The 51,243-nt window shown below is 61.6% G+C and carries 43 protein-coding genes (1 of these 43 cut by a window edge); 21 read left to right on the plus strand and 22 right to left on the minus strand.

The annotated features are described in order from the left end of the window. Positions 1-165: the 3' end of an alcohol dehydrogenase AdhP gene (gene adhP, locus ASE60_RS11235; RefSeq protein WP_057250256.1), read on the plus strand. The gene continues 861 nt to the left of window position 1, outside the view; only the last 165 of its 1,026 coding nucleotides appear in the window; the start codon falls outside the window, past its left edge; its stop codon occupies positions 163-165. 203 nt (positions 166-368) lie between these two features. Continuing rightward, positions 369-2,717, plus strand: a complete 2,349-nt coding sequence (locus ASE60_RS11240; protein WP_057250258.1) for an ethanolamine ammonia-lyase — start codon at positions 369-371, stop codon at positions 2,715-2,717. A 248-nt stretch (positions 2,718-2,965) separates the two neighbouring features. On the opposite strand, the gene ASE60_RS11245 is transcribed toward ASE60_RS11240, so the two are convergent. The 4 genes from ASE60_RS11245 to uvrA all read right to left on the minus strand — a co-directional run bounded on the left by ASE60_RS11245 (position 2,966) and on the right by uvrA (position 11,815). Then, positions 2,966-6,769: a vitamin B12-dependent ribonucleotide reductase gene (locus ASE60_RS11245; protein ID WP_057250259.1), complete on the minus strand. Its 3,804-nt coding sequence runs from the start codon at positions 6,767-6,769 to the stop codon at positions 2,966-2,968. Between the two features lie 781 nt (positions 6,770-7,550). Beyond that, positions 7,551-8,354, minus strand: a complete 804-nt coding sequence (locus ASE60_RS11250; protein WP_057250261.1) for a DUF72 domain-containing protein — start codon at positions 8,352-8,354, stop codon at positions 7,551-7,553. A gap of 41 nt (positions 8,355-8,395) precedes the next feature. Continuing rightward, positions 8,396-8,848 carry a GNAT family N-acetyltransferase gene (locus ASE60_RS11255; protein WP_057250263.1) on the minus strand — a complete coding sequence of 151 codons (453 nt, stop codon included), beginning with the start codon at positions 8,846-8,848 and terminating at the stop codon, positions 8,396-8,398. A 45-nt stretch (positions 8,849-8,893) separates the two neighbouring features. Next, the gene (uvrA, locus tag ASE60_RS11260; protein ID WP_057250264.1) at positions 8,894-11,815 is read right to left on the minus strand and encodes an excinuclease ABC subunit UvrA; all 2,922 of its coding nucleotides are present in this window, start codon (positions 11,813-11,815) and stop codon (positions 8,894-8,896) included. A 279-nt stretch (positions 11,816-12,094) separates the two neighbouring features. On the opposite strand from uvrA, the gene ASE60_RS11265 reads away from it, so the two are divergent. Then, entirely contained in the window at positions 12,095-12,652 is a 558-nt protein-coding gene (locus tag ASE60_RS11265) for a single-stranded DNA-binding protein (protein ID WP_057250266.1), read from the plus strand. A gap of 121 nt (positions 12,653-12,773) precedes the next feature. Here the strand turns inward: ASE60_RS11265 and ASE60_RS11270 are convergent, their stop codons facing one another. Continuing rightward, a complete protein-coding gene (locus ASE60_RS11270) occupies positions 12,774-13,403 on the minus strand; it encodes a MarC family protein (RefSeq protein WP_057250268.1) in 630 nt (209 codons plus the stop codon). A 422-nt stretch (positions 13,404-13,825) separates the two neighbouring features. On the opposite strand from ASE60_RS11270, the gene gyrA reads away from it, so the two are divergent. Next, a complete protein-coding gene (gene gyrA / locus ASE60_RS11275) occupies positions 13,826-16,603 on the plus strand; it encodes a DNA gyrase subunit A (RefSeq protein ID WP_057250270.1) in 2,778 nt (925 codons plus the stop codon). Between the two features lie 270 nt (positions 16,604-16,873). Then, a complete protein-coding gene (locus ASE60_RS11280; RefSeq protein ID WP_057250272.1) occupies positions 16,874-17,269 on the plus strand; it encodes an SgcJ/EcaC family oxidoreductase in 396 nt (131 codons plus the stop codon). 110 nt (positions 17,270-17,379) lie between these two features. Here the strand turns inward: ASE60_RS11280 and ASE60_RS11285 are convergent, their stop codons facing one another. Beyond that, positions 17,380-18,309, minus strand: a complete 930-nt coding sequence (locus ASE60_RS11285) for a LysR family transcriptional regulator (protein WP_057250274.1) — start codon at positions 18,307-18,309, stop codon at positions 17,380-17,382. 92 nt (positions 18,310-18,401) lie between these two features. On the opposite strand from ASE60_RS11285, the gene ASE60_RS11290 reads away from it, so the two are divergent. Then, positions 18,402-19,418: an NAD(P)H-binding protein gene (locus ASE60_RS11290; protein WP_082615815.1), complete on the plus strand. Its 1,017-nt coding sequence runs from the start codon at positions 18,402-18,404 to the stop codon at positions 19,416-19,418. A 55-nt stretch (positions 19,419-19,473) separates the two neighbouring features. On the opposite strand, the gene ASE60_RS11295 is transcribed toward ASE60_RS11290, so the two are convergent. Further along, positions 19,474-20,436 carry a lytic transglycosylase domain-containing protein gene (locus tag ASE60_RS11295; RefSeq protein ID WP_244495596.1) on the minus strand — a complete coding sequence of 321 codons (963 nt, stop codon included), beginning with the start codon at positions 20,434-20,436 and terminating at the stop codon, positions 19,474-19,476. Between the two features lie 80 nt (positions 20,437-20,516). Beyond that, a complete protein-coding gene (locus tag ASE60_RS11300; protein ID WP_057250279.1) occupies positions 20,517-21,026 on the minus strand; it encodes a GNAT family N-acetyltransferase in 510 nt (169 codons plus the stop codon). On the opposite strand from ASE60_RS11300, the gene ASE60_RS11305 reads away from it, so the two are divergent. Then, a complete protein-coding gene (locus tag ASE60_RS11305; protein ID WP_348272225.1) occupies positions 21,007-21,633 on the plus strand; it encodes an XRE family transcriptional regulator in 627 nt (208 codons plus the stop codon). The two genes, ASE60_RS11300 and ASE60_RS11305, sit on opposite strands and share 20 nt — an antisense overlap. Positions 21,634-21,635: 2 nt before the next feature. Here the strand turns inward: ASE60_RS11305 and ASE60_RS11310 are convergent, their stop codons facing one another. The 5 genes from ASE60_RS11310 to trxB all read right to left on the minus strand — a co-directional run bounded on the left by ASE60_RS11310 (position 21,636) and on the right by trxB (position 26,568). Next, complete coding sequence (locus tag ASE60_RS11310; RefSeq protein WP_057250281.1) at positions 21,636-22,439, minus strand: aminoglycoside phosphotransferase family protein; 804 nt, start codon at positions 22,437-22,439, stop codon at positions 21,636-21,638. Between the two features lie 65 nt (positions 22,440-22,504). Continuing rightward, on the minus strand, positions 22,505-23,626 hold the full coding sequence (locus ASE60_RS11315; protein WP_057250282.1) for an alkene reductase: 1,122 nt from the start codon (positions 23,624-23,626) through the stop codon (positions 22,505-22,507). Between the two features lie 45 nt (positions 23,627-23,671). Next, complete coding sequence (locus ASE60_RS11320; RefSeq protein WP_057250285.1) at positions 23,672-23,962, minus strand: metalloregulator ArsR/SmtB family transcription factor; 291 nt, start codon at positions 23,960-23,962, stop codon at positions 23,672-23,674. A 617-nt stretch (positions 23,963-24,579) separates the two neighbouring features. After that, on the minus strand, positions 24,580-25,476 hold the full coding sequence (locus tag ASE60_RS11325) for a LysR family transcriptional regulator VtlR (protein ID WP_034791460.1): 897 nt from the start codon (positions 25,474-25,476) through the stop codon (positions 24,580-24,582). 117 nt (positions 25,477-25,593) lie between these two features. Beyond that, positions 25,594-26,568, minus strand: a complete 975-nt coding sequence (gene trxB, locus ASE60_RS11330) for a thioredoxin-disulfide reductase (RefSeq protein WP_057250287.1) — start codon at positions 26,566-26,568, stop codon at positions 25,594-25,596. Positions 26,569-27,224: 656 nt separating this feature from the next. Between trxB and ASE60_RS11335 the strand changes: the two genes are divergently transcribed. The 3 genes from ASE60_RS11335 to ASE60_RS11345 are packed head-to-tail and all read left to right on the plus strand — an operon-like array spanning position 27,225 to position 29,556. Continuing rightward, on the plus strand, positions 27,225-27,695 hold the full coding sequence (locus ASE60_RS11335; RefSeq protein ID WP_053247447.1) for an Lrp/AsnC family transcriptional regulator: 471 nt from the start codon (positions 27,225-27,227) through the stop codon (positions 27,693-27,695). A gap of 9 nt (positions 27,696-27,704) precedes the next feature. Beyond that, on the plus strand, positions 27,705-28,526 hold the full coding sequence (locus ASE60_RS11340; protein ID WP_057250288.1) for a glycosyltransferase family 2 protein: 822 nt from the start codon (positions 27,705-27,707) through the stop codon (positions 28,524-28,526). Between the two features lie 7 nt (positions 28,527-28,533). Continuing rightward, complete coding sequence (locus ASE60_RS11345; protein WP_057250290.1) at positions 28,534-29,556, plus strand: glycosyltransferase; 1,023 nt, start codon at positions 28,534-28,536, stop codon at positions 29,554-29,556. 41 nt (positions 29,557-29,597) lie between these two features. Here the strand turns inward: ASE60_RS11345 and ASE60_RS11350 are convergent, their stop codons facing one another. Both ASE60_RS11350 and greA read right to left on the minus strand, forming a co-directional pair. Beyond that, on the minus strand, positions 29,598-30,656 hold the full coding sequence (locus tag ASE60_RS11350; RefSeq protein ID WP_057250291.1) for a glycosyltransferase family 4 protein: 1,059 nt from the start codon (positions 30,654-30,656) through the stop codon (positions 29,598-29,600). 86 nt (positions 30,657-30,742) lie between these two features. Further along, positions 30,743-31,219 (minus strand): transcription elongation factor GreA, encoded by a 477-nt coding sequence (gene greA, locus ASE60_RS11355; RefSeq protein WP_057250354.1) that lies wholly within the window; start codon positions 31,217-31,219, stop codon positions 30,743-30,745. Between the two features lie 293 nt (positions 31,220-31,512). Between greA and ASE60_RS11360 the strand changes: the two genes are divergently transcribed. Beyond that, entirely contained in the window at positions 31,513-33,003 is a 1,491-nt protein-coding gene (locus ASE60_RS11360) for an MFS transporter (RefSeq protein WP_057250293.1), read from the plus strand. A 28-nt stretch (positions 33,004-33,031) separates the two neighbouring features. Here ASE60_RS11360 and ASE60_RS11365 read toward each other — a convergent pair whose 3' ends face one another. The 3 genes from ASE60_RS11365 to ASE60_RS11375 all read right to left on the minus strand — a co-directional run bounded on the left by ASE60_RS11365 (position 33,032) and on the right by ASE60_RS11375 (position 37,357). Next, positions 33,032-33,307, minus strand: a complete 276-nt coding sequence (locus tag ASE60_RS11365) for a hypothetical protein (RefSeq protein WP_063893379.1) — start codon at positions 33,305-33,307, stop codon at positions 33,032-33,034. Between the two features lie 219 nt (positions 33,308-33,526). Further along, the gene (carB, locus tag ASE60_RS11370; protein ID WP_057250295.1) at positions 33,527-37,018 is read right to left on the minus strand and encodes a carbamoyl-phosphate synthase large subunit; all 3,492 of its coding nucleotides are present in this window, start codon (positions 37,016-37,018) and stop codon (positions 33,527-33,529) included. Between the two features lie 84 nt (positions 37,019-37,102). After that, the gene (locus ASE60_RS11375; protein WP_057250297.1) at positions 37,103-37,357 is read right to left on the minus strand and encodes a hypothetical protein; all 255 of its coding nucleotides are present in this window, start codon (positions 37,355-37,357) and stop codon (positions 37,103-37,105) included. Positions 37,358-37,611: 254 nt separating this feature from the next. Between ASE60_RS11375 and ASE60_RS11380 the strand changes: the two genes are divergently transcribed. Further along, on the plus strand, positions 37,612-38,550 hold the full coding sequence (locus ASE60_RS11380; RefSeq protein WP_057250299.1) for a neutral zinc metallopeptidase: 939 nt from the start codon (positions 37,612-37,614) through the stop codon (positions 38,548-38,550). A 61-nt stretch (positions 38,551-38,611) separates the two neighbouring features. Here the strand turns inward: ASE60_RS11380 and ASE60_RS11385 are convergent, their stop codons facing one another. Continuing rightward, a complete protein-coding gene (locus ASE60_RS11385) occupies positions 38,612-39,604 on the minus strand; it encodes an aldo/keto reductase (RefSeq protein WP_057250300.1) in 993 nt (330 codons plus the stop codon). 119 nt (positions 39,605-39,723) lie between these two features. Between ASE60_RS11385 and ASE60_RS11390 the strand changes: the two genes are divergently transcribed. The 3 genes from ASE60_RS11390 (at position 39,724) to ASE60_RS11400 (ending at position 43,671) form a co-directional block, all read left to right on the plus strand. Further along, on the plus strand, positions 39,724-40,632 hold the full coding sequence (locus tag ASE60_RS11390) for a LysR family transcriptional regulator (RefSeq protein ID WP_057250302.1): 909 nt from the start codon (positions 39,724-39,726) through the stop codon (positions 40,630-40,632). 167 nt (positions 40,633-40,799) lie between these two features. Then, on the plus strand, positions 40,800-42,116 hold the full coding sequence (locus ASE60_RS11395) for a TCR/Tet family MFS transporter (protein WP_057250304.1): 1,317 nt from the start codon (positions 40,800-40,802) through the stop codon (positions 42,114-42,116). Positions 42,117-42,258: 142 nt separating this feature from the next. Next, positions 42,259-43,671: an MATE family efflux transporter gene (locus tag ASE60_RS11400; RefSeq protein WP_057250306.1), complete on the plus strand. Its 1,413-nt coding sequence runs from the start codon at positions 42,259-42,261 to the stop codon at positions 43,669-43,671. Positions 43,672-43,806: 135 nt separating this feature from the next. Here the strand turns inward: ASE60_RS11400 and ASE60_RS36040 are convergent, their stop codons facing one another. Next, entirely contained in the window at positions 43,807-43,935 is a 129-nt protein-coding gene (locus ASE60_RS36040; protein ID WP_255571450.1) for a hypothetical protein, read from the minus strand. A 359-nt stretch (positions 43,936-44,294) separates the two neighbouring features. Here ASE60_RS36040 and coaD point away from each other — a divergent pair, with 359 nt between their 5' ends. The 5 genes from coaD (at position 44,295) to tgt (ending at position 48,216) form a co-directional block, all read left to right on the plus strand. Next, entirely contained in the window at positions 44,295-44,789 is a 495-nt protein-coding gene (gene coaD, locus ASE60_RS11405; protein WP_057250308.1) for a pantetheine-phosphate adenylyltransferase, read from the plus strand. A 35-nt stretch (positions 44,790-44,824) separates the two neighbouring features. Next, positions 44,825-45,397, plus strand: coding sequence for a peptidylprolyl isomerase (locus tag ASE60_RS11410; protein ID WP_057250310.1), 573 nt, complete (start codon positions 44,825-44,827; stop codon positions 45,395-45,397). A gap of 22 nt (positions 45,398-45,419) precedes the next feature. After that, positions 45,420-45,929 carry a peptidylprolyl isomerase gene (locus ASE60_RS11415; RefSeq protein ID WP_057250311.1) on the plus strand — a complete coding sequence of 170 codons (510 nt, stop codon included), beginning with the start codon at positions 45,420-45,422 and terminating at the stop codon, positions 45,927-45,929. 73 nt (positions 45,930-46,002) lie between these two features. Then, entirely contained in the window at positions 46,003-47,085 is a 1,083-nt protein-coding gene (gene queA / locus ASE60_RS11420; RefSeq protein ID WP_057250312.1) for a tRNA preQ1(34) S-adenosylmethionine ribosyltransferase-isomerase QueA, read from the plus strand. Continuing rightward, the gene (gene tgt / locus ASE60_RS11425; protein ID WP_057250314.1) at positions 47,086-48,216 is read left to right on the plus strand and encodes a tRNA guanosine(34) transglycosylase Tgt; all 1,131 of its coding nucleotides are present in this window, start codon (positions 47,086-47,088) and stop codon (positions 48,214-48,216) included. A gap of 33 nt (positions 48,217-48,249) precedes the next feature. On the opposite strand, the gene ASE60_RS11430 is transcribed toward tgt, so the two are convergent. Next, the gene (locus tag ASE60_RS11430) at positions 48,250-48,672 is read right to left on the minus strand and encodes a DUF4864 domain-containing protein (protein WP_057250316.1); all 423 of its coding nucleotides are present in this window, start codon (positions 48,670-48,672) and stop codon (positions 48,250-48,252) included. A 454-nt stretch (positions 48,673-49,126) separates the two neighbouring features. Here ASE60_RS11430 and ASE60_RS11435 point away from each other — a divergent pair, with 454 nt between their 5' ends. Further along, positions 49,127-49,597: a hypothetical protein gene (locus ASE60_RS11435; RefSeq protein ID WP_057250318.1), complete on the plus strand. Its 471-nt coding sequence runs from the start codon at positions 49,127-49,129 to the stop codon at positions 49,595-49,597. Between the two features lie 446 nt (positions 49,598-50,043). Here ASE60_RS11435 and ASE60_RS11440 read toward each other — a convergent pair. Beyond that, positions 50,044-51,243, minus strand: a 1,200-nt coding sequence (locus ASE60_RS11440; RefSeq protein ID WP_057250359.1) for an ISNCY family transposase, incomplete at its 5' end; no start/stop codon positions are given.

Consider the following 51,243-nt stretch of genomic DNA (forward strand, 5'->3'; position numbering starts at 1 on the left):
TCGATCGTCGGCACCCGCCAGGATCTGGAGGAATCGCTGCAGTTTGCCGCTGAAGGCAAGGTCGCGCCGCATTTCTCATGGGACAGCCTCGAGAACATCAATGAGATCTTCCACCGGATGGAGGCCGGCAAGATCGACGGGCGCATCGTCATGAGCCTGCAGTAGCTGGCCCAGCCGTGCCCGTCCGGTCGAGAGGCCCCGCTTCGTTTCCGCCAAAGGAACGGTGCCGCATCGATCGATGGGAATAGCGGGCCCATGCCCGGAGTGGAGAATGTATTGCGCACCCAAACTGCGCGCCTCCTCAAATCGCCGTCCTCAAGGGCCGTTTGGCGAAATGCCCGGAGACCTTTTGCAGAAAGGAAATGGCAATGAGCAAGGGCATGTTCTCGGATCAGCACGGTCTGTCCAGACGAGATCTCCTGCTGGTGGCAGGGACTGCGGCGGCCACGCTCGCCACATACAGCCAGGCTGCCCGGGCAGCACCGGGCGGAGGCACCCTTGTGATCGATGAGGTGAAGCAGGGCGAGGACGTCTTTGCCTATATCAGCAGGATCAAGGGCGGTTTTGACGAGACGACCTATCGGCAGGTGCTGGGGTGTGCGAACGCGTTCAAGGAAGGAGATCAGACGATCGGGGTGGTGGCGGAAAATGACACATCGCGAACGAACGCCCGGACCCTTCTGGCAAGCACGAAGATCGGAGACCTTCACCAGCGCCCGCTGCTTGAGGACGATCTGCAAAGGCTGATCTGGCAGACAACGGACCAGGCCCAGCACGAAAAGGTCAAAGACTGGACCATGGGCCAGCTGAAGGAGTTTCTCCTGACTGCATCGGAAGAAGAGATCAAAGGCATCATGAATGGGCTGACCAGCGATACGATCGGTTGCGTGCCGAAACTGATGAGCAACGAAGAGCTTATCTCCGTCAGCCAAAAGATCTTCAACGTCATGCCCGGCACCAAGTTGGGGGCCAAGGGGTATATGGGCGCGCGTATTCAGCCGAATTCGCCAACCGACCACCCCGACGACATCATGTGGCAGGTCTTCGACGCATTCTCCTATGCGACTGGCGACATCGTCATCGGCACCAACCCGGTGGACAGTACCGTCAACAGCGTCGTCACGGTGGAACGTGCCCTCAAGGATATCGTCGATACCTTCAAGCTTGTTGACGTCATTCCCTGGTGCGTGCTCGCCCACATCGACGTTCAGGCCGAGGTGAGCGAGAGCTTCCCCGGAACGGTTTCCACGGTGTTCCAGAGCCTCGCAGGAACGGATGATTGCAACAAGATCTTCGACATCACCAATGAGAAGATCCTGAAATATGCAAGCGCGAAGGCAGGGGAAAGATATGGCCTCTACTTCGAGACCGGGCAGGGCTCGGAATTCACCAACGGCGTGGCAAACGGCGTCGACATGATGGTGCTTGAGTCTCGAAAGTATGGCTTCAGCAGAGCGGTCAGCATGGAGCTTGCGAAGGTGCAGCCCAAGGGCGCATGGCTCCATGTCAACGATGTTGCCGGCTTCATCGGGCCGGAGGTCTTCAAGAGTCGCGAACAACTCGTACGGTGCTGCCTCGAAGACATGGTCATGGGCAAGCTCCATGGGCTGACCATCGGCCTCGATATCTGCACCACCCTGCATATGACTGTCAGCCTGGACGATCTGGATTGGTGCCAGGACCAGATCATGCCGGCCAATCCGGCCTACCTAATTGCTCTGCCCACCAAAAATGACCCGATGTTGAGCTATCTCACGACCGCGTTTCAGGATCACGTGCGCGTACGGGAGAAATTTGGCTTCAAGGTCAACGATGCGATGTGGGATTTCTACAAACGCATCGGGATCGTCGGCAACGACAACAGCTACACGTCAAACTACGGGGATCCCCTCTGGGTCTACTATCAGTACCGCCTCGCCAAGGGTGACAAGCGGCCAAAGGAAACTGTCTACGCCGAAGGCAGGCAGATGATGATGGAGGTCGAAGCGAGAGGCGTCGACCTGGCGACGGGCCACGGAGAGAAGATCTGGGATCTCAACCCTGCGCTCGCGACGAAAGTAAGGGGTCTATATGACGACGCCAAACAATCTCTTTGGGCCGAACTTACGCCGGAGTTTATCGCTGCCGTGCCCGGCGTCGTCCCGGTTCGCACCCTGTCCAAGGACCGAAACGACTACATTGCGCACCCGACCACCGGTGAAACGCTGAGCCCGGATTCCATCAAGGAGATTGAGCGGGTAAGGGCTTCGTGGAAGGCCGACATGCCCAAAGGTCAGATCGTCATATCGGACGGTCTCAATGCCAAGGCCATCATGGATGACGGGCATCTAGCGCCTTACCTCGAAGAGATGCGAAGGTTGCTTGGAGACGCCGGTGTCACGGTGAGCGACAAGAACATCCTGGTGACCAGCGGCAGGGTGCGGGCCGGCTACAGGATCGGCGAGATGCTCTTTAAGGATGCCGACCCCAACAGTTTCCGCGGAATTCTCCACATCATCGGCGAGCGGCCCGGAACCATGCACCACGCCTACTCGGTCTATATCACCGTCGCCAAAGGCAAGCGTTGGGCTGAGAAGGACATCGATCACGACATGACGAAACTGGTCAGCAACGTCGCCGATACCGCGCTTGCACCTAAAGAGGCGGCGAGGGAGACCCTGACCATCATCCGGGAGATCATCGGCAAGGATGTGAACGGCAGCCGACGATATGGATGATCGCGCATCGTGCTGCAGGACAGCAGAGCGGTATCTGCCCTGGGAGCGGCAACAGCGGCGTCAGCTTTGCACACAAGCACGACAGGACGCGCTGACTGACCGAGTCACGTCCCATCCACGAAAAAACCCAGGGGCACGGCTCAAACGCCCCTGGGCAAAATTCTGGTCGGGGGACAGTCACGCGTTCCATGAAAACCGCGTGACTGATTGATACGTCACCACAACCACCACCATCTCGGTGGAGCAGGTTAGCTGCAGCCGCTCGTCGCACCGCAGGTGTCGCACTTCTCGCAGGTGCCGTTGCGCACCATCGTGAAGTTCTGGCACTCGGTGCACATGTTGCCGGTGTAGCCCTGCATGATCGAGCGGGCGCGGCGCTCGGCCTCCACCTTTTTGGCGTCCGTCTTGGCCGATGCCGCTTCGGCGGCTGCCTTGTCGGAGAAGAGAGCCGTCACTTCCGTAACCGTCTCAGCCGTTTCCTCGGCAATCTCTTCGGCCAATTCCGCCGCACGTTCTTCGTAATCGCGCTTGAAGGCGACGATTTCGGAGGTCGCGATGGCGGTTGTCGTCTCGATCTTGCGCACCGTGTTGCCGGCGATCGCCGTTACGGTTGCGCCAGAAGAGGCGCGGGCAGGAGCAGCCGTTGCCGAGCCCTTCGGCTCGCCGGCGCGTTCGGCCGTGCCACCGACGATGGTCGGCTTGTAGCCACGCGTCCAGCCTGTCGAAATCAGGTTGGTCTTGCCTTCCTGGATCCCCTTGCCGAGCGCCGTGTTGCTGAAATCGGACGTGTCGACATGGGCGAGGTCGTGGCGGCCGAGATAGGAGACGGCGAGTTCGCGGAAGACGTAGTCGAGGATCGACGTCGCGTTCTTGATCGCATCGTTGCCCTGGACCATGCCGGCCGGCTCGAACTTGGTGAAGGTGAAGGCCTCCACATATTCTTCGAGCGGCACGCCATATTGCAGGCCGAGCGAGACGGCGATGGCGAAGTTGTTCATCATCGCACGGAAGGCAGCGCCTTCCTTGTGCATGTCGATGAAGATCTCGCCGAGGCGGCCATCACCGAATTCGCCGGTGCGCAGATACACCTTGTGACCACCGACAACGGCCTTCTGGGTGTAGCCCTGGCGGCGGTTCGGCAGCTTTTCGCGGGCGCGGATCACCTTTTCGATGACGCGCTCGACGATCTTTTCGGTGATGGTCACGGCCTGGGCGGCGGCCGGCGCCTGGATCAGATCCTCCAGCGCATCCTCGTCCTTGTCGTCCTCGATCAGCGAGGCGTTCAGCGGCTGCGACAGCTTGGAACCATCGCGGTAAAGGGCGTTCGCCTTCAGCGCCAGCTTCCAGGAAAGCATGTAGGCGTTCTTGCAGTCCTCGACGGTCGCCTCGTTCGGCATGTTGATCGTCTTGGAGATGGCGCCCGAGATGAACGGCTGGGCAGCCGCCATCATGCGGATGTGGCTTTCGACCGAGAGGTAGCGCTTGCCGATCTTGCCGCAGGGGTTAGCGCAATCGAAGACCGGCAGGTGCTCGTTCTTCAGGAACGGCGCGCCTTCAAGCGTCATCGCGCCGCAAACGTGGATGTTGGCTGCTTCGATGTCCTTCTTCGAGAAGCCCATATGGTCGAGGAGGTTGAAGTCCATCGCGCCGAGCTGCTCGTCGGTGACCTTCAGCGTGCCCTTGAGGAAGTCGGCGCCCAGCGTCCACTGGTTGAAGACGAACTTGATGTCGAAGGCACTCTTCAACGCGGCGTTGACCGCTTCGACCTTCTCGTCGGTGAAGCCCTTGGCCTTCAGCGTTGACGGGTTGATTGCCGGCGCCTGGTTCAGGTTGCCATGGCCGACGGCGTAAGCCTCGATCTCGGCGATCTGGCTTTCGCTATAACCGAGCGAGCGCAGCGCTTCCGGTACGGCACGGTTGATGATCTTGAAGTAGCCGCCGCCGGCGAGCTTCTTGAATTTCACCAGCGCGAAGTCGGGCTCGATGCCGGTCGTATCGCAGTCCATGACGAGGCCGATCGTGCCGGTCGGCGCGATGACGGTTGCCTGGGCGTTGCGGTAGCCGTGCTTTTCGCCGAGTTCCAGCGCCTTGTCCCAGGCGCTCATGGCGTGGATGACGAGGTCCTGGTCCGGATTGTCGCCATGGATGAGGGCGACCGGGTTGACCGAGAGCGCCTCGTAGCCGGTCGTCTCGCCATAGGCGGCGCGGCGATGGTTGCGGATGACGCGCAGCATGTTGTCGCGGTTCGGGGCAAAGCCCGGGAACGGACCCAGCTTCTCGGCCATTTCGGCCGAGGTGGCGTAGGAAACACCAGTCATGATCGCCGTCAGCGCGCCGGCGATGGCGCGGCCTTCGGCGCTGTCATAGGGAATGCCCGAGGACATCAGCAGGCCGCCGATGTTGGCATAACCGAGGCCGAGCGTGCGGTATTCGTAGGAGAGTTCGGCAATCTCGCGGGACGGGAACTGCGCCATCATGACCGAGACTTCAAGGACGACGGTCCACAGGCGGACGGCGTGCTCGTAGTCGGCGATGTTGATGCGCTTGGTCGCCGCATCCTTGAACATCATCAGGTTCAGCGAGGCGAGGTTGCAGGCGGTGTCGTCGAGGAACATGTACTCCGAGCACGGGTTCGACGCGCGGATCGGGCCGGCGGCCGGGCTCGTGTGCCAGTCGTTCATCGTCGTGTTGAAGTGCAGGCCCGGATCGGCGGACGCCCAGGCGGCGTAGGAGATCGACTCCCAGAGGTCACGGGCCTTCAGCGTCTTCATCACGCGGCCGTCCTTGCGGGCGGTCAGCTGCCAGTCGCCATCGGCTTCGACGGCGCGCAGGAAGTCGTCCTTGATCGAGACCGAGTTGTTGGAGTTCTGGCCGGAAACCGTGAGATAGGCTTCCGAATCCCAGTCGGTGTCATAGGTCTTGAATTCGAGGTCCTTGTAGCCCTGCTTGGCGAACTGGATGACGCGCTGGACGTAGTTTTCCGGAACCAGCGCCTGCTTGGCGGCGCGGATCTCGCGCTTCAGCGCCGGGTTCTGCTTCGGGTCGTAGCAGGCGTCGTCGGTGCCGTCGCAGTTGACGCAGGCCTTCATGATCGCCTTCAGATGCTTGGCGACGACCTTGGAACCGGTGACAAGCGCAGCGACCTTCTGCTCTTCCTTGACCTTCCAGTTGATGTATTCCTCGATATCCGGATGGTCGATATCGACAACGACCATCTTGGCGGCGCGGCGGGTGGTGCCACCCGACTTGATGGCGCCGGCGGCGCGGTCGCCGATCTTCAGGAACGACATCAGGCCGGAGGACTTGCCGCCGCCCGAGAGCTTTTCGCCTTCGCTGCGCAGATGCGAGAAGTTGGAGCCGGTGCCCGAGCCATACTTGAACAGGCGCGCTTCACGCACCCAGAGGTCCATGATGCCGCCTTCGTTGACGAGATCGTCAGCGACCGACTGGATAAAGCAGGCATGCGGCTGCGGATGCTCGTAGGCCGACTTCGACTTGGTCAGCTTGCCGGTGAAGGGATCGACATAGAAGTGGCCCTGGCCGGGGCCATCGATGCCATAGGCCCAGTGCAGGCCGGTGTTGAACCATTGCGGCGAGTTCGGCGCGACGCGCTGGGTGGCGAGCATGTAGGCGAGTTCGTCCTGGAAGGCGGAGGCGTCTTCTTCCGTGTCGAAGTAGCCGCCCTTCCAGCCCCAATAGGCCCAGGTGCCGGCCAGGCGATCGAAAACCTGGCGGGCATCGGTCTCGGAACCGTAGTGTTCTTCCTTGGGCAGAGCCTTCAGCGCATCCGTGTCAGGGACCGACCGCCAGAGGAAGGAGGGGACGTCGTTCTCCTCGACGCGCTTCATCTTGGCCGGAACGCCGGCCTTGCGGAAATACTTCTGGGCGAGAATGTCGGCCGCGACCTGGCTGAACTGAGCCGGAACGTCGATATCGGCTAGGCGGAAGACGATCGAACCATCAGGGTTCTTGATCTCACTCGTAGCCTTGCGGAATTCGATCTCCGCATAGGCGGATTGCCCGGCCTTGGTGAAACGACGTTCGATCTTCATTGTCCCTGGTCCTTCGTGTTGCCTAGCGCCCGCCACAGGCGCAATTGTCCCCGCCCGGCCGCGAGGGTCATCCCGCAGCCAGTCTCAGCTTCCGTCCTTCGAGAGAAACCCATAACTGGGTGACCCTGTATCTTGTGAGATAGGCTGGCTGCAAGCACTAAATATAGTGTTAACAGCATCTTTATGCCAGCCAAATATTGCCCCAGCAGGCCCAAAAAATCGCACAGAAATCCTCACGGCGACCGCATGGTGAAATCCATGACTGCCGCCTGTCAGAACCGACGATTTGGTGAGATGAACCGGGCGCTAAACAATCCGGTCCGCCGCCGTCGCAACGTGAAATCCATTAACCGTGAATCGTCCGGGGGCGTCAAGGGGTGGTTTGTGACGGAAGTTTGAGCGCTAGATGTTGTGTGGACCGACTGTGGAAAACGGGGACATCGGCCAACCCCATGAAAATCAGGCACTTCCAGAGGTTGCCTGTGAGACTAACGCAACGGTCAGCGCCAGATCAAAAAATTGACGGGTAAAAAACCGCATAAAAACCATCCCCAACGGTACCCTCGGTTGCGCTTAGGAAAACGATATGGGGTGGCCGTGGTGATTCGCGCCTTACGCCTTGAGGCCGCTCGCCTTTTGGGTCGCGAACGGAGTATCGGCACTACCTATAGTGCTCTACACCATCCCGCTCCCGGCCGACGATACTGGCGCAGGTGCAAAGACTGGCAGGTTCGTGAGGGGTGAGCGGGATCAGCGGCACGCACTGATCCCGCCTTGGAACTCAATCGACGCGCTTCTGCAACTCGCGGGCACCATTCGGCGCATTCACCTTGCCCTCGGTGATGAAGTAGGCAAACACATCGCGCGGCTCTTTCTTGGCCTTGCGGTCCGGGGCGCTCTTCTCAAGCCCACTCGGTTCGTCGCCACTGGCAAAGCTCTTGGCGCGCTCGGCCCAGAGGTCGAGCTTGTCGGCCGCATAGCAGGTCTCGATATCGTCGCTGCCCTTCTGCAGACGCAGATAGACGAAGTCGGCGGTGACATCGGCGATCATCGGATAATCCGCATGTTCGGCGAGCACCACGGCAACGCCGTATTTCTCCAGCAGCGCCACGAACTCCAGAACCTGGAAGGTGGGATTGCGGACCTCGACCACATGGCGGAGCGGCAGCCCATCCTGTTTTGCCGGCAGAAGTTTCAGAAAACCCTCGAAGTCGTCAGGTTCAAACTTCTTCGTCGGCGCGAACTGCCAGAGGATCGGTCCGAGATGAGGCCCAAGCTCGGTCAAGCCCTGCGTCAGGAATCGCTCCATGGATTCACCGGCTTCCGAGAGAACCTTGCGGTTGGTGACGAAGCGGCTCGCCTTCAACGAAAAGATGAAATCCTCGGGCACTTCGGAGGCCCACTTGGCGAAGGTCTCGGGCTTCTGCGACGAATAATAGGTGCCGTTCACCTCGATCGCGCGAAGCTGCTTGCCGGCGTATTCGAGCTGGCGCTTCTTTGCCAGCGTGCTCGGATAGAAGGTGCCCTCCCAGGGCTCGAAGGTCCAGCCGCCGATGCCAACGCGGATCTTTCCGGATTTTGCCATGCCATCCTCCTCAACAACGGTCGTCGCTTGACCGCGTGCTTTCAGTCTTTGATCGATTTCGTCATGTCCACGAGTGTCCACCCTGGACGATAGGGATTGGGTCGGCGACCCGTTTCTTGAAATCCATAGGCGCGATAGAGCGCGATGTTTCGCTCCATTCGTGAATTGGTGTAGAGCCGCACCTCCGGCAAGCCCCACTCGACCGCCTTGCTGTCCAGGAATTTCAGCAGTTCAATGCCCAGCCCCTGACCCTGACAGGCTGGCGCAACTGCAATGCTGAAAATCAGCAGGTGATCGGCGTGCCGCTCGAAAACGGCAAGGGCCGCGACAACGTCATCCTGCTCCCGAAGCCAAATCTCGCTGCGAAGAATGCGGGGCGCGTAGTCTTCGGTTACCGGGAGCGGCGGCCCGCCAAGCAGCGCCCGATAGGGCTCGTAGGCCGCCTCCGTGACGCTTTGCATCGCAGCCAGATCTTCCAAACGCGCAGGCCGCATCACAACGCGCTCACCTCTTCCGGTCGCTGATAGGCGCCGAGGCGTTCACTCCGCCGCCTCGACCTTTTTCATCGGCCGGCGATCGAGAAGTTCCTTCAGGAACTGGCCGGTATAGGAACGCTTCTCCTTGACCACCTCCTCAGGTGTGCCCTTGGCGATGACCTCGCCGCCACCATCGCCGCCCTCGGGACCGAAGTCGATGACCCAGTCGGCGGTCTTGATGACTTCGAGATTGTGCTCGATGACGACGACGGAATTGCCCTGGTTGACAAGCTCATGCAGAACTTCAAGAAGCTTGGCTACGTCATGGAAATGCAGCCCGGTCGTCGGCTCGTCGAGGATATAAAGCGTACGGCCTGTCGAACGTTTCGACAGTTCCTTGGCGAGCTTAACGCGCTGGGCTTCGCCGCCCGAGAGCGTGTTTGCCTGCTGACCCACCTTGATGTAGCCGAGGCCGACCTGGTTGAGCGTCACCAGCTTGTCGCGCACGGCCGGGACGGCGGCAAAGAACTCGACGCCTTCCTCGACCGTCATGTCGAGCACGTCGGCGATCGACTTGCCCTTGAAGTGCACATCGAGCGTTTCGCGGTTGTAGCGCTTGCCGTGGCAGACGTCGCAAGTGACGTAGACATCCGGCAGGAAGTGCATCTCGATCTTGATGACGCCGTCGCCCTGGCAGGCCTCGCAGCGGCCGCCCTTGACGTTGAAGGAGAAGCGGCCCGGCTGGTAGCCGCGCGTCTTTGCCTCCGGCAGACCGGCGAACCAGTCGCGGATCGGCGTGAAGGCGCCGGTATAGGTCGCCGGGTTCGAACGCGGCGTGCGGCCGATCGGCGACTGGTCGATGTCGATCACCTTGTCGATATGCTCGAAGCCGTCGATACGGTCATGCTCGGCCGGGTTCTCACGCGCCCCCATGATGCGGCGGGCGGCGGCCTTGTAGAGCGTTTCGATCAGGAAGGTCGACTTGCCGCCTCCGGAAACGCCGGTCACGGCGGTGAAGACGCCGAGCGGGATCGAGGCGGTGACGTTCTTCAGGTTGTTGGCGCGCGCGCCGACGACGGTGATTTCCTTTTTCTTCTTGGGCTTGCGGCGCTCGCTCGGAACCGCGACCGCAAGCTCGCCGGACAGATACTTGCCGGTCAGCGACTTCGGATTGGCCATGACGTCGGCGGGCGCCCCTTGCGCAATGACCTCACCGCCATGGATGCCAGCGGCCGGACCGATATCGACGACATAGTCGGCCGTCAGGATCGCATCCTCGTCATGTTCGACGACGATCACGGTGTTGCCGATGTCGCGCAGGTGGCGAAGGGTCTCGAGCAGGCGGGCGTTGTCGCGCTGGTGCAGGCCAATCGACGGCTCGTCGAGCACGTAGAGCACGCCCGTGAGGCCCGAGCCGATCTGCGACGCAAGCCGGATGCGCTGGCTTTCACCGCCCGAGAGCGTGCCGGAGTTGCGCGAAAGGCTGAGATATTCGAGGCCGACATCGTTGAGGAAGCGCAGGCGGTCGCGGATTTCCTTGAGGATGCGAACCGCAATCTCATTCTGCTTGGTGTTAAGATGCGCCGGCAGCGCTTCGAACCAGTCGCGCGCGATGCGGATCGACATCTCGGTGACCTGGCCGATGTGCAGCTTGTCGATCTTGACCGCAAGCGCCTCAGGCTTCAGCCGGAAGCCGGCGCAGGCCGGGCAGGGCGCCGCCGACATGTAGCGCTCGATTTCCTCGCGCGCCCAGGCGCTGTCGGTCTCCTTCCAGCGACGCTCCAGATTGGGCACGATGCCCTCGAAATTCTTGGTGGTGTTGTAGGAACGGGCGCCGTCCTCGTAGTGGAAGACGATCTTCTCTTCCGTCCCGTGCAGGATCGCATTCTGCGCTGCGGAGGACAGTTCGTTCCAGCGATTGCCGAGCTTGAAACCGAAGGCCTTGCCGAGCGCTTCGAGCGTCTGGTTGTAGTAAGGCGAGGAGGACTTGGCCCAGGGCGCAATCGCGCCGTCGCGCAGCGTCCGGTGCTCCTCGGGCACGATCAACGCCACGTCGATCTTCTGCTGGCTGCCGAGACCATCACAGGTCGGGCAGGCGCCAAAGGGATTGTTGAAGGAGAACAGACGCGGCTCGATCTCGGAGATCGTGAAGCCGGAGACCGGGCAGGCGAATTTTTCCGAAAACAGCACGCGCTCATGAGTCTCGTTGAGCGACTTGTTGGCCGAGCCGCCGGCGGCCGTTTCTTCCGGCGGCAGCGGCTTGTCGGCAAACTCGGCCACGGCAAGCCCATCGGCCAGCGTCAGACAGGTCTCCAGGCTGTCGGCGAGGCGCGAGGCAAGGTCCGGCCGGACGACGACACGGTCCACCACCACATCGATGTCGTGCTTGTATTTCTTGTCGAGCGCCGGTACTTCGGCGATCTCGTAGAAGGTGCCGTCGACCTTGACGCGCTGAAAGCCCTTCTTCATCAGCTCGGCGAGTTCCTTCTTGTATTCGCCCTTGCGGCCGCGAACGAGCGGCGCAAGAATGTACAGGCGCGTGCCTTCGCCGAATTCCAGCACGCGGTCGACCATCTGGCTGACCGTCTGGCTTTCGATCGGAAGGCCCGTCGCCGGCGAATAGGGCACGCCGACGCGCGCGAAGAGCAGGCGCATATAGTCGTAGATTTCGGTGACCGTGCCGACCGTCGAGCGCGGGTTACGCGAGGTCGTCTTCTGTTCGATCGAGATCGCCGGCGACAGGCCGTCGATCTGGTCGACATCCGGCTTCTGCATCATCTCGAGGAACTGACGCGCATAGGCAGACAGGCTCTCGACATAGCGGCGCTGCCCTTCGGCATAGATCGTATCGAAGGCGAGCGAGGACTTGCCGGAGCCGGAAAGTCCGGTCATCACGATCAGCTTGTTGCGCGGCAGATCGAGGTCGATGCCTTTCAGATTGTGCTCGCGCGCACCACGAATGGAGATGGTCTTGAGTTCACTCATCGGAAGCCAGCTTTTGCATGTCGGTTGAAAGCCCCCTATGTAATGACGCTAACGCCCATGTCGAGGCGCAATCGGCAAAACAGGCGGCCAATTCGAGTCGGTTGACAGGATCATAGCCAAATACTAGAACAAAGAAAGAACAAATCGCCCATAAAACGACCAAATCTGTTGTGGATTATGTGCGAGGCGGGGCGTATCGGCGGCATCGGACCGCTAAGATGCGCGCTCTTGAAATTCCAAGCTGGGCCGGCGGCCCGGTGAAACCACGGGAAAAGCAACATGGCTGGAAGCGTCAACAAGGTAATCTTGATCGGAAATGTCGGGGCAGACCCGGAAATCCGGCGCACGCAGGACGGCCGGCCGATTGCCAACCTGCGCATCGCAACCTCGGAATCCTGGCGCGACCGCAACAGCGGCGAGCGCAAGGAAAAGACCGAATGGCACACGGTCGTCGTCTTCAACGAGGGCCTCTGCAAGGTCGTCGAACAATATGTGAAGAAGGGCGCCAAGCTCTATATCGAAGGCGCGCTGCAGACGCGCAAGTGGCAGGACCAGAACGGCAACGACCGTTATTCGACCGAAATCGTGCTGCAGGGCTTCAACTCGACGCTGACGATGCTGGACGGTCGCGGCGAGGGCGGCGGCTCCGGCGTCAGCCGCGGTGGCGGCGGCGACTTTGGCGGCAGCAACTACGGCGGTGGTGGCGGCGGTGGTTACGACGACTACGACCAGTCGCGCCAGTCTTCCGGTGGCGGCCGTTCGGGCGGTGGCCAGGGCGGTCAAGGCGGCCAGGGCGGTGGCTTCTCGCGCGACATGGACGACGACATTCCGTTCTGATCGCCCATCGATCAGTGTCGATCAGTATTGACGCAAAACGCCATGTCCTCTGGGACATGGCGTTTTTTGTTGTCCGTTCTCTTTGTCGCTCGTTCGGCGACAAAGGCGATCAGCCGCGGCTCTAAAGCGCCATTGCCGATTTGACGCCGTCGACAACGAACTGCACCGCCAGCGCCGCCAGGATGACGCCGAGCAGGCGCGTCAGGATGGCGCGGCCGGTGACACCGAGAAACCGGTCGATGCGCTCGGCGATGACGAGCGCAAGGAACAGGCTGAGCATAGACAGCGCGATGACGATCAAGAGTTGCGTGCGCTCGACCGCCGTCGGGAACGAGCCGGCGAGCAGGATCGTCGCGGAGATCGCGCCTGGCCCGGCAATCAGGGGAAGCGCGAGGGGAAAGACCGCGATGTTATGGATGTGATCCTTGGTGGTCGCGTTCTCGCCGGTCTTTTCCTTGCGTTCCTGCCGCTTCTCGAAAATCATCTCGAAAGAGATCCAGAACAGTAGAAGACCGCCGGCGATGCGGAAGGCGCCGATCGAGATGCCGAGCAGCCCGAGGATGCCGTTGCCGAACACGGCGAAGGCGGCAAGGATGAAGAAGGCGATCAGCGAGCCGCGCGTGGCCACCTGAAAGCGCTCCTGTCGGCTGAGACCGACCGTCAGACTTAGGAAGATCGGCGCGAGGCCGGGCGGATCGAGCGTGACGAGAAGCGTGGTGAGTGCATTGACCAGGAGGTCGACATTGAACATCCGTTTCCCCTTCCGGATTTCGCCCCGGGTTTTCCCGGTGGCATGAAGGCATTGTTAGGCAAGCGGCACGGGCTTGGGAAGAGGGCGGCAAACAAAGTCTCAGCAATGACTTAATGAGCAATCCCTTGCGGCAATCGGACCGCAAATGCGCGGCGTCGCGGCGATTGGCGGCAGGGGTCTTCCGATTTCCCGCGCGATGCCCTAGAAAAGCCTGCTCCGGCGGCAAAAGACTGTTCACAACTGCCGCATGGCTCTTCGGCTCCTGATCTGGACTGTCGAACGAATCATGCAGCGAATCAAAGCGTTACAGTGACATCTTCACAGGTTGGCGGGTGAACGGCGCGAAGGGCCGCAAATTGGCGCTTCCCGTGGCAATCCGCTATAAATATCCGACTGATTCTGAACAAAGATCGTGATCACCATTGACTGAGCAAAGCACTCCCGGCGGCGGAAAAACTCCGCCAGGCATCGAGCCGATTTCCATCATCGAGGAAATGCAGCGGTCCTATCTCGATTACGCGATGAGCGTCATCGTCAGCCGCGCGCTTCCCGACGTGCGTGACGGTCTGAAACCCGTGCACCGCCGCATCCTCTACGGGATGAGCGAGCTCGGCATCGACTGGAACAAGAAATACGTCAAATGCGCCCGCGTCACCGGGGACGTGATGGGTAAGTATCACCCGCACGGCAACGCAGCGATCTACGATGCGCTGGCGCGTATGGCGCAGGACTGGTCTCTCCGCCTGCCGCTGATCGACGGCCAGGGCAACTTCGGTTCGGTCGACGGCGACCCGCCGGCAGCCGAGCGCTACACCGAATGCCGCCTGCAGAAGGCGGCCCATACGCTGCTCGATGATCTCGACAAGGAAACCGTCGATTTCCGCGACAACTATGATGGCACGCTGAGCGAGCCGTCCGTCGTTCCGGCGAAGTTCCCCAACCTGCTCGTCAATGGCGCCGGCGGTATCGCCGTCGGCATGGCGACGAACATCCCGCCGCATAACCTGGTCGAAGTCATCGACGGCTGCATGGCGCTGATCGACAATCCGGCGATCGAACTGCCGGAATTGATGGAGATCATCCCGGGCCCGGACTTCCCGACCGGCGCATTGATCCTCGGCCGCTCCGGCATCCGTTCGGCCTACGAGACCGGCCGCGGTTCGGTCATCATGCGTGGCCGTGCGCATGTCGAGCCGATGCGCGGCGACCGCGAGCAGATCATCATCACCGAGATCCCCTTCCAGGTGAACAAGGCAACGATGATCGAGAAGATGGCCGAACTCGTGCGCGAGAAGCGCATCGAGGGCATCTCGGATCTGCGCGACGAATCGGACCGTCAAGGCTATCGCGTCGTCATCGAACTGAAGCGCGACGCCAATGCCGACGTCATCCTGAACCAGCTCTACCGCTACACGCCATTGCAGACCTCGTTCGGCTGCAACATGGTGGCGCTGAACGGCGGCAAGCCGGAACAGATGACGCTGCTCGATATGCTGCGTGCTTTCGTCTCCTTCCGCGAGGAAGTCGTTAGCCGGAGAACGAAGTACCTGCTGCGCAAGGCGCGTGACCGCGCCCACGTCCTGGTCGGTCTCGCAATTGCCGTTGCCAACATCGACGAAGTGATCAAGCTGATCCGGCATGCGCCCGATCCGCAGACCGCACGCGAACAGTTGATGGAACGCCGCTGGCCCGCCCATGACGTCGACAGCCTCATCCGGCTGATCGACGATCCGCGCCACCGGATCAATGAAGACAACACCTACAACCTGTCGGAAGAGCAGGCCCGCGCCATCCTCGACCTGCGCCTCCAGCGCCTGACTGCGCTCGGCCGCGACGAAATCGGCGACGAACTCAACAAGATCGGCGAGGAAATCAAGGATTACCTCGACATCCTGTCCTCGCGCCTGCGCATCATGACCATCGTCAAGGACGAGCTCATCGCTATCCGTGACGAATTCGGCACCCCGCGCCGAAGCGAGATCATGGAAGGCGGCCCTGACATGGACGATGAGGACCTCATCGCCCGTGAAGACATGGTCGTGACCGTCTCGCATCTCGGCTACATCAAGCGCGTGCCGCTGACGACCTACCGGGCGCAGCGCCGCGGCGGCAAGGGCCGCTCGGGCATGGCGACCAGGGACGAGGATTTCGTTACCCGGCTATTCGTCGCCAATACCCATACGCCTGTTCTGTTTTTCTCCTCGCGTGGCATCGTCTACAAGGAGAAGGTCTGGCGCCTGCCGATCGGCACCCCGCAATCGCGCGGCAAGGCGCTGATCAACATGCTGCCGCTGGAGCCCGGCGAGCGCATCACCACCATCATGCCGCTGCCCGAGGACGAGGCGACCTGGGAAAACCTCGACGTCATGTTCTCGACGACCCGCGGCACGGTTCGCCGCAACAAACTGTCGGACTTCGTCCAGGTCAACCGCAACGGCAAGATCGCGATGAAGCTCGAGGAGGAGGGCGACGAGATCCTCTCCGTCGACACCTGCACGGAGCATGACGACGTCATGCTGACGACGGCGCTCGGCCAGTGCATCCGCTTCCCGGTCGACGACGTGCGCGTCTTTGCCGGCCGCAACTCGATCGGCGTTCGCGGCATCAACCTCGGCGACGGCGACCGCATCATCTCGATGGCGATCCTTGGCCATGTCGATGCTGAGCCGTGGGAACGGGCAGCCTATCTGAAGCGTGCAGCCGCCGAGCGGCGCACGACGAACGGCGAAGAGGAAGAAATCGCTCTGGTCGGCGAGGAAGTCACCGACGGTGGCGAACTCAGCAACGAACGCTTCGAAGAACTAAAGGCACGCGAACAGTTCGTGCTGACGGTCTCGGAGAAGGGCTTCGGCAAGCGCTCGTCGTCCTACGATTTCCGCACCTCGGGCCGCGGCGGCAAGGGCATCCGCGCCACCGATACCTCGAAGACGACGGAAATCGGCGTACTCGTTGCAGCCTTCCCGATCGAAGACAACGACCAGATCATGCTCGTCTCCGATGGTGGCCAATTGATCCGCGTGCCGATCAATGGCGTCCGGCTCGCGAGCCGCGCGACCAAGGGCGTCACCATCTTCTCGACCGCCAAGGACGAGAAGGTCGTTTCGGTCGAGCGCATCAGCGAGCCTGACGGCGACGAGGAAGGCGAGGAGGCGGCTGTCGAGAACGGAGCGCCGGAAACGCCAGCTGAATCCGAGGGTTAACTGCCCACGCGATAGAAGCGCCAAGGATTTTGAAAGCCCGCCATCGTGGCGGGCTTTTCTATTGGCGGCGCACGCGTCCCTTTGCGAGCGACGCAACTTGCCCACGAGATCGAAGCGCGTTACACGCGAACCATGGAAAATGTCGTCAACGCTTCGATTATTCGCACCATTCTTCGAATGGTGGGTTGACGCGCGCTCCTTTTCCAAAAGCAGCAACCCGCCGCAAGGCGGGTTTTGTTTATCCGTCTTGCGCAAACCCAAGAGACGGACATGTCAGATCACGAACTGAAACAGGTTATCCAAGCTGCCGACCGTGCAATCACGGGGGAAGATTTTGAGAGCTTGATGGATTTCTACGCCGACGACGCGACACTGGTCGTCAAACCCGGTCTCAACGCGACCGGAAAGTCCCAGATCCAAAAAGCGTTCGTGGCGATCGCCGCCCATTTCAAGAACCAGATGAAAGTCCCCCAGGGCGAGATGAAAGTGATCGAAGGTGGCGACACCGCGCTCGTCATCATGGAAACGGTGCTCGATACGGTGGACGCGGAGGGCGCCGATGTCTCCATCGTGAGGCGGGCGACCTATGTCTTCCGCAAGACGGATGCCGGCAAATGGCTTTGCGTCATCGACAATTCCTACGGCACAACGCTGCTTGATGGGTAGTCGCCGCGCTAGATCATTTCAGTGTTTCATTGAAACACTGAAATGACCTAAGTCTTTGAAATTACGCAATTCCGGACGGAAAACCGTTTCGCACTTTTCCTGGAGTTGCTCTAAGTGGAAGCATCCCCGTCCTGGGCCGCGGGTGCGACACCGCGAATGTAGTCGCGCAGCCCCTTGGCGAGCGCATCGAAAGTGACGCGGCAGCGCGGCGCCGTCTTCAGGTTCTCGTGCATCACCAGCCAGGTGTCGAGCTTCATCTCGAAGAGGCCAGGCAGCACCGGCAGAAGGTCGGGGTCGCGCGCCGCCAGTCCGTTCTGGCAGATGCCGATGCCGAAGCCGGCGCGGATCGCTGCGAACTGGGCAAGGTTGCTGTCGGCCTTGAGCGCAAACCGTGCCGTCGGCAGTTCTGGCGAACGTGCGATGATCGCCCGGATCGCCGCGGTTTCCCGGTCGTAGCCGATCAGGCTGTGATCCGCGAGGTCGGTCAGTGCCCGAGGCATGCCGCGCCGCGCGATGTAGCGGCGGTGGGCGTGAAAACTGATGGGGACGACGCCGAGATGGCGGGCGATCAATGCATCCTGCGCGGGCGCGACCATACGCACCGCGATATCGGCCTCCTGGCGCAACAGGTCTTCGACCGCATCGGAGGCGGAGAGTTCGATCATCAGCTCCGGATAGGCCTCGTGCAGCTTCGCCAGGATCGGCGGCAGGACCTCGATGCCGATGACCTCGCTGGCGCTGATGCGCACAGTACCGCTGACGGCATCACGCTGGCTGGACGCCGCCCGCAACAGTGCCGCAGATGTCGCCGAGAGCGTCTCGGCATAGGGCTTCAGCGCCAGCGCGGCATCGGTCGGCAGCAGGCCATGCGGGGAGCGCACGAAGAGCGGATAGCCAAGTGCCGCTTCCATGGCGTCCACGTGCCGGCCGACGGTCGGCTGCGTCAAGCCAAGCTCGCGGGCGGCCGCCGATAGCGACCCCTCCCGCAGCACAGCGAGAAACGTTCTGTAGAAATCCCAGCTCAAATCTATTCTGCTCATATATTTCAGTATATCTGATCAAGATTTTTTGGCAATTCCGTTTAGCTCTGCTTTGCGTGATCCTGTCTTCATCGAAACGGATGGAGCGAGACATGGCCGAGATGCAGGAAAGAACAAAGAGCGCGCTGGTGCTCGGCGCGACGGGCGGTATTGGCAGCGCCGTGGCACGCGGGCTCAGCAGGCGCGCCTGGCAGGTGCGCGCCTTGAACCGAAACGCCGAGAAGGCAGCGCAGGCGGAGCCGGCGTTCGACTGGCGGCAAGGCGATGCCATGGACGCACGCGACGTTCGCGCTGCGGCGGAAGGGGTCGATCTGATCGTGCATGCCGTCAATCCGCCCGGCTACCGCAACTGGGGAACCCTGGTGCTGCCGATGCTCGACAACACCATCGCGGCTGCGAAAGCCTCAGGCGCGCGCATCCTCCTGCCGGGAACGATCTATAATTTCGGCCGGGATGCCTTTCCCATTCTGACCGAGGACGCCCCGCAGAACCCTGACACCGACAAGGGCCTGATCCGCAAGGAGATGGAGCGTCGCCTGAAGGGCGCGTCCGAGGCAGGCATCGGCGTCATCATCGTTCGGGCAGGAGACTTCTTCGGCCCGGGAGCCGCCAACAACTGGTTTTCGCAAGGGCTGGTAAAGCCCGGAAAACCGGTGACGGCGATTTCCTATCCCGGCCGTGAAGGCACCTCCCACCAGTGGGCCTATCTGCCCGATGTCGCGGAAACCATGCTCCGCCTCGTGGAGCGTGCCGAAAGCCTGCCGCGCTTTGCCGTCTATCATATGCGCGGCTTCCTCGACCGGAACGGAACGGAGATGGTGGCGGCGATCCGCCGCGTCGTCGGCAAGCCGGAGCTACCCGTCAGGGCTTTTCCCTGGTGGCTGATCGGCCTTGTCTCGCCTTTCGTCCCGCTCTTCAGGGAACTGCGCAAGATGCGCTACGTTTGGCGCGAACCTCTGAGAATGCCGAACGAGCGACTCCTGGCGGTTCTCGGCGAAGAGCCGCATACACCGATCGACGAGGCGGTCGCGACGACGCTCAGGGGACTTGGTTGCATGCCGATAGAGGCAGAGGGCAGCACGGTCACCGGTGACCGCGTTCTCGCGTAGTGGAATTGCCCGGCGAAGCCGCTACGGCTAGCGGCACGGATGGCGCGTCGAACCGTCAGTTCCTGAAGACAAGGCAGGCGCCACCGCTCTTGCGAATGGTGGCGCAGAGCTTGTTTGCTTCCGCCTGGGTCTCGCGGCCGATGCGTGCGGCGTAGCGGATCCTGAGGCCAAAGCTGGCATTGCGCTCCCTGAGCAGGAGGGCCTTCTCGCTGCGGATCGGTTCCGGCAGGCGCTTGGCAGCACGCACAAACAATCGCTGCGCCACCGACTTCTGGAAGTGCGCGGCGAGTTGCACGCCCCAGGGCGCCCATTCGGCTTCGTCGATCACCTCGATATCGCGAAGGTTGCGGGTGCTGGCGAGCGCCACGCAACCATCGAGAAAGGTCTTGCCCTTGTCGAGCATCAGGTCGAGCGTCTTCGGTGGATTGTCGCGCCAGTCCTCGACGCTGTAGGCGGTGATCGCCAGGACGTAGTTGCGCGTCTCAGTCGGCAGCCAATCGACCTCGAGAAAACGCTCCAGCCCGTTTTCTCCGGCATTGTAGGCGGCGGCGGCAAAGCCGAGATTGCCGTAGCGCGACTTGAGCTCGTTCAGATATTCCGCCGACTTGCCCAGCGCTTCGACGACGTCGAAGCTGTTGTTGAGCCCCCGCATCTTCGCCGTTCCAGGCATGAACTGCGCGATCCCTTCGGCCCCCTTGGGGCTGACCGCATTCGGCCGGAACAGGCTTTCACGCCAGATCAGGCGGGCGAAGAAGGCCGCGGGCAGGTCGTTCACCGTCGCGTAATGGTCGATCACGCCGCAAACATCGCGGGCGAAATTCTCCTTGCTGATGCAGAGTGCCTTCGCCGGATCGATGACCGACCGCCCTGAATAGACGCATTTCGGTTGGGGGACGAGTTCATCGATACGAGCGGCCGCGGGGACCGCTCTGTATGCCGGAAGGCTGACAAGCAGCGCCAGCGCCGCTCTCGCGACCCGTGCCCAAGCGCCAGATCTCACCTTCCGCCGAAGACCCACGTTGAAGTGTTTCCAGAAACAATCCTTGCGCGTACATAGCATCTAAGACCGCCTCGACAAACGGTCATTGTCGAGGCGGCCTAGCGCGGCGAACCTGTCGGGAGCACCAATTGCATGAATGTCAGATCGAGCCAGCGGCCGAATTTCGTGCCAACCTCGCGCATGCGGCCGGTCTCGACAAAGCCCAGTTGGGCATGAAGGCGGATCGAGGCCGTGTTCTCCGATTCGATGCCCGCGATCATCACGTGTTTGCCCAGCCGTTCGGCCTCGGCGATCAGCGCGACCATGAGCTTGCGGCCAATGCCGCCGCCGCGCCGATGCTTGTGAACGTAGACGGAGTGCTCGACCGTGTGGCGATAGCCATCGAAGGCGCGCCAATCGCCAAAGGACGCATAACCGACGACGTCGCCTTCGTCGGAGACGGCCACAAGCACCGGATAGCCTGCGTCCGCGCGGGCCTTCAGCCATGCGGTTCGATTGGCGACATCCACCAGAGTCTCGTTCCAGATCGCTGTCGTGTTCGCCACGGCGTCGTTGTAGATTTCGCAGATGACTGGCAGATCGTCTTGGATGGCCGCCCTGATCAGCATGCTTGCTCCTCACATTCGTTCACTATATGACTACGATATGGATACTAAAGTAGACAGCCTGGATCAACGGCTCAGTGAACGAATTCGGCTCGAAAGAGAAGCGCGCGGCTGGTCGCTGAGCGAGCTTTCGGAGCGCTCGGGTGTCTCGCGTGCGATGATCCACAAGGTCGAGCGGGGCGACAGCAGCCCGACCGCGACATTGCTCGCCAAGCTTGCGGGCGCGTTCGGGCTCACCATGTCCAGCCTGATCGCGCGCGCAGAAATGAGCCAGAGCAGGCTGTCGCGACGCCAGGATCAATCGGTCTGGCGCGATCCACAAACAGGATATCTCCGGCGCCACGTGTCACCGATGTCCGAGCTGCCGCTCGAACTTGTCGAGATCGAGCTTCCGGCAGGCGCCGACGTGCCGATCCCGGCATCCGCCTATGCGCTTCATCGTCGATGGATGTGGGTGAAGCAGGGCAGCCTGACCTTTGTGGAAGGCGTTGAGACCCATATTCTCGGCGTGGGGGATTGCCTGGAGCTTGGCCCGCCGCAGGATTGCGTTTTCCGCAACGCCAGCGGCGAGACCTGTATCTACGCCGTCGTCCTGTTGAGGACCGGCTGAGCTCAACGGTCGAGCTCGGCGATTGCGATCTGCGCCATCGTCAGGTCGCTCTCCACGCCGAAGTCGTCACCGTCCTCCAGGAACCAGGCGGCGGAAAGCCCGGCATAGGCCAATACCCAATTCAGGATCCGGCGCGGGTGAAGGCCGGTCTCCTCGGCGACGATGGGCAGGTGCCGCTGCAGCCGGCCCGGCGCGGTTACCAGTGGCAGCTGCGGATTGCAGAACAGGTTGGCATAGTCGTAGCCGCGATCGCCAAGGACGCGCTTCGGGTCGATTGCCAGCCAGCCGCGGTCGCCGAAATCAAGGATGTTGGCGTGATGCACGTCGCCATGCAGCACGACAGGTGGTTCCGGAGCGGCAAACAGGCCTTTCGCCGCCGCAAGCGCACGGGCAAAAAAGCCGCCGTGAGCAGGAGCCGCCGCCTCAAGTGAAGCGAACCATTTGTCGAGCGGCACGAGATCCTGGGGAACGGGTGTCGAACGCGGAGCATGAAGCTCGGCAACCGTGCAGCAGATGATGCGCGTCACGTCTTCATCGCTTCCCGTCATCGCCATGTGGAACAGGTTGCGCTGGCTGTCCGTGCGCTCCATCAGGACGGCATCGCCATCGGACTCATAGATCTGCGCGGCGCCGTGCCCGTTCCAGTAGAGCATCGGCAGGCGACCGAACTTTTCCTCGGGATCCTGCGCGACTTTCAGCATCGCTGGCTGGTTGCGGTAGCGGACGGGATGAAGATGGCTGGAAGGCGTAATGATAATTTCGCCGTCAGGCTGCAATGACCATTTTTCAAAATATCTAGAAAACATAAGGAGTTAATTTCCCAATGGACAAATGCCCCGTCGGGTGACGGGGCATCGGCCATGTGGGAGCGTCAGGCAACCTGTTCAAGGGCCGGATAGTCGGTGTAGCCCCTGGCGCCACCACCATAGAAGGTCGTCTGATCCGGCGGGTTGAGCGGCGCGTCGAGCTTCAGCCGCTCGACGAGATCCGGATTGGCGATGAACGATTTGCCGAAAGCGACGAGATCGGCTTCGCCGTCCTTGATCGTCTTCACCGCCAGCGCTCTGTCATAGCCGTTGTTGGTCATCCAGGCAGCCTTGCCGCCAGCCGCGACATAGGCGGAACGCAGAGCGTCATAATCGAAAGGCCGGTCGCCCTGCTGGTGGTCACGTGGGCCGCCCGTCGCGCCTTCGATGATGTGGATGTAGGCGAGGGGATAGCGAGCGAGATTCTTGACCACATAGCCGAAGAGCGTTTGCGGCTCCGGATCGAAAACGTCGTTGGCCGGCGTCACGGGCGAAAGGCGGATGCCGACACGTCCGGCGCCAATTTCCTTCGTCACGGCATCCATGACCTCAAACAGGAAGCGGGCTCGGTTGTCGATCGAACCGCCGTAGGCATCCGTGCGGTGGTTCGAACCGGAACGCAGGAACTGGTCGATGAGATAGCCGTTGGCCGCATGGATCTCGATGCCATCGAAGCCGGCGTCGATCGCAGCGCGCGCAGCCATGCGGTAGTCCTCGACGATACCTCCGATCTCGGCGACATCAAGCGCGTGCGGTTCGGAGGTTTCGGCAAAGGAACCGGTACCGTCAGAATTGATCAGATAGGTCTTGGACTTGGCACGGATTGCAGAGGGCGCAACCGGCTTCAAACCATCCGGCTGCAGCGAATTGTGCGAGATACGGCCGACATGCCACATCTGGACGACGATCCGGCCACCCTTCGCATGCACCGCATCCGTCACCTTGCGCCAGCCTTCCAGTGCCTCCGGCGTATAGAGACCGGGCACGTCGGCATAGCCCTGGCCCTGCTGGGTGATCGCCGTTCCCTCGGTGATCAGCAAGCCGGCCGTCGCGCGCTGCTCGTAATAGGTGACGTTCAGTGTGTTCGGAACGGCGCCGGGAGAACGATTGCGTGTCAACGGCGCCATGACGATGCGGTTCTTCAGCGCGATGTCGCCAATGGTGATGGGGTCGAAAAGCGAGGCCATGGGAGGTCCTTTCATGGAGGTCTGCTTGGGAGGAGCTGTTTGCTTTTAGAGATCGCCGATGCTTTTGAGGAAGGCGGCAATCGCCTCTTCATCGCGGCGGTAGAAGATCCACTGGCCAACCCGGCGCGTTGTCACGAGGCCGGCGCGCTGAAGCACTGCGAGATGCGAGGAAACGGTCGACTGCGACAGGCCGCAGCGTTCGAACTGACCGGCGCATACGCCGAGATCGAGCGGATGTTCCTGTGTTGGGAAATGGAGCTGAGGCTCCTTCAGCCAGGCGAGGATGTTCACCCGCACTGGATGGGCAAGCGCCTTCAATATCTCGTCTCGATCCATTGTATATCGCCATATCGTGTTTTATCGATAGATGTATCGCCAAAACTCGATATTCAAATCACAAGACCGTGAACACCATGACGGCAAAAAAAGAGGGCCTCAAGAAAACTTGGGCCCTTGTAGTTGTGAAGGTAATAAGAACCTCCAGAGGGGAACAGCTAATGCGGTGGCGGGGGAGGAGGAGCCACCAAGAATGCATCAGCTGCATTTTGATATGGGAAGCGAAGTATCGGCTTTCAATAGCCGACTGTGATTTTCGTCACGGCTCGCTCGTCTTCAAACAGTAGACAAAAAAAGAGGGCCACAAGATGACTTGGGCCCTTATAAGTTGTGAAGGTAATTAAACCTCCAGAGGGGAACAGCTGCTGCGGTGGCACTGGGAGGAGAAGCCACCAAAGATGCATCAGCTGAGTTTGGTATGCTGCTTTTTTGGGCGGGCAGCAATCATTTAATATGCATGACAGCCATGTCATGTGCGCATCCCTGCCCATTTCTGCATCGCACAAAGAAAATGCGCCGCATAAAATAGAGGGCGCATTCAAAATATCAAATTAAAAACATATAGTTACGGGAACAGCCAAGAAATGCTCACAAAAAGAGCATTTGCCGATTGAATGTCAGAAGTTCCAGTTCCGGGCCTTGGCGACGATGTAATCGCGGAAGACCTTGAGCTTGGCGGCATTCTTCATCTCGTCCGGATAGCAGAAATAGGTATCGAACGAGGGGATGTCGGCGCTGATCGGAAGCTGTATGAGGCCCGGATCGCGGCCAACGATATAGTCAGGCAGCATCGCAACGCCGATGCCCAGGAGGCAGGCCCGCTTGATCGAGGTCTGGCTGTTGATCTGCAGGTGCGACACGCGCGGATTGTCGGAATCGCGGCCGGCGATTTCGAGCCAGTTGACGTCGAGCAGATAGTTCGGCGCCGGCTCACCGAAGGTGATGATGCGGTGATTGTCGAGATCCTCGACCGACTGCGGCTCGCCGTATTTGTTGATATAGGAGGGTGCTGCATAGACGTGCATGTGCACCGTGAACAGCTTGCGCTGAATGAGGTCCGACTGCTGCGGCTGGCGCAGGCGGATGGCGCAGTCCGCATGGCGCATGTTCACGTCGAGCTCTTCATTGTCGAGGATGAGCTGGACTTGCACGTCCGGGTGCAGCGACATGAACTCCTGGATCTTGTCGGTGAGCCAGCCCTGGCCGAGGCCGACGGTCGTGGTGATGCGCAGCTTGCCGCTTGGCTTGTCCGTGGTTTCGCTCAGCTGGACCTTGACGCTTTCGAGCTTCATCAGCACTTCGTGCGCCGTCCGGTAGAGGATCTCGCCCTGTTCGGTGAGGATCAGGCCGCGCGCATGGCGGTGGAACAGCTTGATGCCGACGTCCTGCTCAAGTGAGCTCACCTGCCGGCTGATCGCCGATTGCGAAAGATGGAGCTTGTCTGCCGCATGCGTGAACGACCCAGCCTCGGCCGCCGCGTGAAAAATGCGCAGTTTGTCCCAGTCCAGCGACATGAAGTCCCCCATAAGAAACCACTCCGGAAGACGGGGTCCTGTCTTCCGGATGTGGCTGATGCGTCTGTTCCCACACGGGGCTAGGTGCCTCAGCGGCACCACCCCGATTCGCAGCTTCTATTCGGCTGCAATTGCGACGGGCATATGACCCGCCAGGTATTTCTCGGTCTCGAGCGCTGCCATGCAGCCCATGCCGGCCGCCGTCACCGCCTGACGATAGATGTCGTCCGTCACGTCGCCTGCGGCAAAAACGCCGGGCACATCGGTCGCCGTCGAATCGGCCGCAGTCCACAGATAACCGTTGGACTTTTGCCGAAGCTTGCCTTTGAAAAGTTCGACCGCCGGGGCGTGACCAATCGCGACGAACACCCCGTCGGTGACCATGTCGGAGGTTTCGCCGGTCTTGGTGTTGCGCAGCTTCACGCCGTCGACCGAGGCGGGCATCGGCGGCTTGGCCGGTGCGCCCAGATATTCGACGACCTCGTGGTCCCAGATCACCTTGACATTCGGCTTGGCGAACAGGCGCTCCTGCAGGATTTTCTCGGCGCGGAAGGAATCGCGGCGGTGCACAACGGTGACGGTCTTGGCAAGGTTCGACAGGTAAAGCGCTTCTTCGACGGCCGAGTTGCCGCCGCCGACGACGATGACATCCTTGTTGCGATAGAAGAAACCGTCGCAGGTGGCGCAGGCCGAGACGCCGAAGCCCATGAAGGTCGGCTCGGTCTCGATCCCGAGCCACTTCGCCTTGGCGCCGGTGGCGATGATCAGGGCGTCCGCCGTCCAGTCGGTGCCGCTATCGGTCTTGATGCGGAACGGGCGCACGGACAGATCGACGTCGGTCACGAGATCGTTGACGATCTCGGCGCCGACATGGGTCGCCTGCTTCAGCATCTGCTCCATCATCCACGGGCCCTGGACCGGATCGGCATAGCCCGGATAATTCTCCACGTCGGTGGTGATCATCAACTGGCCGCCCTGTTCCAGGCCGGCGATCAGCACCGGCTCGAGCAGGGCGCGCGCCGTATAGATGGCGGCCGTATAACCGGCGGGGCCGGAGCCGATGATCAGCACTTTCACGTGACGGGCAGTCATAGTCTTGTCCTTCGTTCACGGGGAGAGGGAACGCTCTCGTCCGATTCCATTGCGTCAATGGGAAATAGTTCCATAGTTTAGGTATTCCCTACCATGACTTTCAAGGGCGTCGGCCCTGATACACACAAGTGCTTGAGCGCCAAGCCTAGTTTTGCCACCAGATGACGCGTTTGTGCACCAGGTTCGGCCATCTGATCCGTCTTTACCGAGCCATGCGCCGGGAACAGTGCGACAGCGGAATGAATGCCGCATCGGGCCAAGCCGATGCCGCTTCTGACGGTGGCGGCCCATTTTTGCGGTAAGACCGGTGTCAGCCATGCCATTTTCCCGCGAATAGTCGGCGGGACTGCTTGTTGTCCAGCGGGTTTGGCGATATTTCACGCGGATTCACTTTGCTGGAGAAGCATATGGGGTTGAATGCCGGCCGTGCTTGGTTCCATCGCGCTGCGCTCGGCCACGCACCGACTCGAGACGACCTCGCCCTTTTGGGGCGCGCCTTGCCGAGAATCTCGACCGAGATGATCGCGGCTGCGCCGGGATAGGGGACGCACCAGTCAATATCGCCGGCCATCGGGGCCAGCTCAACCATCAGCAAATACAAAGTTTTTGACTTTGCCCTCGCGCAAAAAGTCACCACGCAAAAAGGACGAACGTTCATGACGAAACAAGTCGAGCTCGACGCAATCGATCTCAAGATCCTTCGCGAGCTCCAGCGTGATGGCCGGATGACCAATGTCGATCTAGCCCAAAGGGTCGGCATCTCTGCGCCGCCGTGCCTCAGGCGCGTGCGCAAGCTCGAGGAAACAGGCGTCATCAAGGGCTATCACGCGCTGCTGAATGCACCGGCACTCGGCTTCGATCTCGTCGCCTTCTGTATGGTGGGTCTGAAGCGCCAGTCGGAAGCTGACCTGAAGGCTTTTGCCGCGGCAACGGCCGAATGGCAGATCGTCCGCCAAGCCTGGACAGTTTCCGGCGAAAGCGACTTTTTGCTGCATTGTGTCGCCGAGAATCTGACGGCTTTCCAGGATTTCGTCATCGAAGTGCTGACGGCCAACGAACGGGTAGACACGGTGCGCACGATGCTGACCATTCGCCAGGTCAAGGATATCGGCCTCGTTCAGATCTAAGGCCCGCCCATGAACAAGCTTCCGCTTTCCGCCTTCATCATCTGCCAGAACGAAGAAGCCTACCTCGGCAATTGCATCGAGAGCCTCGAGCAATGCGCGGAAATCGTCATCGTCGATTCCGGCTCGACCGACGGCACGCCGGCACTCGTGCAGTCCTATATCGACGAGGGCTGGCCGATCCGTTTCCTGCATGAGCCGTGGCGAGGGTATGCCGGTCAGAAGCAGTTTGCGCTCGACCAGTGCACGCAGCCGTGGTGCCTCAACATCGATTCCGACGAGCGCCTGGACGAGCCACTGAAGGCGCTGCTGCCATCGCTGCTCGATGCACCGGCGGAGACGGTCGGCTGGCGCGTCGCCCGCAGGCCCTATCTGATCGGTTACGGCTACACGCCCGAGCGCGTCCACGAAAGGCGGAACCTCAGACTGATCCGCCAGGGCAGGGGACGCTACGACCTCAATCAGAAGGTCCATGAGGGGATCGTTCCGGACGGTGCCGTCAGTGCCGCACGCAAGGGAAGCCTGCTGCATTACCGGCCGCTGATCATCGACGAGCAGATCCTCAAGGAAAACAAATATTCGACGCTGAAGGCAGACCAGCAGTTTGCGGCCGGAAAGTCCGCGCGACCCTACAAGATGCTGTTCAGCCCACCGCTCTATTTCTACCGGCTCTATTTCCGCAATGGCCTTTGGCGCTGCGGCTTTCCGGGTTTCATCGAAGCGACGACGGGGGCGGTCTACGCCTTCCTGACCGCAGCCAAGATCTATCAGAGGCACGCGCTGAAGCGCCGTCCGAACCATGACGACATGGATCGGCGCCAGACCAGCCCGTGAGGTTCCCATGAAAATCATGCACTTTCATTTCGGCAAGGACGGCGGCGCAGAGCGCTTCTTCGTTCATCTGGTGAATGCGCTTGGCGAGCGCGGCGTCGAGCAGACCTCGGTCATCCGGCCCGGACGCATCTGGCGGAAGGATATCGAAGGTGCAACGCGCATCATCGAAAGCAATTTCCGCAACCTGTCGCTCGACCGGATCCTTTTGCCGATGAAGGTCAGCAGCATGGCGCGCCGCGAGAAGCCGGACGCGCTCTTTGCCTGGATGCCGCGCGCCAGCCGCCTCATGCCGAACTACAAGGGCTGCATCAAGATTTCCCGCCTCGGCGACTATCCGCTGCGTCTCGACTATTTCCGCAATACCGATTGTCTCGTCTGCAACACGCCCGGAATTGCCGAGCATGTGCGCAAGATCGGCTGGAAACGCGACGTCGAAGTGATCTCCAACTTCACCGGGACGGAACGCGTCGCGCCAGTCAGTCGCGCCACGCTCGACACGCCGGAGAATGTGCCGGTCGTCATGTCGATGGGGCGGTTCGTGCCGCGCAAGGGCTTCCACACCCTGATCCAGGCGATCGCCAAGGTGCCGGACGCCTATCTCTGGCTGATCGGCGACGGCGAGGAGCGGGAAAACCTCGAGAAACTTGCGGCCGACCTCGGGGTGGCAAAGCGCGTACGCTTTGCTGGCTGGCAGAAGGATACGCGGCCTTTCCTCGCTGCCTCGGACATTTTCGTCATGGCATCGAGCCATGAACCGCTCGGCAATGTCATCCTCGAGGCCTGGGCCCAGGGCACGCCGGTCGTCTCCAGCCGTTCGGAAGGGCCGCAATGGTTCATGCGCGACGGCGAGAACGGCTTGATGGTCGATATCGGCGACGCCGACGGTTTCGCCCAGGCGATCGACCGCATCGCGAGCGACGCGTCACTGGGCGAACGCCTCGCCGAACGCGGCCACGAGACCTTGATGAACCAGTTCTCAAAACAGGCGATCACTGACGCCTACTTGAAGCTCTTCGCTTCAAAACGCTGAGCTAATTTCGCTCGCGCGGCTGCCACACGAATGGCAGCCGATCAGGAACGCATCAGCCGTTCGTAGACGGCGTTGATCGCACGGGCCTCGCCCTCGATGGCGAAGGAGGCGCAGGTGAGCCCCAGGCCGTTGGCGCCTGCCATCGTGCGGCGGCGATCATCATCCATGAAGCCGGCAGTCGCCTCAACCATCGCCTGCAGATCGTTTGCCGCAATGACCGTACCGGTTTCCTGCTCGCCGACGACGACCAGTTCCGAAAACGCACCGACATCGGTCGCAATAACCGGCACACCGGTTGCCATGGCTTCGAGCGGCGTCAGGCCAAAACCTTCCCAGCGCTGCGGCGCGATGAAGAGATCAAGCGCGCGATACCAATCGGGAATGTTGGTGTGCTCGCCGACGAAACGAATGCGGTCCGTCAGCCCGGCCTTTGCGACCCGTTCCTTCAACTCGTTCTCGAACGCCACATGCGGGCCGGTCGCGCGCCCCGCGACGATGGCGCTCCAGCCCGGCCGGCAGGGGAGCAACGCGATCATGCTATCGACGAAGAGATCGGTTCCCTTCTGCTTACGCACCCGTCCGAAGCAGCCGACATATTTCTGCGCCGGATCGAGCCCGAGCGCAGACTTGGCGGCGACTGTATCCGCCGGCGGCTGGAAGCGTTTCGTGTCGATGCCGTGCAGGATGACCGTGTTCGGCACTTCGAGATAGGCGGCGGTCTTGCCGCTCGTCGCAATCACCGCATCCATCCTGGAGATCAGGAACTTGCTCCAGCCGGTGTGGCGCCGCTGCGAAGCCGAGGTGAAGACGATCTTCAGCTTCATACCGAGCAGATCGCGCAGCACGATTGCCGGCAGCATCTCGACGTTACGGCGTGCATGCCAGACCCGGCAGGGGCGGCCATCCGGTGCGCTCCACAAGCGCAGGAGATCGCGGAATCGGATCGAGGGCAGGGTGTCCGGCAGCCCCGGGCCAAGCACGGCGACCTTTTCGCCAAGCGCGCGCTGGATCGGAACCAACTGGATAATGGTGGACGTCACGCCCGAGAGGCGGCGCTTGAAATTGGGAGCGATGACCTCGACGTTCCGGATATCGGCCACGAAAGCGCACTCCTTGCGCGAGCAACGTTCGTCTTTTGGAAAGAGAGAAATGGGGCGAAGGGAGGCTTCGCCCCTGCCGGGGCTGATCAGCCCCAGTTGACCGCGAGAATTTCGTAGGCCTTGGAGCCGCCGGGGGCGTTCACTTCGATGGAATCGCCGACTTCCTTGCCGATCAGGGCGCGCGCGATCGGCGACGAGATCGAGATGCGGCCAGCCTTCACGTCGGCTTCCTGGTCGCCGACGATCTGATAGGTCTTTTCTTCTTCGGTGTCTTCGTCGACCAGCTTGACCTTGGCGCCGAACTTGATCTTGGAGCCGGACATCTTCGAGAGATCAATGACTTCCGCGCGGGCGATCAAGTCTTCGAGCTCGGTGACGCGGCCTTCGTTGTGGCTCTGCGCCTCCTTGGCGGCATGGTATTCGGCATTTTCCGACAGGTCGCCATGTGCACGGGCTTCGGCAATCGCCTCGATGATTCGTGGTCGTTCTTCCTGCTGGCGCCAGCGCAGCTCCTCCTGCAGGTTGACGAATCCACCCCGTGTCATCGGCACTTTTTCGACCATTTCATTGTCCTTCATCAAGCACGAGGCGCCGCCCTTTGGGCGGCGCCAACGCAAAAGAAAACGGTCTCCGGCGCGTAAACACCGGAACCGTCCGAAACTTCGAACCTTCGTTATAGCAGAAACGGAAGCGCGAAAGCCAGATATTTCGCCACCATCCACCGAAGCCAACAAACCATCCGCAACTTGTAGACGAAGGAAACCGGTGGCAAGTTTTGCAGAAACAGCTTTACCTCAACTGCGGTTGAGGTCGTATCAGAACTGCTCCTGCAAAATATCACGAGGAAGCATGGCCCATGGATCTGGCCAAGGATCACCACATCAAGACAGGCCCGAACGCGGAGCCGCAAGCGGATGGCCGCTGGAGCGAACTGCTCCGGCCCGACTATCTGGCGGCAACGGTCACACTTTGCCTTGGGGTCGCACTCTTTGCGTTCAATGAATTTTTCATTTCGACGGCGCTACCGACGGCTGTCGCGCAGATCAGCGGCGCCACGCTGCTTTCATGGGCGGTTACGCTCTATCTCGTCTTTGCGATTCTCGGCGGGGCGCTTGCCGCCAATCTGAAGGCGAGGTTCGGCGCACGTGGCACGCTGATTGCTGCCGCCGTCGTATTTGTCGCCGGAACCATGATCGCGACGACCGCGAGCAGCATGCCGCAGGTGCTTGCCGGACGGGTGTTCCAGGGATTCGGCGAAGGTATCATCGCCGCGGTCTGCTACGCACTGATCCCGGAACTCTTCCCGCCGCGGCTGGTGCCGAAGGTCTTCGGAGCCGAAGCCATCGTCTGGGCGATGGCTGCCTTTGGCGGTCCGCTCGTCTCCGGCTTCCTGACGGAACATTGGTCCTGGCGGGCGGCCTTCGGCGTCAATATTCCGGCAGCCGCAATCTTCGTCGTGCTCGTCCTCGCCATCGTGCCGGCACAGAAGATACCAACCACGAAATCACGTCCGATCCCGCTTCTACGGTTGGTCATCGTCGGCACCGGCATATTGCTGATATCGGTATCGACCACGGCCAGAAGCGTCCCCTTGATGGTCGCAGCGCTAGCGACAGCGCTAACGATCCTCTGGGCGGTGGTCCAGACCGACCGGCGCGCAGAACATTCGATCCTGCCTGCCGGCGCTTTCACGCTCGCAAAACCGCTCGGCACCGGCCTTTGGGTGGTGCTGCTGATGCCGCTGGCGCAGGCATCCGGCTCGATCTACCTCATCTACGGCCTGCAGCACGTGTGGAACTTCAGCCCGACGGCCGCCGGCTTTTCCGGCGCGCTGATGGCGATCTCCTGGAGCCTGACCGCAATTCTCGTTGCGAGCCTGCGCTCACATGATCTGCGCGTGAAGCTGATCCAGGCCGGGCCGGCTCTTCTCAGTATCGGACTTGCCGGCCTGACGATCGCGGTCGCCATCGACGAATTCCGCCTGGTCTTTCCGAGCCAGATCGCGATTGGCGCCGGCTTTGGCATCTCCTGGGGCACGCTCAGCCAGTTGATGATGGATGTGTCGCCGCATAAGGAACGCGACAAGACGTCAGCCTTTTTGCCGACGCTGCAATCGGCCGGCTACGCCATCGGTGCTGCAATCTGCGGGCTTACCGCAAATCTCCGCGGCTTTGACGAGAAGGCAAGCGTGGCGACGATGCATGGCGCATTGTTCACCGTCTTTGTGGTCGCATCCGTGATATCGACGGCATCGCTCTATTTCGGCGTCAGAACCGTGCGGCTTGCAGACAAACGATCACGGCACGCCCAAGGAGGAGCGGCGCTCGGGGCGCTCGCAGGAGACTAGAGCGCCGTGCGTTCAGACAGATGACGTTCTAGGCAGCTGCGTGGAGCGGCGTACCGACGTGACGGCGCCCAAGAAGCGCCCGTTGCTCGCCGCCGCGCCCGATCGATGGCACGATCGTTGCGAGCAGCCTGCGATTGCTGGAGAAGACTTCGACCTTCAGCGATCCATAGTCCGCGTCGCGGCCGATCTTGTCGGCGATGCGCTGACCATAATAGAGGGCCGAGCCCTCATCGAAATGGATGATGCCGTCCTCGTCGACGAAGTGCTCGTCGCCGCAATGCAGATCGAAGAAATAGAGTTGCACGATCTTGCCCCATATCGCGCCATGCCGGAGGTTTCTCCGATCCCGAAGTGCGCAGGCGTATAAGAGCATGGTGCGGAAGAATGCAGGCTGAACCGCTCGTTCATCGGGCATTCAGCCGGAGGTGCCGGACATAGGTCGCGCCATACGGCATCCCACACGGACGATCGTTTCGCGGGGAGCGAAAACGGCGCGCGAGATTGTCGCGCGCCGCTCGTCGTATCAGGCCTTGAAATAGCTCTGCAGCGGACGCACTTCGAGGCTGCCGGCCTTCAGCGCCTTGATCGCATGGGCTGCCGCTTCCGCGCCGGCCATGGTGGTGTAGTAGGGCACCTTCTGCATCAGCGTCGCGCGGCGAAGCGACTTGGAGTCCGAGATCGCCTTGTTGCCGTCGGTCGTGTTGATGACGAGCTGGACGTGACGGTTGCGGATCGCGTCTTCGACGTGCGGCCGGCCTTCCTGGACCTTGTTGACCTTGGTGGCGGCAATGCCGTTTTCACCGAGGAAACGCGCGGTGCCGGCCGTGGCCATGACCTTGAAGCCGATATCGACGAGAATGCGGATCGCCGGAAGAACCCGGGTCTTGTCCTCGTCGCGCACCGAAACGAACACCGTTCCATCGCGCGGCAGGTCGACGCCTGCGCCGAGCTGCGACTTGGCGAAGGCCAGCGCATAGTCGGTGTCGAGACCGATGACTTCGCCGGTCGAGCGCATTTCCGGACCGAGTAGCGTGTCGACGCCGGGGAAGCGGGCGAAGGGGAAGACCGCTTCCTTCACCGCAATGTGCTTCAGGTTGCGCGGATCCGGCTTCTCGCCATAGGCGGCGATCGCGACGTCGAGCGTTTCGCCGGCCATCACGCGGGCTGCGATCTTGGCGATCGGCGCGCCGATCGTCTTCGCGACGAAGGGCACGGTACGCGATGCGCGCGGGTTGACTTCAAGCACGTAGATCGTGCCGTCCTTGATGGCGAACTGCACGTTCATCAGGCCGCCGACATTGAGCGCCTTGGCAAGCGCTGCCGTCTGGCGTTCGAGTTCGTCGACCATGGCCGTGTCGAGCGTATGCACCGGCAGCGAGCAGGCGCTGTCGCCCGAGTGGATACCGGCTTCCTCGATGTGTTCCATGATGCCCGAGACGAAGACGTCCTTGCCGTCGCAGAGGCAGTCGACGTCCACTTCCGTGGCATTCGTCAGGTAGCTGTCGAAGAGCAGCGGGTTCTTGCCGAGCAGCGTGTTGATCTGGCCGGTCTTGTCGTTCGGGTAGCGCTGCTTGATGTCTTCCGGAACCAGGCCCGGAACCGTGTCGAGCAGATAGGTCTGCAGCATGCTTTCCGAATGAATGATCTGCATGGCGCGGCCGCCAAGAACGTAGGACGGGCGCACGACCAGCGGGAAGCCGATCTCGGCAGCGACCAGGCGGGCCTGCTCGACCGAGTAGGCGATGCCGTTGCGCGGCTGGTTGAGGTCGAGCTTCATCAGCAGCTTCTGGAAGCGGTCGCGGTCCTCGGCAAGGTCGATCATGTCGGGTGCCGTGCCGAGGATCGGGATGCCGTTCTTTTCCAGCGCTTCGGCCAGCTTCAGCGGCGTCTGGCCGCCGAACTGCACGATGACGCCGACGAGTTCGCCATTTTCCTGTTCGGCGCGCATGATCTCGATCACGTCTTCGGCCGTCAGCGGCTCGAAATAGAGGCGATCGGAGGTGTCGTAGTCGGTCGAAACCGTCTCCGGGTTGCAGTTGATCATGATCGCTTCGTAGCCGGCATCCTTCAGCGCGAATGCCGCGTGGCAGCAGCAGTAGTCGAACTCGATGCCCTGGCCGATACGGTTCGGACCACCACCAAGGATAACGACCTTCTTGCGGTCGGAAACCCCAGCTTCCGACCGGGCGGCACCGACGAAGGGCGTTTCGTAGGTCGAGTACATGTAAGCGGTCGGCGAGGCGAATTCGGCGGCGCAGGTATCGATGCGCTTGTAGACCGGGCGAACATTCAGCGCGTTGCGCAGTTCGGCCACTTCCTTCGGGCGCTTGCCGCCGAGCGTAGCGAGGCGCGCATCGGAGAAGCCCATGGCCTTCAGCATGCGCAGGTTCTCGGCATCCTGGGGCAGGCCGTGCTCGCGGATGCGTGCCTCCATGTCGACGATCGCCTTGAACTGGGCGATGAACCACGGATCGATCTTGCTCGCCTCGTGAACATCTGCCTCGCTCATGCCGAGGCGGAGCGCCTGGGCAACCATACGCAGCCGGTCCGGCGTCGGCGTGCCGATCGCGGCGCGGATGGCGTTGCGGCCATCGCCGTTGTCGTCCATGTCGGGGATTTCGATTTCGTCGAGGCCGGTGAGGCCGGTCTCAAGGCCACGCAGCGCCTTCTGCAGCGATTCGGCAAAGGTGCGGCCGATCGCCATGACTTCGCCGACCGACTTCATCGCGGTGGTCAGGACCGGCGAGGCGCCCGGGAACTTCTCGAAGGCGAAGCGCGGGATTTTGGTGACGACGTAGTCGATCGAGGGCTCGAAGGAGGCCGGCGTCGCGCCGCCGGTGATGTCGTTGTCGAGTTCGTCCAGCGTGTAGCCGATGGCGAGCTTCGCCGCGATCTTTGCGATCGGGAAGCCGGTCGCCTTGGAGGCGAGCGCCGAGGAGCGCGATACGCGCGGGTTCATTTCGATGACGACCAGACGGCCGTCCTTCGGGTTGACGGCAAACTGCACGTTCGAGCCGCCGGTCTCGACGCCGATCTCGCGCAGAACCGCGATCGAGGCGTTGCGCATGATCTGGTATTCCTTGTCGGTCAGCGTCAGCGCCGGAGCAACGGTGATCGAATCGCCGGTGTGCACGCCCATCGGATCGATGTTTTCGATCGAGCAGATGATGATGCAGTTGTCCGCCGTGTCGCGGACGACCTCCATTTCGTATTCCTTCCAGCCGAGCACCGATTCTTCGATCAGCACTTCGGTGGTGGGCGAAGCGTCGAGGCCACTGCCGACGATGTCGAAGAATTCCGTGCGGTTATAGGCGATACCGCCACCGGTGCCGCCGAGCGTGAAGGACGGGCGGATGATCGCGGGCAGGCCAACATCGTCGAGCGCCTGCGCGGCGATCGCCATCGCATGGTTCAGATAGCGCTGCTTGCGGTCGCCTTCACCGAGGTTCCACTGGTTCTCCAGCTCGTCGAGCGCCTTGTCGAGGTCCGGGCCGGACAGTCGGCCCTTCAGTTCGGCGCGCTCGGCCTCATGCACCTTGCGGTCATGGTCCTTGATGTCGGTGGCGTTCGCCAGCCGCGACTTCGGCGTCTCCAGGCCGATCTTCGCCATCGCCTCGCGGAAGAGGGCACGGTCTTCGGCCTTGTCGATCGCGTCGGGCTTGGCACCGATCATCTCGACATTGTAGCGGTCGAGAACGCCCATACGGCGCAGCGACAGTGCGGTGTTGAGCGCGGTCTGGCCGCCCATGGTCGGGAGCAGCGCGTCCGGGCGCTCCTTGGCGATGATCTTGGCGACGACTTCCGGGGTGATCGGCTCGACATAGGTCGCATCGGCGAGGCCCGGATCGGTCATGATCGTCGCTGGGTTGGAGTTGACGAGGATGACGCGGTAGCCTTCCTCCTTCAGCGCCTTACAGGCCTGGGTGCCGGAATAGTCGAATTCGCATGCCTGACCGATGACGATCGGCCCCGCGCCGATGATAAGAATGGACTTGATATCTTGGCGCTTCGGCATGGTCGGTCATCCGTTTCTAGCTGCGCGAAAAACCGGCCAAAGTGGGAGGTCACCGGCCGGGCACGCATTGATGGTCTTTTCAGGCTAGAAGCGGCTTATAGGCAAATGTATCTGCAAGCGAAACCCCGAAAATACCGGAATCGACAAGAAGCCGGCATATTTGCGCGTCCTCTGCTTTATCGCTCGCTCGGCGGCACTAAAACCGCGCCAAAGCGTCAGGCGCCGACGGCGCGCACTGGCGGCTTCGACCCGGACGAGCAGGTCGTGCGGATCGGGCCGGGGCTTGTGCACTTCTTCCACGCCGAGGCGACCGATTCCTTCAAGCCGCAACGCCTTCACGAAGGCTCCGCCTCGTCCCGCTCTGCGGGTGGCTTAGGAGCGGCAAAGCGACTTTATGTCAAGGAGAGCGGAGCAGACTTCAGCCGGCGGAGTTTTCGCTGCCGATATCCGTAGCGCGAGCTAGCAGCCGCAGCAAAAAGTTTGGCCAGATCGCGAACTTACGGGCGGCGATTGCGTTTTACAACGACGTTGGGCGCATCTTATAAAAGAGCAAACCGACAACGCCCTTTTTACAGAGGCTGGGAGGACAGATCATGGAATGGAAAGGCCGCCGCCAATCCGAAAACATCGAAGACCAGCGCGGCGCGAGCCCGGGTGGCGGCAATCCGTTCGGGCGCGGCGGTGGTTTCCGCATGCCGGGCGGCGGAGGCGGTATGCGGCGCGCCGGCGGCGGCATGAGCTTCGGAACGATCATCTTCCTCGTCATCCTCTACTTTATCCTCAAGGCCATGGGCATCGACATGCTGCAGGTGCTGGAAGGTGGCGGCGGTCAGGTACAGTTGCCCGGTTTCGAGCAGAGTGACGGCTCGCCGGCACCGCGCGGTTCGGCCCAGGAAGAGGAAATGAAGTCTTTCATGGCGACCGTGCTCGCCGAGACCGAGGATACCTGGAACGGCATTTTCCAGGCGAGCGGCAAACAGTACGAAGAGCCCAAGATGGTGCTCTTCCGCGGCCAAGTGCGCTCCGCCTGCGGCTTCGCGTCTGCCGCCTCCGGGCCGTTCTATTGCCCGGGAGACCACAAGGTCTATCTCGACATGAGCTTCTTCGATGAACTCGCCCAGAAGTTCGATGCATCCGGCGACTTCGCCCAGGCTTATGTGGTTGCGCACGAGGTCGGCCACCACGTCCAGAACCTGATCGGCGTCTTGCCGAAATTCAACCAGATGCGCCAGTCGATGAGCGAAACCGAAGCCAATCAGATGTCGGTGCGTGTCGAACTGCAGGCCGATTGCTTCGCCGGCGTCTGGGGCAAATTTACCGAGCAGAAGGGCCTGCTCTCGCAAGGCGACCTCGAAGAGGCGCTGAACGCCGCCACCCAGATCGGCGACGACACGCTGCAGAAGCGGATGCAGGGCTACGTCGTTCCGGAGAGTTTCAACCACGGCACCTCCGAACAGCGCATGCGCTGGTTCAAGCGTGGCTTCGACAGCGGCAAGATGTCGGCCTGCGATACCTTATCGGGCGCCGTCTAGCCGCTTCTAAACAAGAAAACCGTCAGGGCCGGCACGATTGCCGGCCCTTTCGTTTGTCGGGTCAGCGTTCGCTGTCCATATGGGCGAGTTGGGCCTCGGGATAGCGGGCGCCCGAGGCGGCATCTTTCGGAACCGCCTGTTCGATCACCGCCAGATCGCCGGCACTGAGATCGACATCGCGCGACGCGAGGGCTTCCGCCAAGCGGTCGCGCCGGCGTGCACCGATCAACGGCACGATGTCCTTGCCCTGGGCGGCTACCCAGGCAATCGCGATCTGAGCCACCGAAACGCCCTTCTCTTCAGCGACCTGCCTCAGCGCTTCGACGAGGGCGAGGTTCTTGTCGATGTTGCCCTCCTGGAACCGCGGGCTCATGGCGCGGAAATCGCCCTTGCCAGCCGCGCCTTTCTGCCAGTGGCCACTGATCAGGCCGCGCGACAGCACGCCATAGGCGGTGACGCCGATACCGAGAGCGCGGCAGGTCGGCAGGATCTCGCTCTCTATGCCGCGTGAAATCAGCGAATACTCGATCTGCAGATCCGAGATCGGGTGGACGGCAGCGGCGCGGCGGATGGTCTCGGGCCCAACCTCGGAGAGGCCGATATGGCGGACATATCCAGCCTTCACCATGTCAGCGATCGCACCAATGGTATCTTCGATCGGAACGTCGGGATCGAGCCTTGAGGGACGATAGATGTCGATATGATCGACGCCAAGCCGCTGCAGCGTATAGGCGAGAAAGTTGCGAACCGCCTTCGGCCGGCAATCATAGCCAGCCCAGTTGCCCGCAGCATCGCGCAATGCGCCGAACTTCACACTCAACAGCGCCTTGTCGCGCCTACCGCCCTTCAGCGCCTCGCCGATCAGCATCTCGTTGTGGCCCATACCATAGAAGTCACCGGTATCGAGCAGCGTGATGCCGGCCTCCAGCGCGGCGTGGATGGTGGCGATGCTTTCGGCACGGTCGGCCGGGCCGTACATGCCGGACATGCCCATGCAGCCGAGTCCGAGCGCCGACACCGAGGGGCCGGTCTTTCCGAGTGAAACGTAATCCATTCTCGTTCTCCTTCGACATGGCCGAAATCCGCCGGCCGTTGATCGGTCTCTTGTTTACTTCCTTTGGCGTCGTGCGATAATCCGACCTCAATCGAACGACTTGTACGAAATTCCGCACAATGAACGACCTGCCGCTTGCAGATCTCGATGCCTTTACCGCCGTTGCCGCGACGCGCAGCTTCCGCGCCGCTGCCAAGAAGCGCGGCGTTTCCGCGTCGTCGCTGAGCGAGGCGCTGCGACGGCTCGAAGCCAAGCTGCAAGTGCGCCTGCTCAACCGCACGACCCGCAGCGTGACACTGACGGAGGCGGGCATGCGGTTGCTGGATCGGCTGACGCCGGCGCTCGGCGAGATTGCCGGCGCGCTCGATCAGGTCAACGAGATGCGCGACAGTCCGGCGGGAACGCTGAAACTGAATGTCCCGACCATCGTTGCCCGCGAAATCCTACCACCGATCGTCGGCCGCTTCCTCAGCAAGCATCCGGCAATCTCCTTGGAAGTGACGGCGGAAGATGGGTTCGTCGACGTTCTGGCGGCGGGTTTCGACGCTGGCGTTCGCTATGAGGAACGGGTCGAGCGCGACATGATCGCCATACCGATCGGGCCGAGCCGGCAACGCTACGTCACCGCGGCGGCACCGGATTATCTCGCCAGGCACGGCGTGCCCCAACATCCACGCGATCTGCTTGACCATGGCTGTATTCGCCACCGTTTCGCCAGCGGCATTTCTCTTCCCTGGGAGTTCGGTGAAGGGGAGGCGGCGCTGACGATCGCGCCTCCTGCCGTCGTGACCGCCAATACGATCGACCTCGAACTCGGCGCTGCCCTTGACGGGCTTGGCATCATCCGGACCTTCGAGGAGTTCGTCGCCCCGGCCATCGCGGCAGGACGGCTCCGGCCCATTCTTGAAGACTGGACGACGAGTTTTTCCGGACCGTTTCTCTACTATGCGAGCCGCAGGCATATGCCGACGCCGCTGCGCGCCTTCGTGGATTTCTTGAAGCTTGAACAGCGGCGCGACAACGGGTGAAGGCAGATGCACGTCACCCGTCACTTCAACCATTGCGATAGTCCCATCAAATAATTTGAGACGTTCACGGATTGTTTCGCGCGAAATGATCCGTTACACCTAAATTGGTAGCGTTGTTCACGTTCTGTCCCGCATCCCGGGGCAGGCCGCTCGGGGGAAGGGATCGCATGCGCGACGAGAAGTTTGTGCGACGCGGCCTGTTCCTCGTCTTCCTCATCCTGTTCCTGGATATCATCGGCATTGCGATCATCGTTCCAGTGCTGCCGACCTATCTGGAGGAACTGACCGGCTCCGATATCAGCGAAGCGGCAATCGACGGTGGTTGGCTGCTGCTCGTTTATGCGGCGATGCAGTTTCTCTTCGCGCCGCTGATCGGCAACCTCAGCGACCGATTCGGCCGCCGTCCGGTGCTGCTCGCATCGGTCTTCACCTTCGCACTCGACAATCTGATCTGTGCGCTCGCCACCAGCTATTGGATGCTGTTCATCGGCCGTGTGCTCGCCGGCATCAGCGGTGCAAGTTTCGGCACCGCATCGGCCTATATCGCCGACATCAGCCATGACGGAAACCGCGGCAAGAATTTTGGGCTGATCGGCATCGCCTTCGGGACCGGCTTCGCCCTCGGCCCGGTGCTTGGCGGTCTGCTCGGCGAATTGGGGCCACGCGTGCCGTTCTACGGTGCCGCGGCGCTCTCCTTCGTCAATTTCATTCTCGGCGTATTTCTGCTGCCCGAGACGCTGGATCGCGCCAATCGCCGTCGCTTCGAGTGGAAGCGCGCCAATCCGCTCGGCGCCCTCAAGCAGATGCGCAACTACCCAGGCATCGGCTGGGTTGGGCTCGTCTTCTTTCTCTTCTGGCTCGCCCACTCCGTCTATCCGGCGGTCTGGTCCTTCGTATCCAACTACCGCTATGGCTGGAGCGAGGGGCAGATCGGGCTATCTCTCGGTATCTTCGGCATCGGCGGCGCGTTCGTCATGGCCGTCATACTGCCGCGCGTCGTGCCACGGCTTGGCGAGTGGCGGACGGCGGTACTGGGACTGACCTTCACCACCCTTGGCGCCATCGGCTATGCGGGTGCCTGGCAGGGGTGGATGATCTATGCGGTGATCATCGCAACCGCGATCGAAAGCCTCGCAGATCCGCCATTGCGCAGTATCGCTGCCGCCCACGTGCCGCCATCGGCACAGGGAGAACTTCAGGGCGCGCTGACCAGCATCGGCAGCATCACCACGATCATCGGCCCGCCGGTCTTCACCCAGGCTTTCGGCTATTTCACCAGCCCTAGCGCTCCCGTCGCCTTCGCCGGTGCGCCCTATGCGCTCGCGAGTTGCTTCCTCGTCGGCGCGCTCGTCGTGTTCCTGTTGAAGATACCCAGAAGCAGGGCGGTAGGACCGCAAGGGCTGGAGGAGGCTATCGAGCCGGCTGCGGTTGCAGCAGCGGAAGAGGCTGAAGGGATCGAACAGCCAAGAATGCACGGAAATTGATCAATTTTCGTGATCTATCGATGAAAGTTTGAGCAACCTCGCCCTTGCGGCTGGCTCTTTGCCCGGGGGTATTCTATCTCCGGTTTTCCTCCCTCCGACCTTTAGTTGCGGCCGAGGCCGCATCGACCGCCAGGAATCTGCCATGCTGACCGCGAATGCGAGCCCGAAGCCGTTGACGACCGACAACTCCTGGCGGATGCATTATCGCGCGATCTTCTATCTCGGCGTGCCCTTTATCGGCGCCCAGCTCGCCCAGCTCGCGATCAACACGACGGACGTCCTGATGGTGGGCAAGCTCGGCGCCACCGAACTCGCGGCGATCATTCTTGCGACGCAGATGTATTTCACCGTCTATGTTTTCGGGAACGGCTTTGCCAACGCGGTGGTTCCGATGGCAGCCCAAGCCGTTGGTCGAGGCGACAAGGTTTCGGTGCGCCGCTCCGTGCGCATGGGCATGTGGGTCGTGCTGCTCTACGGGGTGCTGACGGCGCCGGTGCTCTGGATGGCCGAACCGATCCTGCTTTTCGCCGGTCAGCAACCCGAGGTCGCAGCCCTTGCAGGGGAATACATCCGCATCGCCCAGTGGGCGATCTTTCCCGGCCTGATTTTCATGGTGCTCAGAGCCTTCTTGAGCGGCCTCGAGCGGGCAGGAATCATTCTCTACGTGACGCTGGCGACTCTCGTACTCAATGCCGCTCTTTGTTACGTGCTGATCTTCGGCCATTTCGGCTTCCCGCAGCTCGGCATCTTCGGTGCAGCGGTAGCGGCGCTCGGCGTTGCGTTGCTCGGCGCGGCGCTGACGATCGGCTACATCAAGAGCAAGCCTGAGCTCAACCAGTACGAACTGTTCGTCCGATTCTGGCGGCCTGACTGGACGGCGTTCTGGGAGGTCGTGTCTCTCGGCATTCCGATCTCGCTGACGATCCTTGCCGAAGTGAGCCTCTTCACCGTCGCTTCGCTGCTGATGGGCACGATCGGCACGATTGAACTTGCCGCGCACGGCATCGCCCTGCAGTTCGCCTCACTCGCCTTCATGATCCCGCTCGGGCTCGCGCAAGCCGCCACGGTGCGTGTCGGCCTTGCCTACGGCCGAAACGACATGCTGGGCGTCCGGCGCGCGGCGGTTGCATCACTCGTGCTCGGTGCGGGCTTTGCCGTCGTCGGGAGCGCGATCTTTGCCCTGTTCCCGAGCCATCTCGCCGCCCTTTATCTCGACACCAACCGCCCGGATGCCGCGGCAGTACTGGCCTTCGCCGCGCCGCTCATCGTCATTGCCGGCGCCTTCCAGCTCGTCGACGGCATGCAGGCGATCGCCGCCGGCATGCTGCGCGGGTTGAAGGACACCAAGGTGCCGATGCTGCTGGCGTTGATCTCCTATTGGCCGATCGGCTTCGTCTGCGCCTGGGCCTTCGCCTTTCCGTTCAACTTCGGCGGCATGGGCGTCTGGTTCGGCTTCGTCCTCGGGCTCGCGGCAGCCGCCGTGCTTTTGAACTGGCGCTTCTTCCGGATGATCGGCGCGATTTCGACCACGCCCCCGAGGCACACCGCGATTTAGCGATAGGCTCCAGGCTGCGGGCAAAGAAAAAGCCGGACGGGCAGGGGATGCCGTCCGGCTTACAATGGCGACCGCCTCAGGGGAAGGGAACGGCGTCGCCTACTACCAAGCTTCGATTACGAAGCCTCGAAACCGCTAGACGTTGAAACCGTCAAGCCGCTCCGAACCCTGGCGATCGCGCTGGAGGTCGCGTATCGTCCGGGCAAAATCGATCAAAAAAACGAAACTGATGACCGCTGCCGCGATCATAAACAGGGTGGCCATGACGCCCTCCATCAACGGAAGATCTTCTGGGTCACGAATTGCTCGCGCCGGGCACGGGACTCATTGCGAAGTCCATGTATCGTCGCAAACAGCATCGCGAAAAACATCGCCATCGAAAACAGAGCAAGTCCCATAGCCGTAATCCTTTCGCATCCTAAACGGCAGTACGTTCGAAAAGTTCCGTTGTTTACTGCGCTACACTAGCGTTCTGCGTGTGAAGCACCGTTGAACATGGCATTCATTTAGCATTCATTCTTTCTGTCCCGCTGTTTCCCAGGGAACAGCTCTAGCCATCGGCACAACTCTTGCGATCCGTCGCCGTCCGTGACAAAAGGCTTCACCAAACGGAAACAGGTGCGATGACCACGGCATTTTATCCCGGCTCCTTCGATCCGATGACGAACGGCCACCTCGACGTACTCGTGCAGGCGCTGAACGTGGCGGCGAAGGTCATCGTCGCAATCGGCATCCACCCGGGGAAGGCGCCGCTTTTTACCTTTGATGAACGCGCCGAACTCATCCGTCGCTCGCTTCAGGAATTCCTGCCCGACCGGGCCGGCGATATCGACGTCGTCGCCTTCGACAATCTGGTCGTCGACGCGGCACGCGCGCGCGGCGCGAAACTGCTTGTGCGCGGGCTTCGCGACGGCACGGACCTCGACTACGAAATGCAGATGGCCGGCATGAACCGGCAGATGGCCCCCGACATCCAGACGCTATTCTTGCCCGCAGGCACGGCGTCGCGGCCCATTACGGCCACATTGGTCCGCCAGATCGCGGCCATGGGCGGTGACGTCAGCGCCTTCGTGCCCGCGGCAGTTTACCAAGCACTGCAGGCCAAACGCCGCGCTTGAGGCGCGGCCCTCTTTACACCACGCAGGGAGAAACCATGAAAATCCTCCACCTCGCTTTTGCCGGCGCCCTTGCGCTTGCCTCCTGGACGGGAACGGCGATCGCACAATCGGCCGACAACTTCATCACGATCACGCTCAAGGATGGGCCGGTCGTCGTTGAACTGCGTCCGGACATTGCCCCGAAGCATGTCGAGCAGATCAAGGCGCTTGCCGCCGCCGGCGAGTATGACAACGTTGCCTTCCATCGCGTAATCAAGGGCTTCATGGCCCAGACCGGCGACGTGCAGTATGGCGATATGGAAAACGGCTACCAGCCACAGGCTGCCGGCACCGGCGGCTCGTCGAAGCCGGATCTGCCGGCCGAGTTCTCCGACGTTCCGTTCGAACGCGGCACGGTCGGCATGGCGCGCTCGCAGGATCCGAACAGCGCCAACTCGCAGTTCTTCATCATGTTCGCTCCGGGCGACTTCCTGAACGGCCAATACACGGTCGTCGGCAAGGTCGTTTCGGGTATGGAGAACGTCGACAAGATCAAGCTCGGCGACGATGCCAACAACGGCTCCGTCACCGATCCCGACCGCATGATCAACGTCAAGGTCGGCAAGTAAAGTCAACAGAAGGAGAAAACCCATGGCCGAGATCAAGGATCCGGAAAACACGATCATCATGGAGACCACCAAGGGCAAGATCGTCATCGAGCTTCTGCCTGACGTCGCTCCGGGTCATGTCGCCCGCATCAAGGAACTGGCTCGCGAAGGTGCCTATGACGGCGTGGTATTCCACCGCGTGATCGAGGACTTCATGGCGCAGACCGGCGACGTTCAGTACGGCAAGACCGGCGGCGAGCACTTCAACCCGGCGCGTGCCGGCATGGGCGGCTCCTCCAAGCCGGATCTGAAGGCCGAATTCTCGAACGTCAGCCACGTTCGCGGCACCTGCTCGATGGCCCGCAGCCAGATGCCGAACTCGGCAAACTCGCAGTTCTTCATCTGCTTCACCGATGCCCCCTGGCTCAACAAGCAGTACTCCGTTTGGGGTCAGGTCATCGAAGGCATGGACAATGTCGACAAGATCAAGCGCGGCGAACCGGTGCGCGATCCCGACTCGATCGTCACGATGCGGGTTGCCGCAGACGCCTGATTTGCGCTAATGCACGGACCCGCCCCGGTCGCCAACTGCGCCGGGGCGGGTTTGCTTTTGTCTGAAGATAACAATGCGCGTAGACCTGTTCGACTTCGACCTTCCGGAAACCTCGATTGCGCTTCGGCCCGCAAGCCCGCGCGACAGCGCCCGCATGCTTGTCGTTCGCCCTGATGGCGCGGAAGTTCTGTCCGACAAGGGTGTGCTCGATCTGCCGTCGTTCCTCAGGGAAGGCGACGCACTGGTCTTCAACGACACCAAGGTGATCCCGGCGCAACTGGAAGGCATCCGCCGCCGCGGCGAGGAGATCACCACACCGGTTTCGCTGACGCTGCACATGCGCACGGCACCCGATTGCTGGAAGGCTTTTGCCCGCCCGGCGCGGCGCCTCAAGGTCGGCGACCGCATCGCCTTCGGCCATGGCGGTTCGAGTTGCCTGCTGGGCACACTCGACGCGACGGTCGAGGAAAAGGGCGATGCCGGCGAGGTGACGCTGCGCTTCGACCTCTCGGGCCCGTCGCTCGACGAGGCGATCATGGCGGTCGGCCACATTCCCCTGCCGCCCTACATCGCCTCCAAGCGCGCCGAGGACGCCCAGGATCGCGCCGATTACCAGACGATGTATGCCCGGGAGGAGGGCGCCGTAGCCGCGCCCACCGCCGGACTGCACTTCACCGACCGTCTCTTCACCAAGCTCGACGAGGCCGGCATCGAACGGCATTTTGTGACGCTGCATGTCGGGGCGGGCACGTTCCTGCCGGTCAAGGCCGACGACACCGACGACCATGTGATGCACCAGGAGATCGGCCACGTCGACGCCCGCACCGCCGAGCGGCTGAACGCCGTGAAGGCGAGAGGTGGCCGCATCGTCTGCGTCGGCACGACTTCGCTCCGGCTGATCGAAAGCGCGACCTCGGCAGAGGGTATCGTCAAGCCGTGGTCCGGGCCGACCGGCATCTTCATCACGCCCGGCTACCGCTTTCGCGCCGTCGACATGCTGATGACCAATTTCCATCTGCCGAAATCGACGCTGTTCATGCTGGTTTCGGCCTTCTCAGGCCTGGAAACTATGCGCGCGGCTTACGCACATGCGATCGAAACCGGCTACCGCTTCTATTCCTATGGCGACGCCAGCCTGCTTTTCCGGAAAGACTAGATGACCGAGACCTTCCAGTTCAAGCTTCACAAGACCGACGGCAAGGCCCGTCGCGGCGAAGTGTCCATGCCGCGCGGCACGATCCGCACGCCGGCCTTCATGCCGGTTGGCACGGTCGGCACGGTCAAGGCGATGTATCTCGACCAAGTGAAGGATCTCGGCGCCGACATCATTCTCGGCAATACCTACCACCTGATGCTACGCCCCGGCGCCGAGCGCGTCGCACGGCTCGGCGGTCTGCACGGCCTGATCCGTTGGCAGGGACCGATCCTTACAGACAGCGGCGGCTTCCAGGTCATGTCGCTTGCGGGCCTTCGCAAGCTCGACGAGCAGGGCGTCACTTTCAAGAGCCATGTCGACGGCGCGCTCTTCCACATGTCGCCGGAACGGTCGATCGAGATCCAGGGCCTGCTCGACAGCGATATCCAGATGCAGCTCGACGAATGCGTGGCGCTGCCGGCCGAGCCCAAGGAAATCGAGCGCGCGATGGAAATGTCGCTGCGCTGGGCAGAGCGTTGCAAGGTGGCCTTCGGCGACCAGCCAGGCAAGGCGATGTTCGGTATCGTGCAGGGCGGCGACATTCCAAAGCTGCGCGAACGCTCGGCCGAGGCGCTGAAGGGGCTCGATCTCAAGGGCTACGCTGTCGGCGGTCTGGCCGTCGGCGAGCCGCAGGAAGTGATGCTGCGCATGCTCGACATTACCTGCCCGATCATGCCGGTGGACAAGCCGCGTTACCTCATGGGGGTCGGCACGCCCGATGATATCCTGCGGTCGGTGGCCGAGGGCATCGACATGTTCGACTGCGTGATGCCGACCCGCTCGGGGCGCCATGGCCTCGCGTTCACGCGTCATGGCCGCATCAACCTGCGCAATGCGCGGCACGCCGAAGACATGCGCCCACTCGACGAAGAATCCTCGTGCCCGGCGGCGCGCGACTATTCGCGCGCCTATCTGCATCACTTGATCCGTTCGAACGAGTCGCTCGGCGGCATGCTCTTGAGCTGGAATAACCTGGCCTATTACCAGGAGCTCATGGCCGGCATCCGTCTGGCGATCGACGAAGGTCGCTTCGCCGACTTCATGGCGGAAACCCAGGAAACCTGGCGGCGAGGGGACCTTCCGCCGGTCTGACGGTTGGAGGACGCTTGGCGCTTTGTGCAGGGCCTAGATCGCCGGCCCCGGTGCTGCCTGCAGCATCATGACGCCGTTGATCTTGTAGCTCCCGTCCGGTTGCTTCACCAGTTGGTAGATTGCCGTCCAGTCCTTGCCATCAGGGGCCGAGATCAACACCTCCTGCAGGACCTGATCGCCGACGACCTTCGACCGGCCAAAGGCGAAGTTGCCGGGCCGGTAGACGGGCTGGTAGCCGCGTTTGACCATGTCGAAGAATGTGGTCTTGTCGGGAAACTTGCCGCGGACCGCCGGTGAGGCGAAGAAATAGGCGGTTTCTGCATCATCATGCAGAAAGGCTGCGATCTGCTCCTGAATGATCGCGCGCGCGGTATCGACAGGTTCATCGGCGCGGACCGCACTTGCAGTGAAAAGTTGGGTCGTCAGTCCGAGGGCAATGGCAAAGGTCCTGAACATCGCCGATCTCCATGCAGCCAGCTTCCAAAGAGCATAGGACAGCGGTGCGCTTTGGAAACGGAGGCGCCAGTCTCTTTAGGCGTCTTCGCAACGCACGCAAGACAATACATGTGTTCAAATTCAATCACTTATATCACAGTTTATGTATATTACTTTAAATATCATAAATTGGTGATATTTGGCCGGGGGCGCTCCTGCTGGCAAGCGACGTTTTCGGGGAGAGTTGGCGCGGGATTGCCTTCAACGCGACTGTGATCGCATGTATCGGCGGCATGGTGTGTGGCGAGCACAAAGACCGAGTTGGACCCTGCCGCCACATCGCGGCCGTCGCCTTGGCTCGCGCTCTTGCTTGGCTCGGGGGCGAGCCTGTTGTGGGGCGCGGCGACCTGAACATATGGTGATCCTGTAACCTGCAGTGATGATTGCCTCGAAATGCCCGTATGGAGCGATTGCGATGAGCGCGAAGACAATCGAAATCTACCAGCCGCGTCCTGTTTTGAATTTGGGTGAATGGGACATCGGCGGTCTCAAGCTCAAGGCCTATGGCCTCGTTGCCGATGGCAAGGAAATCGATGGGCCGATGGTGGCGTTGGCGCAGTCCTTCATCCGACATGACGTCTTGCCGCGTGTCACGGATGAAGGTGATAGCAACGGCATGGGCTTTGTGATCGTTCATGCCGGCACCCTTGGTATCTCCATCTCGGCCCATTGGTGGATACAGGGTTCGGTTCTTTGCCAGCATATCTATCGGAAGCTTTATTCGGCTGCTGAACCCTTGGACACCGTACGGAGACCTGTTGTTGCCTGTGTTTGGGAACTGGCTCTGATCAATGCCGAGCAGGAAGCCTGGCGAAAAACGATGATGAAAAGCGCGCCCAGTCCGTCGGCCTATATGGCGAATCGCGCCGAGGTCGAAACGGCATAAGCTGAACGGGGCGAAGGTGAGACCCGCACCAGACTGCTTCATTTGCATCGGCTCATTGCGTTCGACAAAGTGGTGAGGGTGGAATCGATTGGCATGTTGCATTTGAAAATGGAACCCGCCCGGCTACACACAATGTGGCGGCCAGGTTGAACTGTCCGCTTTGGCGCAAAGTAGAAATGTCACTTGAGCTGCCCTACTGCACAGCGACCAGCCCCGATCTGACCGGCTGATCCGGTTGCAAGATCAGATCGGGGCGGGGGGGGAGCACTCCNCAATGTGGCGGCCAGGTTGAACTGTCCGCTTTGGCGCAAAGTAGAAATGTCACTTGAGCTGCCCTACTGCACAGCGACCAGCCCCGATCTGACCGGCTGATCCGGTTGCAAGATCAGATCGGGGCGGGTGGGGAGCACTCCTTCGGCTTTAGCTTTGAGAGCTCGGTCAGGGGATCATTCCGCAGCATCAAGTCGGGACAGGGCCTGCTCGCGCCGAGCAATCACCACCGGATCGTTCATGAAATCCGTCCGCTTGCCCGGCTTGCGGCCACGCGGTTTGTAGCCATTCTTCTCGCTGTTCGTCTTCACCGCCGGCTGCGTCTGCTGCTCCTGGCGTTCCTTGATATAGGCCAGGACATCACCGAGCCGCTTGTTCTCGGTGATCGCCGCATGCGTCACCCGCTGGTCCTTATCGAACATCTGGTAGGGCAGGGAATGGCCTTTCCACCGCACATCCAATCGACCATCGGCATAGGCATAGGTCTCGACATAGCGACCAGCCAAGCCGCGTGTCACCTCGGTCTCCTCGAGCATGATCCGCTGGCGCTCGAACGAAAACGTCAGCTGCGATCCAACATAGCGCTGCTCACGTTTGCACAGGACGTCGCGCAACCGATCCGGGGCGAGATTCAGCGGGCGGTGCAGGTCATCGGGTCGGGCAGGGACGATCGCAAACCGCGCATTGTAGTGCTCTATGAAGCCCGGCAAAAACCTATTGCCAGCCTCCATGTCGTCGATACCCGCCAGCCGTAATTCCTTGACCAGGCGATCTTGCAGCGTCCGGTTCATCCGCTCGACGCGACCTTTGGCCTGACTGGAGTTTGCGCAAAGAATCTCGATGTTTAGCTCTGAGAGTGCACGCCCGAACTGCGTCATGCCCTGGCCACCCCTGGCATCCTTCTTCGCCACCCGAAACACCGAATGCTTGTCGGAATAAAAGGCGACAGGTGCCCCATGATGCTCAAGGTAAAGCGCCAGCGCTTCAAAGTAGGTGAAGGCGCTTTCCGAGCGCACAAACCGCAACTGCATCAACCTGCCCGTCGCATCATCGACGAACACCAGTAGCGAGCACGGCGGCCCGCGATCCTCAAACCAACGATGCTCCGACCCGTCGATCTGCACCAGCTCGCCATAGGCCTCGCGTCGCAAGCGTGGCTGATGAAACGTCCGCCGCTGCTTGCGCGACAGCCAGAGGCCGTCGTCCGACATCCATTGGCGCAGCGTCTCGCGCGACACCCGCAACCCATCGCGCTCGGCCAGCTTCTCGGCTGCCAAGGTCGGACCAAAGTCCACATAGCGTTCGCGAACGACCGTCACCGCATAATCCCGAACACCGTCGCTGATCCGATTGTTCGAGGGCCGGCCGATTGCCTT

The organism is Ensifer sp. Root278 (assembly GCF_001429285.1).
GTDB lineage: Bacteria > Pseudomonadota > Alphaproteobacteria > Rhizobiales > Rhizobiaceae > Ensifer.

Excerpts from the sequence above, each read along its gene's own strand:
- ASE60_RS11240 (WP_057250258.1), top strand. The coding sequence starts at position 369 with ATGAGCAAGGGCATGTTCTCGGATCAGCACGGTCTGTCCAGACGAGAT.
- ASE60_RS11245 (WP_057250259.1), bottom strand. The coding sequence starts at position 6,769 with ATGAAGATCGAACGTCGTTTCACCAAGGCCGGGCAATCCGCCTATGCG.
- ASE60_RS11250 (WP_057250261.1), bottom strand. The coding sequence starts at position 8,354 with ATGGCAAAATCCGGAAAGATCCGCGTTGGCATCGGCGGCTGGACCTTC.
- ASE60_RS11255 (WP_057250263.1), bottom strand. The coding sequence starts at position 8,848 with ATGCGGCCTGCGCGTTTGGAAGATCTGGCTGCGATGCAAAGCGTCACG.
- uvrA (WP_057250264.1), bottom strand. The coding sequence starts at position 11,815 with ATGAGTGAACTCAAGACCATCTCCATTCGTGGTGCGCGCGAGCACAAT.
- ASE60_RS11265 (WP_057250266.1), top strand. The coding sequence starts at position 12,095 with ATGGCTGGAAGCGTCAACAAGGTAATCTTGATCGGAAATGTCGGGGCA.
- ASE60_RS11270 (WP_057250268.1), bottom strand. The coding sequence starts at position 13,403 with ATGTTCAATGTCGACCTCCTGGTCAATGCACTCACCACGCTTCTCGTC.
- ASE60_RS11280 (WP_057250272.1), top strand. The coding sequence starts at position 16,874 with ATGTCAGATCACGAACTGAAACAGGTTATCCAAGCTGCCGACCGTGCA.
- ASE60_RS11285 (WP_057250274.1), bottom strand. The coding sequence starts at position 18,309 with ATGAGCAGAATAGATTTGAGCTGGGATTTCTACAGAACGTTTCTCGCT.
- ASE60_RS11290 (WP_082615815.1), top strand. The coding sequence starts at position 18,402 with ATGGCCGAGATGCAGGAAAGAACAAAGAGCGCGCTGGTGCTCGGCGCG.
- ASE60_RS11305 (WP_348272225.1), top strand. The coding sequence starts at position 21,007 with ATGGCCGCCCTGATCAGCATGCTTGCTCCTCACATTCGTTCACTATAT.
- ASE60_RS11300 (WP_057250279.1), bottom strand. The coding sequence starts at position 21,026 with ATGCTGATCAGGGCGGCCATCCAAGACGATCTGCCAGTCATCTGCGAA.
- ASE60_RS11310 (WP_057250281.1), bottom strand. The coding sequence starts at position 22,439 with ATGTTTTCTAGATATTTTGAAAAATGGTCATTGCAGCCTGACGGCGAA.
- ASE60_RS11315 (WP_057250282.1), bottom strand. The coding sequence starts at position 23,626 with ATGGCCTCGCTTTTCGACCCCATCACCATTGGCGACATCGCGCTGAAG.
- ASE60_RS11320 (WP_057250285.1), bottom strand. The coding sequence starts at position 23,962 with ATGGATCGAGACGAGATATTGAAGGCGCTTGCCCATCCAGTGCGGGTG.
- ASE60_RS11325 (WP_034791460.1), bottom strand. The coding sequence starts at position 25,476 with ATGTCGCTGGACTGGGACAAACTGCGCATTTTTCACGCGGCGGCCGAG.
- trxB (WP_057250287.1), bottom strand. The coding sequence starts at position 26,568 with ATGACTGCCCGTCACGTGAAAGTGCTGATCATCGGCTCCGGCCCCGCC.
- ASE60_RS11335 (WP_053247447.1), top strand. The coding sequence starts at position 27,225 with ATGACGAAACAAGTCGAGCTCGACGCAATCGATCTCAAGATCCTTCGC.
- ASE60_RS11340 (WP_057250288.1), top strand. The coding sequence starts at position 27,705 with ATGAACAAGCTTCCGCTTTCCGCCTTCATCATCTGCCAGAACGAAGAA.
- ASE60_RS11345 (WP_057250290.1), top strand. The coding sequence starts at position 28,534 with ATGAAAATCATGCACTTTCATTTCGGCAAGGACGGCGGCGCAGAGCGC.
- greA (WP_057250354.1), bottom strand. The coding sequence starts at position 31,219 with ATGGTCGAAAAAGTGCCGATGACACGGGGTGGATTCGTCAACCTGCAG.
- ASE60_RS11360 (WP_057250293.1), top strand. The coding sequence starts at position 31,513 with ATGGATCTGGCCAAGGATCACCACATCAAGACAGGCCCGAACGCGGAG.
- carB (WP_057250295.1), bottom strand. The coding sequence starts at position 37,018 with ATGCCGAAGCGCCAAGATATCAAGTCCATTCTTATCATCGGCGCGGGG.
- ASE60_RS11380 (WP_057250299.1), top strand. The coding sequence starts at position 37,612 with ATGGAATGGAAAGGCCGCCGCCAATCCGAAAACATCGAAGACCAGCGC.
- ASE60_RS11385 (WP_057250300.1), bottom strand. The coding sequence starts at position 39,604 with ATGGATTACGTTTCACTCGGAAAGACCGGCCCCTCGGTGTCGGCGCTC.
- ASE60_RS11390 (WP_057250302.1), top strand. The coding sequence starts at position 39,724 with ATGAACGACCTGCCGCTTGCAGATCTCGATGCCTTTACCGCCGTTGCC.
- ASE60_RS11395 (WP_057250304.1), top strand. The coding sequence starts at position 40,800 with ATGCGCGACGAGAAGTTTGTGCGACGCGGCCTGTTCCTCGTCTTCCTC.
- ASE60_RS11400 (WP_057250306.1), top strand. The coding sequence starts at position 42,259 with ATGCTGACCGCGAATGCGAGCCCGAAGCCGTTGACGACCGACAACTCC.
- ASE60_RS36040 (WP_255571450.1), bottom strand. The coding sequence starts at position 43,935 with ATGGCCACCCTGTTTATGATCGCGGCAGCGGTCATCAGTTTCGTTTTT.
- coaD (WP_057250308.1), top strand. The coding sequence starts at position 44,295 with ATGACCACGGCATTTTATCCCGGCTCCTTCGATCCGATGACGAACGGC.
- ASE60_RS11410 (WP_057250310.1), top strand. The coding sequence starts at position 44,825 with ATGAAAATCCTCCACCTCGCTTTTGCCGGCGCCCTTGCGCTTGCCTCC.
- ASE60_RS11415 (WP_057250311.1), top strand. The coding sequence starts at position 45,420 with ATGGCCGAGATCAAGGATCCGGAAAACACGATCATCATGGAGACCACC.
- queA (WP_057250312.1), top strand. The coding sequence starts at position 46,003 with ATGCGCGTAGACCTGTTCGACTTCGACCTTCCGGAAACCTCGATTGCG.
- tgt (WP_057250314.1), top strand. The coding sequence starts at position 47,086 with ATGACCGAGACCTTCCAGTTCAAGCTTCACAAGACCGACGGCAAGGCC.
- ASE60_RS11430 (WP_057250316.1), bottom strand. The coding sequence starts at position 48,672 with ATGTTCAGGACCTTTGCCATTGCCCTCGGACTGACGACCCAACTTTTC.
- ASE60_RS11435 (WP_057250318.1), top strand. The coding sequence starts at position 49,127 with ATGAGCGCGAAGACAATCGAAATCTACCAGCCGCGTCCTGTTTTGAAT.